At 68.4% G+C, this 57,671-nt stretch carries 56 protein-coding genes and 2 tRNA genes (1 of these 58 running past the window's edge); 43 read left to right on the forward strand and 15 right to left on the reverse strand.

Going from position 1 to position 57,671, the window contains the following annotated elements; all coding sequences use genetic code 11:
* Nucleotides 1-195: 195 nt before the first annotated feature.
* On the reverse strand, nt 196-1,659 hold the full coding sequence (locus KAG51_RS08220; protein WP_290582511.1) for a CCA tRNA nucleotidyltransferase: 1,464 nt from the start codon (nt 1,657-1,659) through the stop codon (nt 196-198).
* A 55-nt stretch (nt 1,660-1,714) separates the two neighbouring features.
* Here KAG51_RS08220 and murJ point away from each other — a divergent pair, with 55 nt between their 5' ends.
* The 4 genes from murJ to trxA all read left to right on the forward strand — a co-directional run bounded on the left by murJ (nt 1,715) and on the right by trxA (nt 8,585).
* Nucleotides 1,715-5,566, forward strand: a complete 3,852-nt coding sequence (murJ, locus tag KAG51_RS08225; protein WP_290582513.1) for a murein biosynthesis integral membrane protein MurJ — start codon at nt 1,715-1,717, stop codon at nt 5,564-5,566.
* Between the two features lie 25 nt (nt 5,567-5,591).
* Nucleotides 5,592-7,160, forward strand: a complete 1,569-nt coding sequence (locus KAG51_RS08230) for a protein kinase family protein (RefSeq protein WP_290582515.1) — start codon at nt 5,592-5,594, stop codon at nt 7,158-7,160.
* Between the two features lie 67 nt (nt 7,161-7,227).
* Nucleotides 7,228-8,232: a thioredoxin-disulfide reductase gene (trxB, locus tag KAG51_RS08235; protein WP_290582517.1), complete on the forward strand. Its 1,005-nt coding sequence runs from the start codon at nt 7,228-7,230 to the stop codon at nt 8,230-8,232.
* Nucleotides 8,233-8,261: 29 nt separating this feature from the next.
* Nucleotides 8,262-8,585 (forward strand): thioredoxin, encoded by a 324-nt coding sequence (trxA, locus tag KAG51_RS08240; protein ID WP_290582519.1) that lies wholly within the window; start codon nt 8,262-8,264, stop codon nt 8,583-8,585.
* A 67-nt stretch (nt 8,586-8,652) separates the two neighbouring features.
* Here trxA and KAG51_RS08245 read toward each other — a convergent pair whose 3' ends face one another.
* The 8 genes from KAG51_RS08245 to rpmH are packed head-to-tail and all read right to left on the reverse strand — an operon-like array spanning nt 8,653 to nt 13,348.
* Nucleotides 8,653-9,555 carry a ParB/RepB/Spo0J family partition protein gene (locus KAG51_RS08245; RefSeq protein ID WP_290582521.1) on the reverse strand — a complete coding sequence of 301 codons (903 nt, stop codon included), beginning with the start codon at nt 9,553-9,555 and terminating at the stop codon, nt 8,653-8,655.
* On the reverse strand, nt 9,552-10,463 hold the full coding sequence (locus tag KAG51_RS08250) for an AAA family ATPase (protein WP_290582523.1): 912 nt from the start codon (nt 10,461-10,463) through the stop codon (nt 9,552-9,554). The genes KAG51_RS08245 and KAG51_RS08250 overlap by 4 nt, the downstream gene beginning before the upstream one ends.
* Before the next feature lie 52 nt (nt 10,464-10,515).
* Nucleotides 10,516-11,142: a 16S rRNA (guanine(527)-N(7))-methyltransferase RsmG gene (gene rsmG, locus KAG51_RS08255; protein WP_290582525.1), complete on the reverse strand. Its 627-nt coding sequence runs from the start codon at nt 11,140-11,142 to the stop codon at nt 10,516-10,518.
* The gene (locus KAG51_RS08260) at nt 11,142-11,615 is read right to left on the reverse strand and encodes a R3H domain-containing nucleic acid-binding protein (RefSeq protein WP_290582527.1); all 474 of its coding nucleotides are present in this window, start codon (nt 11,613-11,615) and stop codon (nt 11,142-11,144) included. Before KAG51_RS08260 ends, rsmG begins: the two co-directional genes overlap by 1 nt.
* A complete protein-coding gene (gene yidC / locus KAG51_RS08265) occupies nt 11,612-12,532 on the reverse strand; it encodes a membrane protein insertase YidC (RefSeq protein WP_290582625.1) in 921 nt (306 codons plus the stop codon). The genes KAG51_RS08260 and yidC overlap by 4 nt, the downstream gene beginning before the upstream one ends.
* Nucleotides 12,533-12,574: 42 nt before the next feature.
* Nucleotides 12,575-12,829, reverse strand: a complete 255-nt coding sequence (gene yidD, locus KAG51_RS08270) for a membrane protein insertion efficiency factor YidD (RefSeq protein WP_300236822.1) — start codon at nt 12,827-12,829, stop codon at nt 12,575-12,577.
* A 4-nt stretch (nt 12,830-12,833) separates the two neighbouring features.
* Nucleotides 12,834-13,181: a ribonuclease P protein component gene (rnpA, locus tag KAG51_RS08275; RefSeq protein WP_290582531.1), complete on the reverse strand. Its 348-nt coding sequence runs from the start codon at nt 13,179-13,181 to the stop codon at nt 12,834-12,836.
* Between the two features lie 29 nt (nt 13,182-13,210).
* The gene (gene rpmH, locus KAG51_RS08280; protein ID WP_290582533.1) at nt 13,211-13,348 is read right to left on the reverse strand and encodes a 50S ribosomal protein L34; all 138 of its coding nucleotides are present in this window, start codon (nt 13,346-13,348) and stop codon (nt 13,211-13,213) included.
* Between the two features lie 347 nt (nt 13,349-13,695).
* On the opposite strand from rpmH, the gene dnaA reads away from it, so the two are divergent.
* The 5 genes from dnaA to KAG51_RS08305 all read left to right on the forward strand — a co-directional run bounded on the left by dnaA (nt 13,696) and on the right by KAG51_RS08305 (nt 19,409).
* The gene (dnaA, locus tag KAG51_RS08285) at nt 13,696-15,147 is read left to right on the forward strand and encodes a chromosomal replication initiator protein DnaA (protein ID WP_290582535.1); all 1,452 of its coding nucleotides are present in this window, start codon (nt 13,696-13,698) and stop codon (nt 15,145-15,147) included.
* A gap of 490 nt (nt 15,148-15,637) precedes the next feature.
* Nucleotides 15,638-16,780, forward strand: coding sequence for a DNA polymerase III subunit beta (gene dnaN / locus KAG51_RS08290; RefSeq protein WP_290582538.1), 1,143 nt, complete (start codon nt 15,638-15,640; stop codon nt 16,778-16,780).
* A 20-nt stretch (nt 16,781-16,800) separates the two neighbouring features.
* Complete coding sequence (gnd, locus tag KAG51_RS08295; RefSeq protein WP_290582540.1) at nt 16,801-17,730, forward strand: phosphogluconate dehydrogenase (NAD(+)-dependent, decarboxylating); 930 nt, start codon at nt 16,801-16,803, stop codon at nt 17,728-17,730.
* Nucleotides 17,708-18,868, forward strand: coding sequence for a DNA replication/repair protein RecF (gene recF, locus KAG51_RS08300; RefSeq protein ID WP_363316152.1), 1,161 nt, complete (start codon nt 17,708-17,710; stop codon nt 18,866-18,868). The genes gnd and recF overlap by 23 nt, the downstream gene beginning before the upstream one ends.
* The gene (locus KAG51_RS08305) at nt 18,861-19,409 is read left to right on the forward strand and encodes a DciA family protein (protein WP_290582542.1); all 549 of its coding nucleotides are present in this window, start codon (nt 18,861-18,863) and stop codon (nt 19,407-19,409) included. The genes recF and KAG51_RS08305 overlap by 8 nt, the downstream gene beginning before the upstream one ends.
* Nucleotides 19,410-19,487: 78 nt before the next feature.
* On the opposite strand, the gene KAG51_RS08310 is transcribed toward KAG51_RS08305, so the two are convergent.
* Complete coding sequence (locus KAG51_RS08310) at nt 19,488-20,318, reverse strand: phosphatase PAP2 family protein (protein ID WP_290582544.1); 831 nt, start codon at nt 20,316-20,318, stop codon at nt 19,488-19,490.
* A gap of 220 nt (nt 20,319-20,538) precedes the next feature.
* On the opposite strand from KAG51_RS08310, the gene gyrB reads away from it, so the two are divergent.
* The 19 genes from gyrB to KAG51_RS08405 all read left to right on the forward strand — a co-directional run bounded on the left by gyrB (nt 20,539) and on the right by KAG51_RS08405 (nt 39,760).
* Nucleotides 20,539-22,545: a DNA topoisomerase (ATP-hydrolyzing) subunit B gene (gene gyrB / locus KAG51_RS08315; RefSeq protein WP_290582546.1), complete on the forward strand. Its 2,007-nt coding sequence runs from the start codon at nt 20,539-20,541 to the stop codon at nt 22,543-22,545.
* Between the two features lie 154 nt (nt 22,546-22,699).
* On the forward strand, nt 22,700-25,198 hold the full coding sequence (gene gyrA / locus KAG51_RS08320; RefSeq protein ID WP_290582629.1) for a DNA gyrase subunit A: 2,499 nt from the start codon (nt 22,700-22,702) through the stop codon (nt 25,196-25,198).
* A complete protein-coding gene (locus KAG51_RS08325; protein ID WP_290582548.1) occupies nt 25,195-26,034 on the forward strand; it encodes a DUF3566 domain-containing protein in 840 nt (279 codons plus the stop codon). Before gyrA ends, KAG51_RS08325 begins: the two co-directional genes overlap by 4 nt.
* 49 nt (nt 26,035-26,083) lie before the next feature.
* A tRNA-Ile gene (locus KAG51_RS08330) sits at nt 26,084-26,158 on the forward strand.
* 179 nt (nt 26,159-26,337) lie between these two features.
* Nucleotides 26,338-26,413: transfer RNA gene (locus tag KAG51_RS08335), tRNA-Ala, on the forward strand.
* A gap of 527 nt (nt 26,414-26,940) precedes the next feature.
* Nucleotides 26,941-27,492: a hypothetical protein gene (locus tag KAG51_RS08340; protein ID WP_290582550.1), complete on the forward strand. Its 552-nt coding sequence runs from the start codon at nt 26,941-26,943 to the stop codon at nt 27,490-27,492.
* A 365-nt stretch (nt 27,493-27,857) separates the two neighbouring features.
* On the forward strand, nt 27,858-28,409 hold the full coding sequence (locus KAG51_RS08345) for a hypothetical protein (protein WP_290582551.1): 552 nt from the start codon (nt 27,858-27,860) through the stop codon (nt 28,407-28,409).
* Nucleotides 28,410-28,546: 137 nt separating this feature from the next.
* Nucleotides 28,547-29,116 (forward strand): SAF domain-containing protein, encoded by a 570-nt coding sequence (locus KAG51_RS08350; RefSeq protein ID WP_290582554.1) that lies wholly within the window; start codon nt 28,547-28,549, stop codon nt 29,114-29,116.
* A gap of 2 nt (nt 29,117-29,118) precedes the next feature.
* Nucleotides 29,119-29,868 carry a hypothetical protein gene (locus KAG51_RS08355; RefSeq protein ID WP_290582556.1) on the forward strand — a complete coding sequence of 250 codons (750 nt, stop codon included), beginning with the start codon at nt 29,119-29,121 and terminating at the stop codon, nt 29,866-29,868.
* Nucleotides 29,869-29,888: 20 nt separating this feature from the next.
* Nucleotides 29,889-31,169 (forward strand): ATPase, T2SS/T4P/T4SS family, encoded by a 1,281-nt coding sequence (locus tag KAG51_RS08360; protein ID WP_290582558.1) that lies wholly within the window; start codon nt 29,889-29,891, stop codon nt 31,167-31,169.
* A 281-nt stretch (nt 31,170-31,450) separates the two neighbouring features.
* Complete coding sequence (locus KAG51_RS08365) at nt 31,451-32,029, forward strand: type II secretion system F family protein (RefSeq protein ID WP_290582560.1); 579 nt, start codon at nt 31,451-31,453, stop codon at nt 32,027-32,029.
* Entirely contained in the window at nt 32,026-32,919 is an 894-nt protein-coding gene (locus tag KAG51_RS08370) for a type II secretion system F family protein (protein ID WP_290582562.1), read from the forward strand. Before KAG51_RS08365 ends, KAG51_RS08370 begins: the two co-directional genes overlap by 4 nt.
* 17 nt (nt 32,920-32,936) lie before the next feature.
* Entirely contained in the window at nt 32,937-33,128 is a 192-nt protein-coding gene (locus KAG51_RS08375) for a hypothetical protein (protein ID WP_290582563.1), read from the forward strand.
* 67 nt (nt 33,129-33,195) lie between these two features.
* Nucleotides 33,196-33,591 carry a TadE family protein gene (locus KAG51_RS08380; protein ID WP_290582565.1) on the forward strand — a complete coding sequence of 132 codons (396 nt, stop codon included), beginning with the start codon at nt 33,196-33,198 and terminating at the stop codon, nt 33,589-33,591.
* Nucleotides 33,588-34,007, forward strand: coding sequence for a TadE/TadG family type IV pilus assembly protein (locus KAG51_RS08385; protein WP_290582567.1), 420 nt, complete (start codon nt 33,588-33,590; stop codon nt 34,005-34,007). Before KAG51_RS08380 ends, KAG51_RS08385 begins: the two co-directional genes overlap by 4 nt.
* On the forward strand, nt 34,004-34,426 hold the full coding sequence (locus KAG51_RS08390) for a pilus assembly protein TadG-related protein (protein WP_290582569.1): 423 nt from the start codon (nt 34,004-34,006) through the stop codon (nt 34,424-34,426). The genes KAG51_RS08385 and KAG51_RS08390 overlap by 4 nt, the downstream gene beginning before the upstream one ends.
* A gap of 9 nt (nt 34,427-34,435) precedes the next feature.
* Nucleotides 34,436-37,690, forward strand: a complete 3,255-nt coding sequence (locus KAG51_RS08395) for a LysM peptidoglycan-binding domain-containing protein (protein WP_290582570.1) — start codon at nt 34,436-34,438, stop codon at nt 37,688-37,690.
* A 237-nt stretch (nt 37,691-37,927) separates the two neighbouring features.
* The gene (locus KAG51_RS08400; RefSeq protein ID WP_290582572.1) at nt 37,928-38,668 is read left to right on the forward strand and encodes a hypothetical protein; all 741 of its coding nucleotides are present in this window, start codon (nt 37,928-37,930) and stop codon (nt 38,666-38,668) included.
* A gap of 3 nt (nt 38,669-38,671) precedes the next feature.
* Complete coding sequence (locus tag KAG51_RS08405) at nt 38,672-39,760, forward strand: XRE family transcriptional regulator (RefSeq protein ID WP_290582574.1); 1,089 nt, start codon at nt 38,672-38,674, stop codon at nt 39,758-39,760.
* Between the two features lie 162 nt (nt 39,761-39,922).
* Here the strand turns inward: KAG51_RS08405 and KAG51_RS08410 are convergent, their stop codons facing one another.
* From KAG51_RS08410 to KAG51_RS08425, 4 genes are all read right to left on the reverse strand, one after another.
* On the reverse strand, nt 39,923-40,501 hold the full coding sequence (locus tag KAG51_RS08410) for a hypothetical protein (protein WP_290582576.1): 579 nt from the start codon (nt 40,499-40,501) through the stop codon (nt 39,923-39,925).
* On the reverse strand, nt 40,498-41,280 hold the full coding sequence (locus KAG51_RS08415; protein WP_290582579.1) for a hypothetical protein: 783 nt from the start codon (nt 41,278-41,280) through the stop codon (nt 40,498-40,500). The genes KAG51_RS08410 and KAG51_RS08415 overlap by 4 nt, the downstream gene beginning before the upstream one ends.
* A 428-nt stretch (nt 41,281-41,708) precedes the next feature.
* Nucleotides 41,709-42,110, reverse strand: a complete 402-nt coding sequence (locus KAG51_RS08420) for a hypothetical protein (RefSeq protein ID WP_290582582.1) — start codon at nt 42,108-42,110, stop codon at nt 41,709-41,711.
* Between the two features lie 407 nt (nt 42,111-42,517).
* Nucleotides 42,518-42,832 (reverse strand): helix-turn-helix domain-containing protein, encoded by a 315-nt coding sequence (locus tag KAG51_RS08425; RefSeq protein WP_290582584.1) that lies wholly within the window; start codon nt 42,830-42,832, stop codon nt 42,518-42,520.
* Nucleotides 42,833-42,900: 68 nt separating this feature from the next.
* On the opposite strand from KAG51_RS08425, the gene KAG51_RS08430 reads away from it, so the two are divergent.
* The 15 genes from KAG51_RS08430 (at nt 42,901) to KAG51_RS08500 (ending at nt 56,722) form a co-directional block, all read left to right on the forward strand.
* Nucleotides 42,901-43,224 (forward strand): hypothetical protein, encoded by a 324-nt coding sequence (locus tag KAG51_RS08430; RefSeq protein ID WP_290582586.1) that lies wholly within the window; start codon nt 42,901-42,903, stop codon nt 43,222-43,224.
* Nucleotides 43,225-43,556: 332 nt separating this feature from the next.
* Nucleotides 43,557-44,390: a hypothetical protein gene (locus KAG51_RS08435; RefSeq protein WP_290582588.1), complete on the forward strand. Its 834-nt coding sequence runs from the start codon at nt 43,557-43,559 to the stop codon at nt 44,388-44,390.
* Nucleotides 44,391-44,434: 44 nt separating this feature from the next.
* The gene (locus tag KAG51_RS08440; protein WP_290582590.1) at nt 44,435-44,632 is read left to right on the forward strand and encodes a hypothetical protein; all 198 of its coding nucleotides are present in this window, start codon (nt 44,435-44,437) and stop codon (nt 44,630-44,632) included.
* Nucleotides 44,632-45,423: a hypothetical protein gene (locus KAG51_RS08445; protein WP_290582592.1), complete on the forward strand. Its 792-nt coding sequence runs from the start codon at nt 44,632-44,634 to the stop codon at nt 45,421-45,423. The genes KAG51_RS08440 and KAG51_RS08445 overlap by 1 nt, the downstream gene beginning before the upstream one ends.
* The gene (locus KAG51_RS08450) at nt 45,413-45,706 is read left to right on the forward strand and encodes a hypothetical protein (RefSeq protein ID WP_290582594.1); all 294 of its coding nucleotides are present in this window, start codon (nt 45,413-45,415) and stop codon (nt 45,704-45,706) included. Before KAG51_RS08445 ends, KAG51_RS08450 begins: the two co-directional genes overlap by 11 nt.
* 3 nt (nt 45,707-45,709) lie before the next feature.
* On the forward strand, nt 45,710-46,546 hold the full coding sequence (locus KAG51_RS08455; RefSeq protein ID WP_290582596.1) for a hypothetical protein: 837 nt from the start codon (nt 45,710-45,712) through the stop codon (nt 46,544-46,546).
* A gap of 4 nt (nt 46,547-46,550) precedes the next feature.
* On the forward strand, nt 46,551-48,008 hold the full coding sequence (locus KAG51_RS08460) for a type IV secretion system protein (protein ID WP_290582598.1): 1,458 nt from the start codon (nt 46,551-46,553) through the stop codon (nt 48,006-48,008).
* A gap of 36 nt (nt 48,009-48,044) precedes the next feature.
* Nucleotides 48,045-49,553, forward strand: a complete 1,509-nt coding sequence (locus KAG51_RS08465; RefSeq protein ID WP_290582600.1) for an SCO6880 family protein — start codon at nt 48,045-48,047, stop codon at nt 49,551-49,553.
* A gap of 197 nt (nt 49,554-49,750) precedes the next feature.
* Entirely contained in the window at nt 49,751-51,070 is a 1,320-nt protein-coding gene (locus KAG51_RS08470; protein ID WP_290582602.1) for an ATP-binding protein, read from the forward strand.
* Nucleotides 51,070-52,608 carry a peptidoglycan DD-metalloendopeptidase family protein gene (locus KAG51_RS08475; protein ID WP_290582604.1) on the forward strand — a complete coding sequence of 513 codons (1,539 nt, stop codon included), beginning with the start codon at nt 51,070-51,072 and terminating at the stop codon, nt 52,606-52,608. The genes KAG51_RS08470 and KAG51_RS08475 overlap by 1 nt, the downstream gene beginning before the upstream one ends.
* A gap of 47 nt (nt 52,609-52,655) precedes the next feature.
* Entirely contained in the window at nt 52,656-53,126 is a 471-nt protein-coding gene (locus tag KAG51_RS08480) for a hypothetical protein (protein ID WP_290582606.1), read from the forward strand.
* Entirely contained in the window at nt 53,123-54,550 is a 1,428-nt protein-coding gene (locus KAG51_RS08485; RefSeq protein ID WP_290582608.1) for a TraM recognition domain-containing protein, read from the forward strand. The genes KAG51_RS08480 and KAG51_RS08485 overlap by 4 nt, the downstream gene beginning before the upstream one ends.
* A 5-nt stretch (nt 54,551-54,555) precedes the next feature.
* The gene (locus tag KAG51_RS08490) at nt 54,556-55,200 is read left to right on the forward strand and encodes a hypothetical protein (RefSeq protein WP_290582610.1); all 645 of its coding nucleotides are present in this window, start codon (nt 54,556-54,558) and stop codon (nt 55,198-55,200) included.
* Between the two features lie 484 nt (nt 55,201-55,684).
* Nucleotides 55,685-55,864 (forward strand): hypothetical protein, encoded by a 180-nt coding sequence (locus tag KAG51_RS08495; RefSeq protein WP_290582612.1) that lies wholly within the window; start codon nt 55,685-55,687, stop codon nt 55,862-55,864.
* Nucleotides 55,865-56,506: 642 nt separating this feature from the next.
* Entirely contained in the window at nt 56,507-56,722 is a 216-nt protein-coding gene (locus tag KAG51_RS08500; protein ID WP_290582614.1) for a hypothetical protein, read from the forward strand.
* Between the two features lie 191 nt (nt 56,723-56,913).
* Here KAG51_RS08500 and mobF read toward each other — a convergent pair whose 3' ends face one another.
* Nucleotides 56,914-57,671 carry the final stretch of a MobF family relaxase gene (mobF, locus tag KAG51_RS08505; protein ID WP_290582616.1) on the reverse strand. Its footprint extends 4,909 nt past the window's final position, so 758 of the gene's 5,667 nt are visible here — the last part of the coding sequence; its start codon lies off the right edge, out of view; the stop codon is at nt 56,914-56,916.

Genomic DNA, 57,671 nt, shown 5'->3' on the forward strand with positions numbered 1-57,671 from the left:
TACGCCGCTCGCAGAGCTCGCGAGCACTCGACCACCAGGATGGCTCCCCGGTGGTCGAGTGGGCCCGAGGAACGAGGGCCCGTATCGAGACCCGGCCCGGTTCAGGCGTCCGGTCGGACCGTGACGCGCGGGGGTCTCGATACGCCGCTCGCAGAGCTCGCGAGCACTCGACCTCCAGGATGGGGTGCCGGCCGGTCAGTCGCGGGCGGCGGCCCAGGCCTTCAAGGCCTCGATCGCGTGCTCCTCGGACATCGGCCCGCGGTCCATGCGCAGGTCGAGCAGGAAGCGGTACGCCTCGCCCACCTCGCGACCCGGACCGATCCCCAGGATCGCCATGATCTGCGTCCCGTCGAGATCCGGGCGGATCGCGTCGAGCTCCTCCTGGCCCCGCAGCACGACGATGCGCTCCTCGAGCTCGTCGTACGTGCGCTGCAGCCGGGCCGCCTTGCGAGCGTTGCGGGTCGTGCAGTCGGCCCGTGTCAGCACGTGCAGCCGATCGAGCTGGTCGCCCGCGTCACGGACGTAGCGACGCACCGCGGCGTCGGTCCACTCGCCCGACCCGTAGCCGTGGAAGCGCAGGTGCAGCTCGACCAGCCGGGCGACCTGGTCGATGACGTCGTTGCTGTAGCGCAGCTCCTTGAGGCGCTTGCGGGTCATCTTGGCGCCGACGACGTCGTGGTGGTGGAACGTCACGGTGCCGCCGCTGTGGAACTTGCGCGTGCGCGGCTTGCCGATGTCGTGCAGCAGCGCGGCCAGGCGGATCACGAGATCGGGCTGCGCGTCGAGGCGGTCCTCCAGCGCGATCGCCTGCTCGAGCACCGTGAGCGAGTGCTCGTAGACGTCCTTGTGACGGTGGTGCTCGTCATCGGTCAACCGCAGCGCCGGCAGCTCGGGCAGGACGCGATCGGCCAGACCGGTCTCGACCAGCAGGCGCAGACCCGCGACCGGGTCAGCGGCGCACAGGGTCTTGTCGAGCTCGTCGCGCACCCGCTCGGCCGAGACGATGTCGAGCCGATCGGCCAGGCGCGTCATGGCCGCCACGACGTCATGGTCGGCCTCGAAGCCGAGCTGGGCGACGAAGCGGGCGGCCCGCATCATGCGCAGCGGGTCGTCGTCGAAGGACTGCTCGGCGGTGACGGGCGTCGTGAGTCGCCCCTCGGCGAGCGCGGTGCGCCCGTCGTAGGGGTCGACGAGCTCGGCCGTCGCGAGCACGACGGCCATCGCGTTGACCGTGAAGTCACGGCGCGACAGGTCGCCGACCAGGGTGTCGCCGAACGCGACGACCGGCTTGCGGGAGCCGCTGTCGTACGCGTCGCTGCGGTACGTCGTGATCTCGATCTGGTCGTCGCCCTTGCGCAGCCCGATCGTGCCGAACTCGCGGCCGACGTCCCAGACCGCGTCGGCCCAGCCCTGCACCGCCTGCTCGATCTGCTCCGGGCGGGCCGAGGTGGCCAGGTCGAGGTCGTTGACGGGCCGGCCGAGAAGAGCATCACGCACGGGACCACCCACGAGCGCGATCTCGTGCCCCTGCTCGGCGAACAGCTCGCCCAGCCGGGTCAGGACCGGGTGCTGGCGCAGGAGCGCCGTCGTGAGCCCACCAGGTCCGGTGGACGTGCCGGGATCGGGGCGGCGCGACGGGACGGCGGGGGTGGACGACACGGGGCCTGAGTCTACGTCGCGGCCCCGCGCCCACCGGCACCCCTAACATGGTCCGGTGAGCAGCCCCCGATCTGCGCGTCCGACGCCGCGCGCGATCGTCCTCGCGGTGGTGTCGCTGCTCGCCCTGCTGCTCGTGCCGATGCCGGCCACGGCGGCCGACCCGAGCCCCGACGCCGGTCCCGACGTCGCCGTCACGATCGACGTGCTCACCCCGGGTCAGCTGGTGCCGGGAGAGCCGGTCACGATCAGCGGCACGGTCCGCAACGACGGCGACGTCACCTGGACCTCGACCCAGGCGTACGCCTCGATCGCGCGCCAGCCGGACCGCACGCGTGCCGACCTGGTCGAGACGATCGCCGAGGGCACCGGGTTCTCCGGCTCGCGGATCGTCGACCTCGAGACCATCGCGGACCTGGGTGAGCTCGACCCCGGCGCGTCCGCGAGCTACTCGATCACGGTGCCGTGGTCGGAGCTGGACATCACCTCGAGCTCGGGCGTCCGCACCCTGGGAGTGCAGGTGCTCGGCACCGCTCCCGACGGCAGTCGGTCGACGACTCCGATCGGTCGCGCCGCCACCGTCGTCCCGATCGCGTCCTCGGCACCTCCCGAGGCGGTCCCGGGCGGCCTCGCCGTGACCCTCGCCTCGCCCGTCGGGCGGGACGCGGCCGGAGCCCTGACCGGCCTGGACGACCTCGCGTCGCAGGTGGGCCCGTCGGGTGCGCTGCGCCGCTCCCTCGACCTGGCGCGGAGCCTGCCGTCGGGCACCGCGACCCTCGTGCTCGACCCGCAGCTGGCGGAGGTCGTGGCATCCCTGAGCGACGACGAGACCGCGCCCGATGCCGACGAGCTCACGAGCCTGGGACTCCAGGACTCCGACCTGGAACGGATCCGCACGTTCGCGACCGACCTGGGCGCGGCCACCTCGACCCAGCGCACGATCCTGCTGGACTACGGCGTCCCGGACGAACCCGCGCTCGCCGCCGCCGCCCAGGGCGGAGACCTCCGCGACCTGGTGACGACCGTGACCGATCGGGTCGTCGAGGATCTCGGCCTCCCCGGATCGCGAGCGACCTGGGTTCCCGCCGACGGCCTGGGCACCCAGGTCGTCCGTCAGGCGGGAGCGACGCACCCGCTGATCGTCGACGTCGCGGACCTCGCCGACTGGGAGGAGCAGGACGGTTCGGTCGTGCGGCTCGACGACGACGACACCGCCACGACCGCCCTGGTCCGACGTGACCTGTCCGCGACGCTGCCAGGCGCGGCGACGGCCGTGACGATCCGCCAGCAGCTGTTGGCCGAGCGCGATCTCGCCCTGCGTGACCGGGGCGACGACCCTGACTCCCGGGCCGATGCCGTCGTCGTGACACCGGCCGGCTGGGATCCCGGCCCCGCGTGGCGCTCCGCCGACCTGGCGTCCCTGTGGACCACCGGGCTGCTGTCGCCCCAGCCACCCGATCTCGTGACGCCGCCCACCGACCTGGCCGAGCTCACCGTGCCGAGCCGGGCCCCTGCCGACACGACCGTCGTCGACGCGGTCCGGTCCCTGCAGGTCGTGGCGCAGCGTCTCGCCTCGATCTCGACCGATGAGTCCGCCATCCGCTCCGACGAGCTGCTGATGGCCGATCTGCTCGGCCTGACCTGGCGTTCCGACGTCACCGCCGCCGTGATGATCGCGAGCGATCGACGAGCTGCCCTGGAGGCCGAGCTCGCCCTGCCCACGATCGAGGGGCCCCCCAGCTTCCTGCTCGCCGGTCGCGAGGGCCAGGTCCCGGTCACGATCGACAACCCGACCGACACCCCCATCCGCGTCGGCATCCGGGTCAGCTCGACCAATCCGCAGCTGCAGGTCGACGACGTCGCCCCGGTCGACGTGCCGGCCGTGTCGCGCACGACCGTCACGATCCCGCTCGACGTCGGCCAGCAGAACACGACGTCACTGACCGCGCAGCTCGTGGCACCGGACGGCTCCGCCCTGGGCTCGGTCGCCCGCTTCAACGTCCGCTCCAGCAACACCAGCACGATCATCTGGATCGGCATGGCGGTCGCGTCCGGCCTCCTCGTGCTCGCGGTCGCCCGACGGCTCTGGCGCCGTGGCCGCGGCGGCTCGACCCCGCCGGGCGACGACCAGGACCAGCCCGATCCCGTCGACCCCCCACCCGTCGACCCCCCACCCGTCGCCTCGCCGGCGCAGCCCGGCCCTGAAGTCCCACCGGCCGACGGGACGACCGGGTCGACGGTGACCCAGACCGTCGCGCAGCAGGACCGGATCGAGAACGCCTCGAGCACCGACGTCACCCGGGCGAGCGCGTGGATGGCCCTGGGCACCCTGGTCTCCCGGATCACCGGGTTCCTGCGGGCCCTGCTGCTGATCTGGGCGATCGGCACGGGGCTCAACGGTGACATCTTCAACAGCGCCAACACCGTGCCGAACGCGCTCTACATCCTGGTGGCCGGTGGTGTCTTCAACGTCGTCCTCGTGCCCCAGCTCGTGCGCACCATGCGCACCGACGCCGACGGAGGCGACGCCTACGCGAACCGCGTCATCACGCTCGGGCTGCTCGTGCTCGGCGCCGCGACGGTCGTGCTGATGCTTGCGGCGCCGCTGCTCGTGCGCCTGGTCTTCGACTCGTTGCTGTTCACCGAGCAGTTCGACGACCAGCGCGCCTCGGCCCTGTGGCTCATGTACCTGTGCGTCCCCCAGGTGTTCTTCTACGGTGCGTTCGTCCTGGTGGGCCAGGTGCTGAACGCGCGTGGACGCTTCGGTCCCATGATGTGGGCGCCGATCGTCAACAACCTCGTGGCGTGCGCGGCACTCATCGGCTACATGGTGATGTTCGGTCGCGAGGGCGGCGACGGCGGCTTCTCGGTCGGCGAGACGCTCGTGCTGGGTGTCGGCTCGACGCTCGGCATCGTCGCCCAGGCCGCGGTGCTGATCCCCTACTTGCGTGCGGCCGGCTTCCACTACCGGCCGCGCTTCGACTTCCGCGGCGTCGGCCTGGGGCACACCCTCAAGCTCGGTGCGTGGACCCTGGCCTCGATCGTCGTCAACCAGGTCGCGTTCATCGTGGTCAACCGGCTCGGCACCGAGGGCAACCTCCTCGGAGCGTCCAACGACCAGACGAGCTCGGGTGCGGCGGTGTACAACCTCGGCTACATCGTGAGCCAGGTCCCGCACGGGGTCATCACGGTCTCCCTGGCGACCGCGATCATGCCGACGCTCGCGTCCCTCGCGCTGGCCCGCGACTACCCGCGCTTCCTTGCGACGATCTCCGACACAGCGCGCACGGCCCTGTTCCTGCTGGTGCCCGTGGCCGTCGCGATCGCCTGCCTCGGCCACGATCTCGCCCGGAGCATCTCGCTGGGCGCCGCCAGCAACGGGGCCGAGGCGATCGGCGACACGATCGTCGCCCTGGCGCCAGCGGTCGTGGTCTACAGCCTCATGTTCCTGCTGGTCAGAGCGTTCTACGCCGATGAGGACACCCGCGTGCCCTTCGTGCTGCAGAGCATCGTCGCGGTCACCAACATCGCGATCGCGATCTCCCTGACCCGCGCCGTCGACCCCCAGCTGGTCGCCCCGGCCCTGGGAGTGGCGCTCAGCTCGGCGTACCTCGTCGGCGCCGTGGTGGCCCTGGTCTGGGTGCGCCGCAGGTTCGGCTCCGTCGTGGACTCCGCGATGCTGGGTTTCCTGGGCCGCCTGACTTTGGCCTGCGCCGCCAGCGCCGCGGCGATGCTCCTCGTCCAGCAGGTGCTCATCGCGATCGGACTGGAGTCCGGCCGTCCTGCCGACGCGGTCGTGCGGCTCGTGGTGGCCGGGCTCGTGGGCGGCGGGGTGTACCTGCTCGCGGCGCGACTCGCCCACATGGACGAGCTGCAGCGCCTGGGCTCGGTCGTCGGGTCCCGCCGCTAGACTCCGTCGGGAAAGGGGTGGCGAGATGGCAGGTCGACGCACACTGGTCTCCGGTGACGTCATCGCTGAGCGCTACCACCTCCAGGACCTCGTGCAGGAACGTCTGGGTGCCACCACGTGGCGCGCGCACGACTCCGTGCTCTCGCGCAACGTCGGCCTCGAGCTGCTTCCCAGCGACGACCCCCGCGCCGCACGCTTCCTCGATGCCGCGCGCGGCTCCACGGTGGTCTCCGATCCGCGCTTCCTGCGTGTCCTCGACCTGATCCAGGACGACCACGGGCATCACATGATCGTGCGCGAGTGGGCGCGCGCCTTTCCGCTCGACGCCGTGCTCGCGCAGGCTCCGCTGCCCAGCTGGCGCGCCGCGGCGATCGTCATCGAGGTCGCCGAGGCCCTCATGAACGCCCACGACCACGGTCAGTACCACCGGCGGCTCACCCCCCACCAGGTCCTGCTGAAGGAGTCCGGCGCCGTCCGCGTCGTGGGTCTCGGGGTCGCGACGGCGCTCGCTCCGGTCGGAGGCTCGGAGCAGCCCGATCCGGCCCAGCTCGAGCGTCTCGACGTCCAAGGTCTCGGCAAGCTGCTCTACGCGTGTCTGGTGGCCCGGTGGCCCGGCGGCCACGTCGACGGTCTGCGCGCCGCACCCACGGAGCACGGCCGCGTGCTGCGCCCGCGTCAGGTGCGCGCGGGGGTCGACCGGGAGATCGACGCGATCTGCGACCGCATCCTCGGCTCCCCGCCGGTGCAGCACCGCCGTCCCATCACGACGGTCGCGGAGGTCGCCCACGAGCTCCGCGGTGTGCTGGCCCGGCTCGACCCGCACGACACCGCCGGTGGCGCCACGACGTCGCCCGACCTGGTCCGGTACGACCCGGTCGTGGAGCCGCTCGGCCCGCCGCCCGGCCTCGAACCACCTCGACCCCGCCCCAAGGCCTGGACGCCAGCCCCGCCCACGACCCTGGAGCGGCGCAAGGCGCAGGCCCGCAGCCTCACCAAGGGTGAGCGCGGCATGGTGCTGCTGGGCGCCGTGGGCGTGCTCGTGATCCTGCTCGTGATCGCCTTCCTGGTCGGTCGCCAGGGGCCCGCGCCGGATCCGGAGTCCAGCCCGAGCGCGTCGGCCACCGGTGCGGTGGGCGTGCTGCCCATCGACCGCGTCATCGACTTCGATCCCCAGGGCGACGGCAGCGAGTCGGCCGACGCCGTGGGTCTGGCGATCGACGGTGACCCCAGCACGGGCTGGACCACGCAGACCTATCGGGGACGCGCCGACGTCGGCGGTCTCAAGGAAGGCGTGGGTCTGGTGCTCGATCTCGGCTCGACCCGGCAGGTCGACTCGGTGCGGCTCAACCTGGTGGGCGCTCCCACGAGCCTGCAGATCCTGACCTCCACGCCCGGTGTCGACGAGGTCCCCCAGTCGCTCGACGACCTCACGCCCGTCGCCTCGGTGCAGGACGGCGGCACCGACGTCACGGTGAGCCTCCCGCAGGCCACGGTCACCCGGTACGTCGTCGTGTGGCTGACCTCCCTGCCCCAGGTGGGCGACGGTGAGTTCCGCGGTGAGATCGCCGAGGTCCGGGTCGACGGCCGTTCGTGACCCGGGGGTCGGGAATGCCCGGCGACTAGGGTGTGTTGGGACAAGCGTCACCAGCAGAGAGCAGATCATGAGCACCCAGTCGTCCACCGCGGGGCACGCCCCCAGCAGCGTGCGCAACCTCATCGTCATCGGGTCCGGTCCATCGGGCTACACCGCGGCGATCTATGCGGCGCGCGCCAACTTGGAACCTCTCGTCTTCGAGGGCTCGGTCACCGCCGGTGGCGCTCTGATGAACACCACCGACGTCGAGAACTTCCCTGGCTTCCCCGACGGCATCATGGGGCCGGCCCTGATGGACAACCTCCGCGCCCAGGCCGAGCGCTTCGGTGCCGAGCTCGTGGCCGACGACGTCACCGAGGTCGACCTCACCGGCGACGTCAAGACCGTCACCCTCGGCGACGGCTCCACCCACGCAGCTCGCGCGATCGTCCTCGCCACGGGCTCGGGCTACCGCAAGCTCGGCATCCCCCGCGAGGACGAGCTGTCCGGCCACGGCGTGTCCTGGTGCGCCACGTGCGACGGCTTCTTCTTCCGCGAGCAGAACATCGTGGTCGTCGGCGGCGGTGACTCCGCCCTTGAAGAGGCCACGTTCCTGACCCGGTTCGCCAGCAAGGTCACGCTGGTGCACCGCCGCGACGAGCTGCGCGCGTCCAAGATCATGCAGGACCGCGCCCTGGCCAACGACAAGATCGAGTTCGCCTGGAACTCGGAGGTCGCCGAGCTCCACGGCGAGCACAGCCTCGAGTCCGTGACCCTCCGTGACACCGTCACGGGCGAGACGCGCTCGCTCGACGCCACGGGCCTGTTCATCGCGATCGGGCACGATCCGCGCTCGGAGCTCCTGCGCGGCCAGGTCGACCTCGACGACGAGGGCTACGTGCTCGTGCAGACCGGCTCCACGGCCACGAACATCCCCGGCGTCTTCGCCGCCGGCGACCTGGTCGACCACACGTACCGCCAGGCCATCACCGCCGCCGGCACCGGGTGCGCCGCCTCCCTCGACGCCGAGCGCTACCTCGCGGGCCTCGAGCACGCGGGCGCACCGCAGCCCGACGCCGCCCTGATCGACTGACCACCCAGACCCCTCGTACAAGGAGAACCATGGCCACCATCAACGCCGTCACCGACGCCGACTTCGACGAGATCGTCCTGAACGCGCCGGGCCCCGTGCTCGTCGACTTCTGGGCCGACTGGTGTGGTCCGTGCCGCCAGCTCGCGCCGATCCTGCAGGAGATCGCCGACGAGAAGGGCGAGCAGCTCACGGTCGTCAAGATCGACGCCGACGCCAACCCGGTCACGCCGGCCAAGTACCGCGTGACGGGCCTGCCCACGATCAACCTGTACAACGGCGGCGAGGTCGTCGCCTCGATCGTCGGCGTGCGGCCGAAGTCGGCGCTCCTGAACGAGATCGACAAGCACCTCTGAGCTCGGTCTGTAGATAGACTAATCCCCTTGTCGACAAATCGACAAGGGGATTAGTCTATCTAATGGCTTACTGCGACGGGCGAGGATCCATCAGCGCCACGATGCGCTCGAGATCGTCGACCGTGGCGAATTCCACCGTGACGCGTCCCTTGGAGCGCCCCAGGTTGATCTTGACCCGCGTGTCGAACCGGTCGGACAGTCGGCGCGAGACCTCGTCCAGACGAGGGGCCGACAACGTCGGGGAGGACCGCTTGGTGCGAGAGCCTTCCGGCTCGTCACCGCTCAGCGTGACGATCTCCTCCAGCGCCCGCACCGAGAGACCCTCGGCCACGACCCGGGTGGCGAGCCGCTCCTGGATCTCGGTGTTGGCCACGGTGACGAGTGCCCGCGCGTGGCCAGCGGTGAGGACCCCGGCCGCGACACGTCGCTGCACCGCGGGGCTCAGGCGCAGGAGGCGCAGCGTGTTGGTGATCTGCGGGCGGGACCGACCGATCCGGCTGGCCAGCTCCTCGTGCGTGCACCCGAAGTCGTCCAGCAGCTGCTGGTACGCAGCCGCCTCCTCCAGGGGGTTGAGCTCGGACCGGTGCAGGTTCTCCAGGAGCGCATCGCGCAGGAGGTCCTCGTCCTGCGTCTCGCGCACGACGGCCGCGATGGTCTCCAGGCCCGCCTCACGGTGAGCACGCCACCGGCGCTCGCCCATGATGAGCTCGTACTTCTCCGGGCCGACCTCGCGGACGACGATGGGTTGGAGGAGTCCGATCTCCTTGATGGAGTGGACAAGCTCGGCCATCGCGTCCTCGTCGAAGACGGTGCGCGGCTGACGCGGGTTCGGCTCGATCGACGCGACCGGGAGCTCGGCAAAGCGAGCGCCGACCACTTCCTGGAGCCCCGAGCTCTCCGCCTCTCCCGCGTTCTGCGGGATCAGGGCCTCCAGGCCACGGCCCAGACCACGACTGCGACGGTTGCTCATGCCTCTGCCTTCCGGGTGGCGGCCTCGGCGATCTCTCGCGCGGCCTCGATGTACGAGAGAGCGCCCGACGACGTCGGGTCGTAGGACAGGACGGACTGCTGATAGCTCGGTGCTTCCGAGATCCGGACCGACCGGGGGATGGCTGCCTTCAGCACCAGTGGACCGAAGTGCTGGCGTACCTCCGCTGCCACCCCGGACGACAGGTTGGTGCGCCCGTCGTACATCGTCAGCAGGATCGTGGTGACCTCGAGCTGAGGGTTGAGGTGAGCCTTGACCAGCTCGATGTTGCGCAGCAGCTGGCCGAGTCCCTCGAGCGCGTAGTACTCGCACTGGATGGGAATCAGCACCTCTCGACCAGCGACCATCGCGTTGACCGTCAGCAGGCCGAGCGACGGCGGGCAGTCGATCAGCACGTAGTCGTAGCGGTCGCCGGCGTCCTCCGACTCCGCCAGGTAGGACTGGAGTGCCTTGTCGAGACGCGTCTCGCGCGCCACGAGTGAGACCAGCTCGATCTCGGCTCCAGCCAGGTCGATCGACGCCGGCAGCACCGAGATCGTGGGGTGAGCGAGGCAGGGCTGCACGAGGGCGTCGATCGACTCTCCCTCCACCAGGGCCTCGTAGACCCCCGGCGTGCCCTCCGTGTGGGCGATGTCGAGAGCCGTCGAGGTGTTGCCCTGCGGGTCGAGGTCGATGACCAGGACCCGCAGACCCTTGACCGCCATCGCCGCGGCCAGGTTAACGGTGGTGGTGGTCTTGCCGACGCCGCCCTTCTGGTTCGCGACGACGAACACGCGCGTGCGCTCCGGCCGAGGAAGGCTCACGATCTCGTCGACCTTACGGGCGAGCGCGACATGTTCCTCCGCGGCTCGAGCGAGGGGCGTCGAGTCGTCGGGATGCACCGTGGTCATCTTCTCCACCTCGTGGTTTCACGTGAAACGGACAGTCGGGCGAGCGGCACGATCACCGCGCGAGCTCCACGACCGTCGTCGGCACGGACAGGTCGTCCTCACCATAGGACTCGATGCGGACATCCGTGACACCGAGGCGCTTCAGCAGGGGCCGGGCCTTCTCGACCTCCTCAGGCGCCGAGCGACCCTTCATCGCGAGCAGCACCCCACCGGGACCCACGAGCGGCCAGCACCAGGTCGTGAGCTTGTCGAGCGAGGCCACCGCACGGGCCGTGACGACGTCGTAGCTCGCCCGGTGCTCCTCGGCGCGCGCCCGCACGATCTCCACGTTGGTCAGGTCGAGGTCCCCGACGACCTCCTCGAGGAAGGACACTCGCCGCAACAACGGCTCGACCAACGTCATGCGCACATCGGGACGCGCGATCGCCCAGACCAGTCCCGGCAGACCTGCACCCGTGCCGACATCCGCGACCGTGCACTCCCGGGGGAGTCGTGGGACCACGGCCACACAGTTCAACAGGTGGCGATCCCACAGCCGCGGCACCTCGCGCGGACCGATCATGCCGCGCTCCACACCCCAGGTGCTCAGCAGGTCGGCGTACCGCTGGGCCTGGGTCCACCCCGCACCGAAGAGCTTTTCGGCTCCGGCCGGCGGTTCTGTTTCACGTGAAACAGACATCAGGCCTCGGTGGGAAGAACCACCACGAAGCGACGGGGCTCATCGCCCTCGGACTCACTGCGTAGGCCGGCATCGGCCACGACGTCGTGCACGATCTTGCGCTCGAACGCCGTCATGGGGGCAAGCTCGATCCGCGCCGCTCCGTCACGCACCGCGGCAACCGCACCGGCCGCCTCCTCACGCAACGCGATGCGGCGACCCTCGCGGTACCCGGCGATGTCCAGCATCAGGCGGCTGCGCTCACCGGTCTGGCGATAGACCGCGAGCCGCGTGAGCTCCTGCAGCGCATCGAGGACGCGGCCCTCGGCGCCGACCAGATGGTTCAGCCGGCCGCCCACGATCGACACCGCAGCACGGTCGCCGTCGACGTCCATGTCGATGTCACCGTCGAGGTCGGCGATGTCCAGCAGGCCCTCGAGGAAGTCGGCGGCGATATCGCCCTCGACCTCCAGCTTGGTCGCGTCGCTGCTCATCGAGAGCCACCCTTCTTGCGTTGGTTCCGAGTCTGCTTCTTGGGCTGCACGCGCGGCTTCGGCTTCACGATCTCGTCGACGACGGCAGCGGGGTCCTGGGCGACGTCCTTGCCCTTGGCGGCATCACGATCCTGCTTGGCCTTGAAGGCCGGCGTGCCCGGGGCCGGGTTTCGGCGAATGACGTAGAACTGCTGACCCATCGTCCAGAAGTTCGAGGTGACCCAGTAGAAGAGGACCCCGAGCGGGAAGAAGATGCCGCCGACGGCGAAGACCGGAGGCAGCACGTAGAGCAGCATCTTCTGCTGCTGTGCATACGGGCCGTTGAGCGCGTCGGCCGGCATGTTCTTGGCCATCAGCTGACGCTGCGTGAGGAACTGCGTCGCGCACATCACGATGACGAGCAGGATCGCGATGATGCGCGTCTCCAGGTGCTCGGCGTTCATGAAGGTGTCGGCAATGCGACCACCGAAGATCTTCGCGTTCTGCAGCGACTCGATGTAGTCGACGTTGAAGAAGCCGCGCACACCCTTCTCGAGGTTGTCCTCGGGGGCCTTCGCAGCCTGGTCGATCGTGCGGAACAGCGCGAAGAAGACCGGCATCTGCGCCAGCAGCGGCAGGCACGACGCGAACGGGTTCGTGCCCGTGTCCTTCCAGAGCTTCATCTGCTCCTGCGTCAGACGCTCACGATCGTGGGCGTACTTCTTCTGCAGCTCCTTGATCTTGGGCTGCAGGAGCTGCATGTTGCGGCTGCTCTTGATCTGCTTGACGAACAAGGGGATCAGCATGGCGCGGATCGTGACCGTCAGGCCCACGATCGAGAGGACCCACGTCCACCCGTCGCTGAGTCCGGGCACGTGCTCGAACACCCAGTGCCAGCCCAGCAGCACGGCGGACACCGCGTAGTACAGCGGTGTCATGATCGCCGAACCGATCGCGCTGAAGATCTCCACGTTTACTCCTCAGTGGGACACCGGGCGGTGTCCATGGTGGGGGGCCGAAGCGGGGGGAACAGGGTCGTACCCGCCAGGGCTCCAGGGATGGCACCGCAGCAGGCGCCGGACAGCGAGCCACGAGCCACGCACAGCACCGTGGGTCTCCACGGCTCCGAGCGCATACGCCGAACACGTCGGATGGTACCGACACACCTGTCCGTACAACGGACTGATCGCGAACCGGTAGGCCTTGAGCAGACCGATCAGCAGCAGGCGAAGCACACCGTCACCCCCGTTTGGTGGTCGAACGCCGCACCGCACGGTGCAGGCCGTCGACCACGTCGGCGGACAGATCATGACGAGCGGCGGCGGGGGGAAGCGCGCGAAAGACGACGCGGGATCCGTCCGGCAGCCCCGCGAGCTCGGGGACCACCGCGTGCCGGATCCGACGCTTGACGCGATTGCGCGTGACCGCGTTGCCGACCTTCTTGCCCACGACAAGACCGACGCGCACACCAGGCGCGTCGGTCAGGGCGACGTGCGAGACGACTGCATCGTTCGCTGCCGAGGCACCGCGACGGATCGTGCGGCGGAACTCGTCGCCGTCACGCATGCGGTACGCCTGGGGGAGCACCGCTCAGGCCCGTCGCGACCGGGTCAAGATCAGGCGGAGAGCTTCGAACGGCCCTTGCTGCGACGCGACGCCAGGATGGCGCGGCCGGCGCGGGTCCGCATGCGGAGGCGGAAGCCGTGCTTCTTCGAACGACGGCGGTTGTTCGGCTGGAAAGTGCGCTTGCTCACGGGAGAGTCCTTCTCGAGGGGAATCGGTGGTCGTCGACGATCACCGCTCACCCACGACTTCAACGGAGCAGGCTCCGGGTCGCGGGCACGCGGCCGACGGTCGCACGACTGTGTAACGGTACGGGGGGCGTCAGACCACGGTCAAACTGACCGTCCTACTCCTGTGCGGCCCGACGCGTCCACGCGACACGCCGGGTGAGGGTCAGGGTTTGTGCAGAACTCGCTTGTGTGGTCTCCCACCCCGCTGCTAGCGTCACCGCGGTACCGAGTTGTCCACAGTTCGACGTGGTCCGGGCCATCCACATTCACACCCTGTGGATAACCATGTGGACCCAATGAGAGGCCCCATGTCCGACGGATCTGCGTCCTCCGCGGAAGCGGATCTCTCGAGCGCCTGGCAGGCAGCCGTCGACCGGCTCTCGCCCGGGGCGCGCGTGTGGGTCTTTCCCGCCGTCCCGCTGAGCCTGCACAACGACATCGTCATCGCCGCGGTGCAGAACGACCTCGCCCGCGCGCAGCTGGAGTCCCGGGTGCGACCCGTCCTCGAGCAGGCCCTCAGCCGCGAGCTCGGCACCGAGGTCCGCCTCGTGGTCACGATCGACGCCACGATCAACCCGCCCGACACACCGCTCGTCGAAGAGCCGGCCCCGGCACCCGCGCCGATCGAGGACCTCGACGACGAGGACGACGACGAGGACCAGTTCGTGCCGCGCTGGGGCCCGGCAGCCACGCCCGTCACGGGTCGCCCGGCCAACATCGCCGAGGCGCGGCTCAACCCGCGCTACCTGTTCGAGAACTTCGTCACCGGGTCGTCCAACCGCTTCGCGCACGCTGCCGCCGTGGCCACGGCCGAGGCCCCGGGCAAGGCGTACAACCCCCTGGTCATCTACGGCGACTCCGGGCTGGGCAAGACCCACCTGCTGCACGCCATCGGCCACTACGTCCTCGGTCTCTACCCGTCCTCGCGGGTGCGCTACGTCAACACCGAGGAGTTCACCAACGACGTCATCAACGCGATCGGCGAGCGTCGCACGGGCGACCTCAAGCGCAAGTACCGCGAGATCGACGTCCTGCTGGTCGACGACATCCAGTTCATCGAGGGCAAGGAGGCGACGCAGGAAGAGTTCTTCCACACGTTCAACGCCCTGCACAACGAGAACAAGCAGATCGTCATGACCTCGGACCGGCCGCCGAAGAACCTCAAGACGCTCGAGGAGCGCCTGCGCAACCGGTTCGAGTGGGGTCTCACGACCGACGTCACGCCGCCGGAGCTCGAGACGCGTATCGCGATCCTGCGCAAGAAGGCCGCCAACGACGGCCTCACGGTGCCTGCCGACGTGCTGGAGTTCATCGCCTCCAAGGTGCAGACCAACATCCGCGAGCTCGAGGGTGCGCTGATCCGTGTCACGGCGTTCGCCAACCTCAACAAGTCGCCGGTCGACATGAACTTGTCGCAGATCGTGCTCAAGGACCTCGTGAGCGCCGGAGGCGACCCGGTCGTCACGAGCGCGCTGATCATCGCCCAGACCGCGGCGTACTCGGAGTTCGCGATCGACGAGATCTGCGGCACCAACCGCCAGCGCGATCTCGTGCTCGCGCGTCAGATCGCGATGTACCTGTGCCGCGAGCTCACCGATCTGTCGCTGCCCAAGATCGGGCAGGAGTTCGGCGGACGCGATCACACGACGGTCATGCACGCGGTCAAGAAGATCGGCCTGCTCATGACCGAGCGCCACGCGGTCTTCAACCAGGTCACTGAGCTGACCAACCGCATCAAGCAGCAGGCCCGCCAGTCCTGAGCCCGCCATGCTGTGCGGTCGGCCACGGGCCGAGCGCAGCGAGGCAGGAAGTCCGCGCGCAGCGCGGCACCGGCGAGGGACGAGCCGGTGGTACGACGACGGAGGAGTCGTCTTCCCCAGCTGGGGACGACCCTGTGGGTAAGTCTCCACCTGAGGTGGACATCCGGTGACGCGATGTGAATGGCATGTGAACGCTGCGGCGGCGTGCACAACCCCACGGGGTGGGACCACCACGTCATCCCCACACCCTCCACCGACGAAATCACCGGAACCCGAGGAGTCAGTGGAGTTCTCCACAGTTTCCACAGGTGCTACGACTACTACTACCGAGATAGACACACAAAAACTCGTTGAAGGGGTCCAGCGCCGATCGGTGTGGACAACTCTTGGCTGGACGCACATGTCCACGGCCTGGCCTAGGATCGAACCCGGTGCCGTGGCAGGATTCAGCCACCGACACCCGTCGACGCCAGTCTGAGAGGCCCCCTACGTGAAGTTCCGGATCGAACGCGACACCCTCGCCGATGCCGTGGCGTGGACTGCCCGCAGTCTTCCGGTGCGTCCGAGCGTCCCCGTGCTGGCTGGCCTGCTGATCGAGGCCGGCACCGACGGACTCACGCTGTCGGGATTCGACTACGAGACCTCCACGCGGGCCACGCTGCCGGCGGAGGTCAGCGCCGACGGCCGGGCCCTGGTCAGCGGCCGCCTGCTCAGCGAGATCGTCAAGTCGCTCCCGGGCAAGCCCGTCGACGTCGAGCTGGAGGGCACCAAGGTCCGCGTCGAGTGCGGCAGCGCCCGCTTCAGCCTGCAGACCATGCCGGTCGAGGAGTACCCGCGTCTGCCGCAGATGCCCACGGCCACGGGCACCGTCAAGGCCGACACCTTCGTCACGGCGGTGCAGCAGGCCGGCGCGGCCGCGGGGCGCGACGAGATGCTCCCGCTGCTGACCGGCGTGCGTCTCGAGCTCGAGGGATCCACGATCTCCCTCATGGCCACCGACCGGTTCCGTGCCAGCCTGCGCGATCTCGAGTGGTTCCCCGAGGCCAGCGACCTCTCCGCCCGCGCGCTCGTGCCGGCGCGGGTCCTCGGCGAGACGGCCCGCTCGTTCTCCGGCGGTAGCGACATCACGATCGCGGTCTCGTCGGGCGAGAGCGGCGACGGCCTGATCGGCTTCGAGGGCACGGTGGGCAACGGCAGCCGTCGCACCACGACCCGGTTGCTCGAGGGCGACTTCCCGCGCGTCCGCCAGCTCTTCGCAGCGACGCCCGAGACCGTCGCGTACGTCTCCACGCAGGCGCTCGTCGACGCGGTCAAGCGCGTGGCCCTGGTTGCCGAACGCAACACGCCCGTGCGGCTGTCGTTCTCGGAGGGCACGTTGCTGCTCGAGGCCGGCACCGGCGACGAGGCGCAGGCCAGCGAGTCGATCGAGGCCACCGTCAACGGCGGCGACATCTCGATCGGCTTCAACCCGTCGTACCTGCTCGAGGGCCTGGGAGTCATGTCCGACCCCGTGGTCCACCTGGCCTTCACGCAGCACACCAAACCTGCCGCGATCAGCGGTGTCGGCGAGATCGGCGCGGAGCCCGACGGAGCGTTCCGCTACCTGATCATGCCGGTTCGTCTCCAGACCTGACTTCCCCCTTGGAGGGCACGATGCATCTCGGACTCATCGGCTTGGGCAAGATGGGTGGCAACATGCGCGAGCGCTTGCGCGAGCATGACGTCACCGTCACCGGTTACGACCGGGACGCCTCGGTCAGCGACGTCGGCTCGGTCGCCGAGCTCGTCGAGGCCCTGCCCAGTCCCAAGGTCGTGTGGGTCATGGTGCCGGCCGGTGAGCCCACCCGCGCCACCATCGCCGAGCTCGCGGAGCTGCTCGGTGAGGGCGACATCGTCGTCGACGGCGGCAACTCCCGCTGGACCGACGACCTCGAGCACGCCGAGCAGCTCAAGGCCCAGGGCATCGGCTATCTCGACTGCGGGGTCAGCGGCGGCATCTGGGGGCGCGAGAACGGCTACGCCCTCATGGTCGGGGGCGAGGCCTCCGACGTGGCCACGGTGCAGCCGGTCTTCGACGCGCTCCGTCCCGACGCGGGCGACAGCGCCAATGCCACGGGTGGCTTCGTGCACGCCGGCAAGGTCGGCTCCGGCCACTTCGCCAAGATGGTCCACAACGGTGTCGAGTACGCCATGATGCAGGCCTACGCCGAGGGCTTCGAGCTGCTCGAGAAGACCGATCTCGTCGACGACGTCCCCGCCGTGCTCGACTCGTGGCGCGAGGGAACCGTCGTGCGTTCGTGGCTCCTCGACCTGCTGGTGCAGGCGCTCGAGGAGGACCCGGGTCTGTCGAAGATCCGTGGCTACGCCGACGACTCCGGTGAGGGTCGGTGGACCGTCGAGGCCGCCATCGAGCACGCCGTGCCGATGCACACGATCGCGGCGTCGTTGTTCGCCCGGTTCCAGTCGCGCCAGGACGAGTCGCCCGCGATGCAGGCCGTCGCGGCGATGCGTCAGCAGTTCGGCGGTCACGCGGTGCGCGCGGCGCAGGAGCCCGGCACGGGTGAGCCGCCGTCGGCCGACTGACGTGCACGTCGCCCGACTCGCCCTGCACGACTTCCGCTCCTACGCGGACGTCGACGTCGAGGTCGGTGCCGGTCCGGTCGCGTTCGTCGGTGCCAACGGGCAGGGCAAGACCAATCTGGTCGAGGCGATCGACTACCTCGCCCGGCTCGACTCCCACCGGGTCTCCAGCGACACCCCGCTCGTCCGCGCCGGCGCCGAGCGTGCGATCGTCCGCGCGGAGGTCGTGCGTCAGGACCGCACGGCCCTGATCGAGGTCGAGATCAACCCGGGTCGCAGCAACCGGGCGCGGGTCAACCGCTCCGACCTCCCCCGCGTGCGCGACCTGCTCGGCACGGTGCGCACGGTCCTGTTCTCGCCGGAGGACCTGGCGTTGGTCAAGGGTGATCCGTCCGACCGCCGGCGCTTTCTGGACGACCACCTCCTGATGCAGTCCGTGCGCCAGGCGGGGGTCAAGGCCGACTACGAGCGCACGCTGCGCCAACGCAACACGCTGCTCAAGTCCGCTCGAGGTCGACAAGTAGACATGTCGACATTAGAGGTCTGGGACGAGCGGCTCGCTAGCCTGGGCGGTGAGATCACCGCGCGCCGCCTCGTCGTGCTCGACGAGATCGCGCCGCACCTGCAGCAGCGCCATGCCGGGGTGGCGGCCTCGGCGGCCGAGGCGCGCCGCGAGGTCACCGCGTCCTACGTCGCCAAGACCGGCGTGCCGCACGCTCAGCACCCGCGCGATCCCGAGGGGTGTCGCGACCTCCTGCTGACCTCGATCGAGGAGCGCCGGCGCGAGGAGCTCGACCGTGGGGTCACCCTGGTCGGCCCGCACCGTGACGACGTCGAGCTGCGCATCGGCGAGCTGCCGGCCAAGGGTTATGCGAGCCACGGTGAGTCGTGGTCGCTCGCGCTCGCCCTCCGGCTCGCCTCGTTCGACCATCTGCGGGCGCCCGAGCGTGGCGCCGACGACCCGATCCTGATCCTCGACGACGTGTTCGCCGAGCTCGACACCGGTCGCCGCGACCACCTGGCGTCGATGGCCGAGCACGTCGAGCAGGTGCTGGTCACGGCCGCGGTCGACGGCGACGTGCCGCCGGGTCTGCGGGGTCGCCGATTCCGGGTCGCCGACGGGACGGTGCGCGATGACTGACGACGTCGACCCCCCCGACCCGGACCAGGACGTGCAGGCGGATCCCGCACCCCCGCCGAAGAAGGTCGACGACCCCATGCGTCTGGCCCGCGAGCTCGCCGACGCGTACCGGTCGGCCGATCCCGGTGCCGTGCCGCGGCGGCGTCGCCGGGGCCAGCGCCCGGTGCCGCGCCGGGGTGGCCGCGACGACGCGATGCCGCTGTCGGCGGCCCTCGGCGACCTGGTCGACCAGCAGGGGTGGACCGACCAGCTCGCCGCCTCGCGCGTCTTCACCGACTGGGCCGCGATCGTGGGGCCCGACATCGCGACCCACTCGCTCGTCGAAGGATTCGCCGACCAGGTCGTCTCCGTGCGCGCCGACTCCAGCGCGTGGCGCAAGGAGCTCCAGCTGCTCGCCCCTCGGATCGTGGCCCGGCTCAACGAGGAGCTCGGCCAGGGGTCGGTGCTGCGCATCGACGTGCGGGGGCCCGAGGCTCCGTCGTGGAAGTACGGCAAGCGCACCGTGCGCGGCGGTCGCGGGCCCCGCGACACCTACGGCTAGGACGCACGACTCGGCCCATGGTGCCGGACCGGGGTGAGTGCCGCCGTCATGGCGACGGGACCTCGGCCGCTGCGTGCCTCAGCGGCTCGGGGAGACGCGGTCCATGAGGGCGGCCGACACCGCGGTGACGAGCGCGACGCTGCCCAGCACGGCTCCGGAGACCAGGAAGCCGTCCCACCCGTCGGTCGGACGGACCCCGATCACGATCAGGAAGATCAGGGCCGCACCCGAGCCGAGCACCGCGAACGTCAGACCACCGGTCGCACGGCGCACGGCGCCGCCGACCACGAGGGCGGTCCCGGCGGTCCAGGCCAGGCACACCAGCACGGCCGCGAGCACGTCGGCGGGTCGGTGCCAGCCGGCCACGACGGTCGAGGCGCCCGTCAGCGCGACCGCGAACGACCCGGCCGTCAGCACGACCGGGCGCAGCCACGCCGGACTCACGAGGCACAACGCGCCGAGCGCGGCGGCGATCACGGTCGTGTGCCCGCTCGGGAGGCTGTTGTGCGCGACGATGCCGCCGGCGAACTCCGCACGCTCGAGCACGACATGCTTGAGCACCTGGGTCGTCAGGTTGGCGCCGCCGATCACCACGAGGGCCGCGACGGCCAGGCGCACCTCGCCCCGTAGGAGGGCCAGCAGGACGGCGACCGCGGCGACGATGGCGACGGCCGCGATCGAGACGTAGCCGAGCACGCTGAGCACCGCGAGCTGGGTGTCGCGCCCTGCCGTGACGGTGTTCATGGCCGACTGGTCCAGGTCCTGCCCGCCGGCGGTCCACAGCGCGGCGGCCGTGACACCGGCGACGCCGATCGCGGCGAGCAGGGTCACGAACAGGGCCCGCGAGCGCACGCTCGTGGTCGCCCGAGCCTGGGGCTCCCGTATCGTGCCGGTGTCCGTCATCGACATGGCCCCCACTGTGCCGCATCTCGGCAACCCGGGCCGGTCACGCAGCGCGGCGAGGACGGAGTGGACACCCCGGGGAACGATCCCGGGTGCGGAGGCGGGTCCGCGAGCGGCTCCAAGACGCCTTCTACGGCGTCTCAGAGCCCAGCCCGGTGACAGACTCGAGGCGCGACACTGTGGATGGTTCGCTCAGACGCTCGCTACGGCCCCTTATACTGATTGGGTGACCGAAACTCCAGATCCTGCGGCGCACGTGCCCACCGGCTATGACGCCAGCAACATCCAGGTCCTCGAGGGTCTGGAGGCGGTCCGCAAGCGGCCCGGCATGTACATCGGCTCCACGGGCGAGCGCGGCCTGCACCACCTGGTCTACGAGGTCGTCGACAACTCCGTCGACGAGGCCCTCGCGGGGCACGCCACCCGCATCGAGGTCACGCTGCAGGCCGACGGAGGCGTCAAGGTCGTCGACGACGGCCGTGGCATCCCGGTCGACGAGCACCCGGTCGAGAAGATCCCGGCGGTCACCCTCGTGCTCACCTCGCTGCACGCGGGCGGCAAGTTCGGTGGCGGCGGCTACAAGGTCTCCGGCGGTCTGCACGGCGTCGGCATCTCGGTCGTCAACGCGCTCAGCAGCACGATGCACACCACGGTCCGCCGTGACGGCTACACCTGGCGCCAGACCTTCCACGACGGCGTCCCCGAGCAGGTGCTGGAGCGCGGCGAGGCCACCGACGAGACGGGCACCACGCAGGTCTTCTACGCCAACGCAGAGATCTTCGAGAGCACCGAGTACTCCTACGAGACGCTCAAGACGCGATTCCGCGAGATGGCGTTCCTCAACAAGGGCCTCCACATCCAGCTCGTCGACGAGCGCGACCACGCCGGCGACGACCCGGAGAGCGGCACGGCCGAGGGCGACGCGATCGAGCGCCAGGTCGAGTTCTGCTACGCCGAGGGCCTGGTCGACTACGTCCAGCACATCAACGTGGGCGCCAAGATGCCGATCCACCGCGACATCATCGGCATCGAGCGCGAGGACGAGGCCGCAGGTCTCTCGCTCGAGCTCGCGATGCAGTGGAACGCGAGCTTCAGCGAGTCGGTGCACACGTTCGCCAATACGATCAACACGCACGAGGGGGGCACGCACGAGGAGGGCTTCCGTGCGGCGCTCACCACCACGGTCAACCGCTTCGCCGAGGCCAACAACCTCATCAAGAAGAAGGAAGACCGCCTCACGGGTGACGACATCCGCGAGGGCCTGACCGCGATCATCTCGGTCAAGCTCGCCGAGCCGCAGTTCGAGGGTCAGACCAAGACCAAGCTCGGCAACACCGAGGCCAAGGGCTTCGTGCAGCAGGTCCTCAACGAGGAGCTCGGCGCCTGGTTCGAGCAGAACCCCGCCGAGGGCAAGACCATCGTGCGCAAGTCGATCGACGCCGCCAGCGCCCGCATGGCCGCCCGCAAGGCGCGCGACCTGGCGCGCAACCGCAAGGGCTTCCTGGGCGGCGGCGGGCTGCCCGGCAAGCTCGCGGACTGCTCGAGCCGCAGCCCGGAGGAGTGCGAGGTCTTCATCGTCGAGGGCAACTCGGCCGGTGGCTCGGCCAAGGGCGGCCGCGACCCGCGCACGCAGGCGATCCTCCCGCTGCGCGGCAAGATCTTGAACGTCGAGAAGGCGCGGATCGACAAGATCCTCCAGAACGCCGAGGTCCAGGCGATCATCAGCGCGCTGGGCACCGGGGTCCACGACGACTTCGACATCGCCAAGCTCCGGTATCACAAGATCGTGCTGATGGCCGATGCCGACGTCGACGGCCAGCACATCACGACGCTGCTGCTCACGCTGCTGTTCCGCTTCATGAAGCAGCTCATCGACGCCGGCCACGTGTACCTCGCGCAGCCGCCGCTGTACAAGATCAAGTGGACCAACGCACCGGCCGAGCTCGCCTACACCGACCGCGAGCGCGACGTGCTGCTGGCCGCCGGCGCGGAGGCGGGTCGCCGTCTGCCCAAGGAGGCCGCGGTGCAGCGCTACAAGGGTCTGGGCGAGATGAACGACACCGAGCTCTGGGAGACCACGATGGATCCCGAGTCCCGCGTCCTGCGCCAGGTCACCCTCGACGACGCGGCCGTGGCCGACGAGATGTTCACGATCCTCATGGGCGAGGACGTCGAGCAGCGCCGCAACTTCATCCAGCGCAACGCCAAGGACGTCCGCTTCCTCGACATCTAGCTCGCCCCACCCCCTGCTGGTCGAGCGGGTCCGAGGAACGAGGACCCGTATCGAGACCCCTGCATCTTCTCCTCCACCTTCCCGAAGGACATGATCTGTGACTGACACCCCGATCGAGCGCGACCGGATCGAGCCCGTCGAGCTGCAGGAGGAGATGCAGCGCTCGTACATCGACTACGCCATGAGCGTCATCGTGTCGCGCGCGCTGCCCGACGTCCGTGACGGCCTCAAGCCCGTGCACCGCCGGGTGCTCTACGCGATGTACGACGGCGGCTACCGTCCCGACCGCGGCTTCAGCAAGTGCAGCCGCATCGTCGGTGACGTCATGGGTCAGTACCACCCGCACGGCGACACCGCGATCTACGACACCCTCGTGCGCCTGGCGCAGCCGTGGGTCATGCGGGCCCCGATGATCCTCGGCCAGGGAAACTTCGGCTCCCCGGGCGACGACCCGGCCGCCGCGATGCGGTACACCGAGTGCAAGCTCGCGCCCATCGCGATGGAGATGGTGCGCGACATCGACGAGGAGACCGTCGACTTCAAGCCCAACTACGACGGCCGCTCCGCCGAGCCCACGGTGCTGCCGTCGCGCATCCCCAACCTGCTGGTCAACGGCTCGGCCGGCATCGCGGTCGGCATGGCCACCAACATCCCGCCGCACAACCTCCGCGAGGTCGCCGAGGGGGCGCAGTGGGCGCTGGCGCATCCGGATGCCTCCCGCGAGGAGCTGCTCGAGGCGCTCATGGCCCGCATCAAGGGCCCCGACTTCCCGTCGCACGGCCTCATCGTGGGCACCAGCGGCATCGAGGACATGTACCGCACGGGCCGTGGCTCGGTCACGATGCGCGCGATCGTGGGCATCGAGGAGGACACCAAGGGCCGCATCCAGCTCGTGGTCACCGAGCTGCCGTACCAGGTCAACCCCGATGCGCTGATGCGCAAGATCGCCGACCTGGTCAACTCCGGTCGCCTGCAGGGCATCTCCGACCTGCGCGACGAGTCGAGCTCGCGGGTGGGCCGGCGCATCGTCGTCGAGATCCGCCGCGACGCCGTCGCCCGCGTGGTGCTCAACAACCTCTACAAGTTCACCGATCTGCAGAGCAACTTCAGTGCCAACATGCTCGCGATCGTCGACGACGTCCCGCGCACGCTGAGCCTCGACGGCTTCATCTCGAACTGGATCACGCACCAGATCAGCGTCATCCGTCGCCGCACGGAGTTCCGCCTGCGCAAGGCCGAGGAGCGCGCGCACATCTTCCGTGGTCTCGCCAAGGCGCTCGACGCGCTCGACGACGTCATCGCGCTGATCCGCCGCAGCCCCACGGTCGACGAGGCCCGCACGGGCCTGATGGGTCTGCTCGACATCGACGAGCTGCAGGCCAACGCGATCCTCGAGATGCAGCTGCGTCGCCTGGCGGCCCTCGAGCGCCAGAAGATCATGGACGAGCTGGCCGAGCTGGAGCGGCTCATCGCCGACTACCGCGACATCCTCGCCTCCGACGAGCGGCAGCGCTCGATCGTGTCGGAGGAGCTCGCGGAGATCGTCGACAAGTACGGCGACGACCGGCGCACGCGCATCATTCCGGCCGACGGGGACCTCTCCGACGAGGACCTCATCCCCGACGAGGAGGTCGTGGTCACGATCACCTCCGGCGGGTACGCCAAGCGCACCAAGACCGACCTCTACCGCGTGCAGAACCGCGGCGGCAAGGGAGTGCGCGGTGCGCAGCTGCGCGACGGCGACTACGTCGAGCACCTGTTCCCGACCACGGCGCACCACTGGATCCTGTTCTTCACGACGGCCGGGCGCGTGTACCGCGCCAAGGCCTACCACCTGCCGGAGGCTGGTCGCGACGCCAAGGGCGGCCACGTCGCCGGACTGCTGTCGTTCCAGCCCGACGAGCAGATCGCCCAGGTGCTCGCGGTGCGCGACTACGACCAGTCGCCGTACCTCGTGCTGGCCACCCGCAAGGGCCTCGTCAAGAAGACACGTCTGGCCGACTACAACAGCCCGCGCCAGGCCGGCGTCATCGCGATCAACTTCCGCGACGAGGACGACGAGCTGATCGGTGCGGAGCTCGTGGGCCCGGACGACGACCTGCTGCTGATCTCCAAGCACGCGCAGGCCATCCGCTTCCGTGCCGACGACGAGCAGCTGCGCCCGATGGGCCGCGCCACGTCGGGCGTCACGGGCATGAAGTTCCGCGGCGACGACGAGCTGCTCTCGATGGCCGTGATCCGTCAGGAGCACGCGGCGCTCGAGGAGGCGGAGGTCGACGCCGACGACAAGCTCTACGTCTTCACCGTCACCGACGGGGGCTTTGCCAAGAAGACCTTCGTGGGCGAGTACCGGCTGCAGGGCCGCGGCGGCATCGGCATCAAGGCGATGCAGATCAGTGAGACGCGCGGCGAGCTGGTCGGCGGCCTGGTGCTGCGCGACACCGACGACGTCATCAGTGTGACGTCCAAGGGACAGGTGACCCGCAGTCTCGTCTCGGGTGTCAATCCCACCGGGCGTGGCACGATGGGGGTCAGCTTCGTGAAGTTCAAGGGTGATGACCGCGTGGTCACGATCGCGCGCAACACGGAGCTCGTGGTGGCCAACGAGGGGGACGACGCTCCCGAGTCGACGGAGGGTGAGGCAGACGCGTGACCAAGCGCAACGCTGACGAGACCGCCAAGGACGCCGACAAGGCGGCCGACGCCTCCCCGGAGGACACGTCCTCCACCGGGTCTTCGGGCGACAACCCGCCCGCCGACGACCCGCCCCTGGCCGACGACCCGCCGGCCGACGATCCGGCCTCCCAGGACTCAGCCAGCGGCGACGTCAGCACCGGGGCAGCGACCGGCGCGGCGAAGTCGGCCGCCAAGCGCCCAGCGAAGCGCCCCGCGAAGCGACCGGCGGCGAAGAAGACGCCCACACGTCCGACTCCCAAGAAGACGGCGGCGAGCTCCTCGACGTCCGGTCGCCCGATGACGGCGGCCGACTACGCGCGCACGACGTCGACCGACCCGTCCTCCACCGCGGTGTTCCCCGCGGTCTCCGACGACCGCGATCCCGAGCCCGCCCGGACCCAGCCCCAGGCGGCCGTGGCCACCGAGTCGGCCCCGGAGTCGGCGGTCACGCGCCAGGCGCGACTCAGCCTGGTCCACGTCGATCCGTGGTCGGTCACGCAGCTCGCGTTCGTCGTGTCCACGGCGCTCATGATCGTGGCGGTCGTCGCGGTCACGGTGTTCTGGCTCGTCCTGAACTTCACCGGGGTGTGGGACAACCTGAACGACACGATCAACTCGGTGCTCAGCAGCGAGGAGGGCACGTTCGACGTCGAGAACTATCTCGGCTTCGGTCGCGTCGTGGGTCTGACCCTCGTCCTGTCAGCGATCAACGTCGTCCTGATGACGGCCCTGGCGGCCATCGGCGCACGCCTGTACAACGCGGCGACCCACCTCGTCGGCGGCGTGCAGGTCACCTTCCGCGATCGGGGCTGACCCGATTCGTGCCGGACCACAGTGGTGGAGTAGAGTTCATCGCTGTTGCGGGCCCATAGCTCAGCTCGGTTAGAGCGCTTCCCTGATAAGGAAGAGGTCGCTGGTTCAAGTCCAGCTGGGCCCACTGTCACTCTCCAGGTCGGAGGCGTCATGAAGAAGTTCGTGGCCGTCGGGTTCACGGTCGCCGGCGTCGTCTGGGCACTCGCCCGCGGACGCCGCCCCGCCGAGAACTCCTGGGCCCAGACCACCGACCGCGTCTGACCCGCGGTAGCGTGGCGGGTCCGACCGCAGTTCCACCCACTGGGGGCCTTGGCGCAATTGGTAGCGCACCTGCTTTGCAAGCAGGGGGTTACGGGTTCGAGTCCCGTAGGCTCCACCACCGGTTCCATCTGAGATTCCAAGGTATTTCGCTTGTTGATTCTCGTCAACCGGTTCTCTCGGCATTCTGCCTTGGGGGACTGGTGGGGGAAGCAACGGCTACGACCGTGGTGCCGTTGTGGGTGCGGGCGTGCGAGCGACGTGCTTTGCCGTGAACCGGCGCAATCTCCGAGGCCGACGTGAGTGGTCCGGGGATTCGATCGAGCGATAGTCGGACCACGATCACGTCGGCCGGACTCCGGGTGCTGTGACTCTCGGCTGATCCACTCCCCTACGGTGACCGACTTCCGACGGTCCACTCACACACGCGCCCGCGGGGTGAGGGTCCGAGATCGTCATGACAACTTTGGGGACGAGTGCGAGATCCACAGCGTCGCAACTGATCACCCGAACGCTGTCCTCGGACCCTGAGGGTTGATTAATCAAGACTTCTCGGTGAACGATGAAGTCACGCAGACAGACACCGGGGGGTGTGTGCGGATGGATCGACGATTCACGGGTTTTCGAGGCGCCGTAGCTGCGCTTGCCGTGGCCACCGTGCTGCTGGCTGGGTGCCAGCGCAGCGACGACGAGCCGCCAACGTCGAGTCCAGATACGACTCAGACACCGTCACCGTCCTGGGAGGACGGCTTTTCAGATGACGAAGTCGATGCCGCGTATGAGGCGATCGACTTCCTTCACTCATACGACGCCACCATCGAAGGATTCGTCGAGTCAGGCGAGGCGACCCCAGAGGCGATGGAGTACCTCCAGGACAGCCATGCCGTTTGGACGCTGGTCTGGGAAGGGCTTCAAGCCAACCAAGCAGAGGGCCGAACGTCGGTGAGAGAGCCAGGTTGGGATGCCACGACCACGCCGACTGAGGTGACGGTTCAACCGGACGGGTACGCGCTGGTGGAAATCACGCGGTGCCTCGACCCGACCAAGACGACCGACTACGTCAACGGCGTCGAACAGGAGCGAGTCGCGGTTCCTTCGTACGAGCAGTACGTGGGACTCCAGAGGGATGCGGGTGGCAACTGGCTGATCAGCGGGATCTCTGCGGACGTGGAGGCGCCGTGCGATCTCGCGGCCGAGTGACCCTTGCCGCGGCCTTGTTCGCAACGGCGGCACTGGTAACGATGGTCAGCGGGACGCCGCCTGCCGCCGCAGCTTGCGTGGACGGTCAGGAGACCTACCTCGACCCAGTGACAGGGGAGATCAAGACGCGCGTCTGCGACTCCGGCGGTCCGGGCGGCGGCACCGCTGAGCCAAGCGGGCCGACGGCGTGCGTGCGGTCGACCGGCGAGGTCATCCCATGTTCGTCGGGCTCTGGCCGATGGTCGTTCACCCACGACTGCTATCTGTTCGCGACTGAGCAGCCGGGTGCGAGCGATCCCAGGTGGGCTACCGCAGGCGGATCTCCTGAGGCTGGACGCTTCTATACGTGCGACGACGATCCACAGTTGTGGATCTACATCGCCAACGGGGAGGAAGCCCCGCCGGACCCAGCGATTCTGGCGCAGGAGGCGCTCGGCGCTGTGCAACTGACGACTCCGACGCTGCAGCTCGCACCAGCTCCGCCCGCGAAGTCCTACGTGGGGCTGGAGACGTGGATGTGGATGCCGCAGGGTCAGTGGGCGCCGTTGATCAACACGGTCACTGCTGGCGCGACGTCGGTGACGGTCACGATCGAGCCGCGCTGGGTGACGTGGAACATGGGGCCGGGGTCGAAGGTCTGCTACGACGCGGGCCGGGTGTGGCAGGTCGGTCAGATGCCGCCAGGCTCGACGACATCGTGCTCCTACACGTACTCGCGGGTCAGCGATTTCCAGCCCGATGGCGTGTGGCCGGTCTCGGCCGCGATCACGTGGCGAGTGAGTTGGACGTGCGCCGGCAACTGCTTGGCGGCGGCGGGGTCTCTCGGCGAGATTGAGGGTCCGGCGGGTACGGCGGGCCTGGTCGTCGCGGAGCGGCAGTCGGTCAATGTCCTGCCCGACGAGACGAGGAACCGATGAGCTCCCGCACCACGGCACCGCCGCCGCCCGCACCGAACCGCACTCAAAGCTCGGGGGTACTGTCCGGGCGTCGAGACGACGGTCGCCGTCTACGCACAGTGCCGCGACGGCGGGGACTCTTGGCGTTTGCGGGTCTGATGATCGCCGGCTCCGCCCTGGCTGGGGCCGTGCTGTTCTCCCAGCTCGGGGACCGCACCGACGTCCTTGTTGTCAGTACTGATGTCGCGAAGGGGCAGGTCATCACCGAAGGCGACCTCCAGCGGCAGTCAGTCGCCGGCGTTGACGCTGCGATTCCCGTCGGCGCGATCGACACCGTTGTCGGCACTACCGCGAAGGTCGACATGGTCGCGGGGCAGATCGTGACCGACTCGATGGTCACCCGCGACCCCGTCCCGGGTGACGGGCAGGCGACGGTCGGGCTGAGCCTCGACGCGGCGCGCGCGCCGTCGACGGGTCTGAGTGCGGGTGACCTCGTCAGTGTCGTGGTGGTGCCGAGCGGCACGGTCGACCTCGGCGCGAGCGTCGCGCTGGACGCACCGCAGATCCTGGCCCGCGGCGCGGAGGTCCTGGACGTTCAGGGTTCACCCACCGACGGTGCGACCGTGTTGGTCACGGTCATCGTCGATGAGGACGACGCCAGCACGATCGCCGCGTACTCCGCGGCAGGGCTGGTCGCTGTTGTCGAGACCGCACCAACGGGGAACTGACCGTGCTGACCGTCCTGTACTCGGCCAAGGGTGCCCCCGGCGTGACGTCCGCAGCCCTGTCCCTGTCAGCGGTCTGGCCACGCCCGGTCGTGCTGCTCGAAGCGGACCTCGCCGGAAGTGATCTGGCGTTGCGGTGCCGGGGCAGCTCAGGGGCTGCGGTCGCATCGACCCCGAACCTGCTCGGATTCGCGGCCGCCACTCGTGGCGACCGGGACTCGACGCTGACGGAGTGGGCTCAACCATTGGCTTGCGGAGTCCAGGTCGTCCTGGGTGTGCAATCCCCGACACAAGCGCGAGGCGTCGCTGACCTGTGGCACCGGCTCGCGGTGACCGCCGCCTCGGCCGACATCGACGTCATCGCCGACCTCGGAAGGCTCAATCACGACCAGCCGACGATGCCACTTATGGCCGCGGCAGACCTGCGGATCCCCGTGATGGCAAGCGCGGTGGAGTCTATCCTCCACACACGCACGTACCTGCTGGACGTCACGGTCGCCGGTGGGCGGACGGTGCCGCTGTTGGTCGGCCCTGGAAGGACCGCGGCGGCCGACTGCCGCGACGTCGACGGCGTCATGTCACAGGCCGGCATCGTCGCCGCGACATCGACGCACCTGCCTTTGGATCACCCGGGTCTTGCTGCTTTGGAAGGTGGCGTGTCCCCGACGGGGCGTGGCCGCACCTCGCAGCTGGTTCGCGGCGCCCGGGCGGCAGCCGACCACCTTCTCGCCTCCGCTGGTCTGGAGGTTCGTTGATGAGTACCGACAACGAGCTCGTGGCCCGACTGCAGCAACAGGTTGGCGACCGCCTGCAGACCCAGCGAGCGCAACGGCGTCAGGCCGCCCTGCCACTGCTCACTACGGCGAGCGAACAACAGCTCGCCCGACAGATGATCTCAGAGGTACTCCGCGGTCATGCCGAAGGTCGCCTGAGTGATGGTCAGAGCCCGTTGGGCGACGACGTCGAGGACGAGATCGCGGAGGCCATCTTCGCGCGTATGTTCGGCGCGGGACGGCTGCAACGTCTGCTCGACGACGACTCGATCGAGAACATCGACATCAACGGCGCCGACGAGGTCTGGATCAGCCGCGCCGGCGAGGACTACGCACAGCAGGGCGACCCGGTCGCCGCCAACGACGCAGAGCTGATCGAGATGATCCAGACCCTCGCCTCCTACAGCGGCTTGTCGTCGCGGCCGTTCGACGCGGCCAACCCCGAGCTGGACCTGCAGCTGCCCGACGGAAGTCGGCTCTCGGCAGTGCAGGCCGTGGCGGCCCGGCCGGCGGTCTCGATCCGTCGCCACCGATTCCAGAAGGTCGACCTGGAGGACCTCATCGGTCTGGGGACGTTGACGCACGAGACGGCTGATTTCCTGCGAGCCATCGTCACCGCGAGGTTCTCGGTGATCATCGCCGGCGGAACCAACGCCGGCAAGACGACCCTCCTGCGGGCCATGGCCGCGGAGATCCCTCCGCAAGAACGCATCATCACGATCGAGAAGGCACTCGAGCTGGGGCTACGCGAGGACCGCGAACGTCACCCCAATTGCCTCGCCCTGGAGTCACGCCCACCGAACACTGAGGGCGCGGGCGGCATCACTATGGCGCAACTGGTCAGGCGGACACTGCGTCAGAACCCGTCACGGGTCATCGTCGGTGAGGTCCTGGGCGATGAGATCGTCCCAATGCTGAACGCCATGAGCCAAGGCAACGACGGCTCCTTGTCGACCATCCACGCCGACAGCGCCCGTGAAACCTTCAACCGCATCAGCAGCTACGCCCAGCAAGCTGAAGGTCTCCCACGCCAGGTCGTCCACGAGATGATCGCCGGCGCCGTCGAGTTCGTGGTGTTCGTCGGCCGCGACATCCACGGCGGCACCCGCCGCGTCCGAACCGTGCTGGAAGTCAACGGCTACGACGAACAGATCGGGGTGTCTGCCTCCGAGATCTTCGGTACGGACTCCAGCGGCAACGCGACACGAAACTACAACGTGCCGGTGCAGCGTGCCGAGCGCCTCCGGGCCGCTGGTTGGAACGACGGCGGTGGTTCCTGGTGAGCGTGCTCGGCCTACTGATCGGCGCCTGCCTTGCAGGCGGAGTGGTCCTCGCGGTGGCCGCGTGGATGGGTTGGTCCCCGCCGCCGCTCCCGGCGCGCACGACCGCCCGCCTGACCGCGGCTCGTGACCGTCTCTGGAAGTCGGCGCTTGCAGTTGTGGTAGTCGCGGCACTGACACGTTGGCCCGTGGCGGCTGCCGCTGCAGGGATGGTCACGTGGATGTGGCCGGCCCTGTTCGGGAGCAAAGCCGAGGGGCGAGCACACCTTGCTCGGCTGGAGGCCGTGGCCTTGTGGACCGAGTCCCTGCGCGACACGATGGCGGCCGCGATCGGGCTGGAGCAGGCCATCATCGCCTCCGCCGATGCCGCGCCTCCGGCGATCGCCCCTGAGTTGCACCGGCTGGTCGGGCGGCTTCGCGCACACGTGCCGGTCCCGCAAGCTCTGGCCGACTTCGGTGAAGACCTCGACGACCCTTCGGTCGACCTGGTCGTCGCCGCCCTCATCATGAACGCTCGCCTGCGAGGCTCCGGCCTGACCGGAACGCTCACCGCACTGGCCGAGACCGCCCGCGCCGAGCTCGAGATGCGCACCCGCGTGGAGGAGGGTCGCAAGACGCTCCGCCGTGACTCATTGACGATCGTCGGCGTGACCCTGGTCTTCGCCGGCGGCGTCTCGCTCCTGGCTCGCACCTACCTCGAGCCCTACAACAATCCGGCTGGCCAGCTGATGCTCGTCTTGGTGCTGAGTTGCTTCATCGCGGGGTTCGCCTGGATCCGCCGCTCTTCTCGCATCGTCCTGCCCGAACGATTCCTCGTCCGCCCCGACGACCTCGCCCACGACCAGTCTGGAGCGCGTCGATGATCGTCGCGTTGCTGATCGGAGCCGCCGCCGGGACAGGTCTGCTCGCCCTGGCGTGGGCCATCGTTCCGCCACGGCGCGACCTCGCGGCCGCCATCGCCACGATCGACTCCCGACGATCAACGGCCGCAACACCTGTCCGCGACGATCGAGAGTCCTTCCCTGACCGGCTCGGACGATGGCTCACTGTCCACCTCGAACGCAACGGATTCACTGCGCCCAAGCTCCGCTCGAACCTCGCACTCCTGGATCGTCCACTCGAGGCCCACCTCGTCTCCATGCTCGCGATGGCCGCCTTCGGCCTGAGCTTGCCGGTCATGGTCAGCATGATCGTCAACATCGCCGGAGTCAGCACCGGATTCTCCATGCCCCTGCTTGCAGGACTGGCCTTGGCGGTTGGGTTCGCTCTCCTCCCGAACACGTCGGTGGCCACCGCCGCCGCCACCCGTCGGGACGAGCTGCGCCGAGCCCTCGCCTGCTATCTCGATCTGGTCTCCATGGCGCTGGCTGGCGGACGCGGCGTTCCCGAGGCGCTACCTGCTGCTGCGCACCTTGGCAGGGGGTGGTCCTTCGACGTCATCGCCGACACGCTCACCATGGCCCGCTACTCCGGCACCACGCCATGGGAAGCCTTGCGCGACCTCGGAGAACGCGTCGACGTCGCAGAGCTACGAGACCTCGGCGCGGCGCTGGGCCTGGTCGCCGCCGACGGTGCAAAGGTCCGCGATTCCCTCCGCGCTCGAGCAGCAACCGCCCGGGCCCGCCAGCTCGCCGAGGCCGAAGGTGCCGCTGAACGCGCATCGACCTCAATCACCAACGCCCAACTCTTCCTGGGATTCAGCTTTCTGCTGTTCCTCGGGTACCCCGCCATCGCGGCCGTGATGGCGATCTAGAGAAACGAGGGGACCTCATGAACACCCACCTGACCATGGTCATGGCCTGGTTGCTGTCGCAGCTGACCGGCGAGAAGTTGCGCCACGACGAGAGAGGCGTTGCGTCGGAAGTCATCTGGATGGGACTGCTCGCCGCCGCCGCGATCACCGCCGGGGTCATCATTACCGCCAAGCTGATCAGCGAGGCGAACGGAATCGACCTGGGGTGATCACCGACAGGCACCACGGTGGCCTGTCCGGTGATGGGGACAACCAACCTCGACCAGGCGGACAACGGTGACCGAGAAACGGCGTGATGAACGCGGCAGCATCGCCGCGTCCGTCGTGATCTCAGCGACGATGTTCCTGTTCGTGATGGCCATCATCCAAGTCGCCCTCGTCCTCCACGCCCGCAACGTCGCCGAGAGCGCAGCCCAAGAAGGCGTCACCACGGCGGCAGCCTTCGACGGAACCGAAAGCTCCGGACACGCCAGCGCCACCCAGGCACTCAACACGCTCGGGCCAGCCATGCTGACCAATCGCACGGTCGACGTCGAACGCACGCCCACCACCGTCACTGTCACCGTGACCGGCACGGCCCTGTCCTTCATTCCGGGCATCAGCCCCAAGATCGTCGAGTCCTCCACCGGCCCCGTCGAGCGCTACGTGCCCCCGGAAGCCGAGACCCCATGAGGTCCCGCGACCGGCGGCAAGACAGTGGAGCCAGTACGGCGGAGTTCGTGGTCATGACCCCACTGCTCTTCGCGATCTTCCTGTTCGTGATCGGTCTCGGACGTATGGCCTCGGCGCACCAAGAAGTCCAAGACCTCGCAGGTGAAGCCGCACGGGCGGCGTCTCTGGAACGCAATACCTCGCTGGCCTCCGGCCGGGGCGAAGAGACCGTCAGAGCATCCCTTCAGAACCGCGGCCTCTCGTGCGCCCAACTCACGGTCGACATCGACATCTCGAGCTACCAGCCCGGTGGCGTGGTCCGTGCCGACGTCACCTGCACCGCCGACCTCAGCAACGTCGCGATCAGCGGCCTTCCCGGCACCAAGACCTTCACCGGCAGCGCCACGATCCCGATCGAGGACTACCGGTCCCGATGATCACACCCAAGCCCACCCGCGACGAACGCGGAGCAGCCGCACTCTTCATCGTCCTGATGACGGTGGCCATGCTCGCCGCAGCGGGCCTGGTCATCGACGGCGGCGCAGCCCTAGGCGATCGCCGCACGCTCACCAATCAGGCCGAGCAAGCCGCACGCATCGGCGCCGATGCACTCAACCAAGACTCACTGCGCGACGGCGGCCGCCCCACCGTCGACCCCGCACGCGCACGCGCAGCAGCCGACGCCTACCTCCGGTCGGTCGGAGCACCGCCGGCCTCCATCACGATCACTGGCGGCCGCGTCACCGTGACGCTCACCGGAAGAACCAGCACCAACATCTTGTCGCTGGCTGGCCTGACATCCATCACCGTGACCGGCACCGGGACAGCCGAGTCGATCGACGCCGACAGCCCCTAGGAGGCAACCATGAAGTGGATCAAGGCACTCGGCGCGCTGCTCCTGCTCGCCGCCGCCGTCCTCGGCGTGCCGGCGATGCTGCTGACCTTTGTGGGATCTCCTGTTCCCGACGACCTCAGCGCCAGCATGCAGCTGACCGATTCCGTCCTCGTTCAGCTGCTCTCGCTGATCGTGTGGGCCTTCTGGTTGCAAACCTGCTGGTGCATCGCCCTCGAAGTCATCGCCGCACTGAAGTCGCAGCGACTGAACCGCACCCCAGGTGCGTTCAACGTCCAGACACTTTTTGCCCGCACCATGATCGGGCTTGTGACAGCCGCGTTCGTCAGCGTGCCGCTTCTGCCCTCGCCAGTTCACGCCCACAGGGTGCAGACCAACGATGTGCTGGCCAACACCGGTCCTACACCCACCTCCGCTGCATCGCAGGATGTCACTGACGCCCAGCATCTCGATCCGACCGAGTCCCAGGCGCCGGCCGAGGCGCCAGGCGTCGAGCCGGACGCGACTGTCGTCGAGATCGTCATCGAACGGGGCGACACGCTCTGGGCACTGGCGCAGACCCATCTCGGCCACGCAGAGCGATGGACCGAGATCGCTCAGCTCAACGACGGCCGCACCATGGTCGACGGCTCAAGCTTCGCTTCCGCGAGCCTGTTGCGACCTGGATGGGTGCTCCATCTCCCCGGCACAGCTTCGCCCTCGTCACCCGAACCGGCCGACTACACCGTGGCTGCGGGCGACACCCTGTCCCAGATCGCCGCCGAGCACCTTGGTGACGCGGACCGCTACCCCGAGATCTTCGAGGCGTCCAAGCACCTCGACCAGCCCGTGCCCCTGACCGATCCGAACCTGATCTACCCCGGCCAGGTCCTCGACATCCCCGACGCACCCCCCGCCGTCGGGGCACCTCCACCCGGCCCGACCCCCGAACTCGCCCCGGAGCATGCGCCACCACCTGAGGAAGCAGCACCGGACACTAGTGCGCCCGAAGCAGTACCCGAAGCGCTGACTTCCCCGGGTGCCACGAGCGGGGCGGGCGGCACCGCGACGACCACCCCCGAGCCGACTCCCTCCGTCCCGGCGGACGCTTCGCCCGCCCCGACTGAAGCCGGTGAAGCGAACTCGACCTCGCAAGACGCCGTGGCTGAACCGGGCAACACGCTGCCCAGCTGGGTGTGGCCATCCATGGTCACCGGCGGCGCTCTGCTGGCAGGCGGGCTACTACTTGCGGTGCGTCAGCGGCGCAGCACTCAGCGTCGATCGCGGGGACCCGGCCGAGTGATGCCCACGCCCACAGCCATCGCCCGCGAGGCGGAACGGTCCATCGCCACCGCCGGAGCCGAATCGATCGACGTGCTGATCTTCCTCGACCACGTCCTCCGTCGCGCAGCTGCCCACCTCACCCGAAGGAACGAGCAGGTCCCCGAGCTCGCAGCAGTCGAGATCACGCCGACCGAGATCATCCTGCACCTGCGCACCCCCGCCGAAGCGCCGCAGCCCTGGTCCACTTCGCACGACCGCCACACATGGTCCCTCAACCGCACGACCGAGCTGGACGCAGTCGGTCCTGACCCGATCGACGACCCCTCACCATGGCCACTCCTCGTCACGATCGGCTCCACGATCGGCGGCAGCGTCTGGCTGCTCAACCTCGAAGGCCAAGCGATATCGGTCACGGGAGATGCGCATAAGGCAAAGGACTTCGCCCGATACGTCGCGGCCGAGATCCTGTGCAACCCCTGGTCGCGCCACACCACCTTGGACCTGCTCGGCATCGGCGGCGAGCTGGCTCAGATCGACCCCGAGCGGACCAGCTGCCCGGACGACTTCGCCGGCGTCGCGTCAGAAGCCGTCGCCACAGCCGTCAACACGGTCACCCGATTGGACATGACCGGCGACCGTGACGCCCCCACAGCTCGCGCAGCGTCCACCGATCCAGATGCCTGGGACTCCCGACTGGTCATCGCCGCCGTGGCGGTCGGGATTGACGAACTCGGTCAGTTCGAGAAGCTGGTCGCGTCTCACGGTGCTCGCACCGGCAGCGCCCTGCTCGTGACCAACCACCGCGCCGACCACGGCACCGAGATCGTTGTCGACGCGATCGGACGCCTCACGGCCCCCGCCATGGACCTCCGGCTGGACGGCGTCGGGATGACGGCATCGGAAGCCGCCGGCTGCGCCACCCTGCTTACCTACTTCGACGCCACGGTCGACGAGCCCGCACCCGACCTCGAGGGCGACGACCCGTGGGACGACCTCATGACCACGACCGGCGCCCTGCGCGACGAGTACCGCATCGACCGTTCGACTACCACCATCGAGCCAGCCGAGTCAGTCCTCCCAGAAGCCGACGACACCTACTGGTCAGCCGCGACCACCACCGAAGACGACCTCAACCGGATTGCGCCGAAGGTATCCCTGCGCACCCGGGACCACATTGCGGCCACCGACCCCGGACTCGACCAGGACCTCGCCGAGTGGAACTCGGGCGACGTGGTCCGGCCCCGCTTGACCCTGCTCGGCCCGGTCTCAGCCCGAACCGCAGGAACACCCGCCAGCAAACGGCGGCCGTTCTACACCGAGATGTTCGCCTACATCGCCTCCCGCCCGTACGGCGCCACGACCGAAGAGGTCGCAGAAGCGTTCGACATCACCCCAGCACGCACCCGTACCGACGTAGGCCGACTTCGCGACTGGCTCGGCGTTAACCCACACACCGGGACGAAGTACCTCCCCGATGCTCGCGAGGCCCCGGCTGCTGCCCAGCGAGGAATCGGGGTCTACCAAGTCGCCGACGCCCTAGTCGATCTCGACCTGTTCAGGCGGCTCCGCACCCGAGGTGAGAGCCGCGGCTCCGACGGCATCAACGACCTCACGGACGCGCTCGCGCTGGTCACTGGCCGACCCTTCGACAAGCTCCGACCCGGAGGCTGGGGGTGGATGTACGACGGTGTCAGACTCGACCAGCACGCGATCTGCGCCATCGCCGACGTCGCCCACGTGGTCGTCGTCGAGATGATCGCACGCGGTGACGTCCCTTCGGCCCGCGCCGCTGTCAGCGTCGCCCTCATGGCCGCGCCCGATGAAGAGATGTCTCGCCTCGACCTGGCCGCGGTCCTCGACGCCGAGGGCCACACTGACGAGGCCGTCCGGCTCGTCCGTGACGAGATCTGCAACCGCAGCGAAGATGGAGCACCTCCGAGCGAGCTGCCTGCCAGAACTGCGGCGCTTCTTGAGGATCACCCTTCCTTGCTTCGCCGGGCGTAGTGACCTCGGCTGGGAGTGTGGCGCGCAGGCTTGCCGCCCTCCGTCGCCTGAACCTGCGGGGAGCTGACTCCGAGCCAGGTGTGCCTTGCGCTCGACATCGTTGGAAGTGTGGCATGGAGAATAGGACCTTTCTGAACCTCAGAACACTCCAAGACACGCCAGAGTGACTGATTCTGGTAGAGAACTGAAGTTTGGGGATATGGTGGTGTCCGCAGCTAGCGACGAGAGGCATTGACAGTGAGCGAAGACCCCAGCCACCGCAGTTTCATGAGTTCCCAGTTTGGTGATGTCGCCGACGACGTCGCCGCAGCATTGGTGGCTGGCGGGTGGGAAGCTCATGCGCGGTCGGCTGACGCGCAAGATGGATCTCGGTTGGAGACGAATCAGCCCTACGGCAGCACGCTGTGGTTGGCCATTCACGATGAGGTCATCTCGCGGATGCTGCCGCTGCTCGACGGGGCGACGATCGTCCCGACACCCGGCGGTCAGTACCGCGTGATCGTCTGGGGGACCACGATGATCCTGCCGCTGACCGTGAGGGAGCGACGCACGCCCGGTGGCCATCTCCGCACTCGCGCGTCCCAGCTGCGCACCAACCTGACGAGCGTGAACATTCCTGCAGAGCCCGACTGGATGCTCTTCGGCGGTGAGGATGAGGAGGCCTCCCAGCTCGAAGCCGTCGAGCAGGCGCGCCTCCAAGCCGGTGTGACTGCCACGGTGGTGGTGGCCTACCGATGCGATCCCACCACGGGTCTCCGGCACGTCGAAGCTGGACTCGCCACGCTCGAGGAGGACGGCACGATCATCTTCACCGACAGTGAAGCGCTCGAGACTGCTACGCCCAACTCGATCCGGCCCCACCTCACTGCTGCCGATGGCGGTTCCTTCGACGATGCTCCGCTGCCGAAACCGGACCTCGGTCTTGTTGAAGATGACGACGCTGCTGACGAGGGCGGGCCGACTCCGGGTGAGGGGTGACCTGTGTCCCTGATCTACTTCGAACCTGATCGACTTCGCCAGGCTCGCCAACTGGCAATGCTCACCAAGAAGGAGGTGGCAGAACGTAGTGACGTTTCGCCGGCCGCGATAGGCCAGTACGAGGCGGGAATCGTGGCTCCTCGTTTGGACACGGTCGAGCGTCTGGCTCGTGCTCTTGACGTTCCGATCGAGTTTTTTTCACCGGGCCGGCCGCTTCAACGGCTCGAGAGCAGTGAGACGCACTTCGAGAGCCTCAGGGCGACCACGGCGAAGCAGCGTAGTCGGGCCACGGCGTTCGCCGAGCAAGTTTGGGAGCTCTCGCACGCCCTCGAAGCTCATGTGCGCTTCCCCGATGTCGACCTGCCTGAGGACCTTGCGGAGATCGGGCGAGGAGAAGGTCCCCAGGCTGCTGCACGCTCGTTGCGTGCCGCGTGGGGTCTGGGAAGCCAGCCAGTCGGACACTTGGTCGCTCACCTCGAGGCCCGAGGCATCATCTGCTGCCTTGCACCACCGACCGAAGACGGAACTCCAAGGATCGATGCGTACTCGACGCTCTCATTCAGGAGGCCGCTCATCGTCCTTACCTCTGACCGCGCCGACGACGTGCTCCGACACAGATTCAGCGCTGCTCACGAACTGGGTCATCTAGTGCTCCATGGTGCCGCGCCATCGGGTGACCTGCGGCTGGAGCGTGAGGCCGACGCATTCGCTGCAGAGTTCCTCACCCCGGAGACGACCCTTCTCGAGGAACTAAAGCCACGGCTGGACTTCGCCCACCTCTACCTGCTGAGCGAGAGATGGGGAGTCGCGGTCAAGAGCCTGGTGTTCCGCAGTCACGAGCTTGGGCTGATCTCCGAGAGCACTGCGCGACGAGCCTACATTCGACTCGCGAGCGCTCCTCAAACGCTTCGACCAATCCTTCAGTTCCAAGGTGAGGTTCCGTCACTACTCAATGACGCCGTCGATCTTGCTGAGAGTCGCGGCGTGACTGTGGGTTCCCTGGCCGAGCAACTGCGGTGGAAGACCAAGCAGGTACGCCAACTCCTCGGTCTCCACGAGGACACACGCCCAGCACTTCGGGTCGTCAAGTAGATTTGCCTCGCGCGCAGCAATGCTGGAAGGTTCTGGAAACTCCTTCGCTTGTGATGGCTTCGCCGAACGTGCATAATTGCTGTGTAGCCAGATCCACCGCGGTGGTCTGGAAGTGAACCCCAGGAGATCCTGCCGGACGACAGGGCCTGGGGTTTCGCGTTTTCAGATCTCGTGAGTTGAACACCGAGATCGGATGAGATCCCAAAAGGTCGTATCCCCGGTCCGGTGGCTCACCATCGCGCCACAGACGGCGTCAGGCACCCAGAGCAGGGGTTCGGCCGGACCTGGCTCGTGGTGCATCCGGAGCCTGGTGGACACGGAGCCCCTACGCCGGTAGGCGTTCAGAACCTCGCGGTCTCGGTTGTCATCGGCCTTGCCTCGCGACTCGAGCGTCACAGTTCCGACGCCGAGTTGATCGAGTTCGTAGGCGAGGAGCTCCATGCACGCGCGCCGGCGACGCTCGGGGCGATCATCCGCAGCCTGACTGCGAACAACGACCACGTGCTCGACCTCGAGCCTGGCGACAGCTGTCGCAATCTTCAGCTGCCGCTTGTCGCCCTCATCGCGCCAGTGCAGCTTCTTCTGACCAGGCAGGATCAGGCCCCGCATTGCGTCGCGGACATCCTCGAGGCGCTCATGGTCAAGGATCGCTGCCGACAAGATGTAGGTGCCCGGGTCTTCGGTCCGGTTCGACCCGGACTCGTCGACGAAGGCCGCGAACGTCAGATCGTGAGTCGTCACTTGCCCTCCTTCGGAGTCGTGGTGGTCGTGGCGGCGCGGGCCTTCATTTGGCGTTGCGCGGAAGCCTGAATCCGCTTACGCGAATCGCGGCTGAAATTGCCGCTCAGTGAGTAGTTGAGTCGGGTGGTGTAGCCAAGTGGCGACAGTGGCGCTGCGATGTACTCCGGGCGGGTCTTTAGGAGCTTGTGCTTTTCGAGGCCCTGGATGCCTTTCCGGAAGGTGTTGGGGGAGATCCCGTACCACTCACTCACCTTCGCTTCGGTGACCCACATCTCATCGCGCTGCGTGGTCTCCTTCGCGACGATGAGCATGACCGCGAGCTCCGCCAGATTGAGCTCGGCGAACCACTCATCGGTCCAGAACTCGGGCGGAAGGGTGAGGTACGCCTCGGCCCAGTTCTTCTTCTCGCCGGTCGGGCTTTCGTAGGGCTCTTCTCCGACCTCCATTAAGGGCTGCACACGCTGAAGGCGGCCCTGCCGGCTTCGCACGATGAGGCCCATGTCTTCGAGTTGCGCCCACGTCTTCGACAGGTCCGCTCGGCTCCACTGGGAGCCCTTGGACGATGTGAGTGCGCGACGCCAGATCGTTGAGCTGAGGGGATTCTCCAGCCCCTTGAGGTGTGGCCAGATGGTAAGCAGGAGGAGATACAGGATCAGGGCCCGGTGCTTGCGTTCTGAGACAATGGTCCCGAGCACGCTGTCGCGACGCTCAGCGGAATCGTCCAACTGCACGAAGTTCTGCCGAAGGGTCGTGTAGCCGCGCCCGGAGACACGGAGCATGTGCTCGCGTGTCGCGTGAGGCGACGGCTGCGGAGGGCTGGTTGGCACGAGAGAATCGTAGGGCATCGGCGAACGGGAACCTTGTGCAGCCGCCCCATCTCGATTATCCATTCGTGAGGTGCAATGCGATGTATCGATGCGACTCCATGATTCGACACTCTGATGCGACGTCGATGCGAAGACCACACTCGCCGATTTCCCGGTTGTGGTCAGTGAGTTGACCTGAGGCGACGCCGGAAGGCCGAATCCAGATTTCCATCCGCTCCGCGGGGTTTGTGGTGTGTCAGGCGTCGTGTGCTCGGCCGCATGCTCGAACATGCTTCAGTTCGGGTGAGTTCGTTGCTCAGGAATTCCACGCCACGTGCGGGATGGTCTCTCCTGCGAGAGGTGCCTAGTTCACCCGGTGGGTCGGTGGGCGTCGAGCCGCGTTACTGACCCATCTGGAAGACCCGGTCCACGTCCCGCTGGCTCATGCCGAACAGCACGTTCGGCGCCACGTACTTGTATGAATAGCCGACGATGAGAGCCGCGGCGATCAACTCACCATTGCTGATGTACTCCCCTCGAGCTCGCTCGATGTAGCCCTTGATCGGGTAACTGTTCTGCGTCGGGGTCTGGATGGGGGCGATGTTGTCCTTCAGCCAGGCAACGAGCTGCATGATGGTCGTTTCGCGCTGCAAGAGTTCGGAACGTCCCTCGGCGACTTCGGACCCCTGCTGCTCGCGGGTCTTCCTGTTCGCGTCGAAGGCGCCGATCCCGAAGGTGTTGAGCTCCGGGTGTTGCTGCATCACTTCGACCAAGGTGGCGGGCGATCCATCGGTGCTTGCCATGTCGCCATTCTGCCCCAGCGTCAGCCCGCTCCGGGCGGTTCTGCGACCGTCTGAAGTTGAGCGGCTGAGGGCCGCCCCGCGGTGGCCAGGCCGACACGTGTCCGGCGTGTTTGGGTCTGCGGCGTGCCGCGCGCGGGCTGCCCCTACAAAGACCTCTAGCTCGAGTGGAAGCGTGACGGCCGCGACTGGGTCGCGCGGGTGGCCTGGGTCCTGGACCGAGACGAATCCAGAGCCGGCGAGACGACCTACGTGGTGGCCTGGGTGCCCCGTCGACTACTCGGGCCAGTTCGGTCAGATCCGAATGACGCGGGCCCACACCGTTCTCGTCGGTGAAGGGTTGCAGTAGCCCTGCGGCGAATGTGCCGCACGCCCATGGATTCGCGCCGCGCGCCGAGTGTCGGGGTCTGTCAATCCAAGCCGATCCCGCGGCCGAGATCACCGTGCAGCTGTCGCAGCCGATCGACATTGACCGAGTGGGCCCGGCGTCGGACGTCCGGCTCGGAGCGAGGTGGCTGAACGAGCAGGACGCCGAGCTCCTCGAGTACTGCCAGATGCCTCTGGAGGTTGGCCCGATTCACGTTCAGGCGCTCCGCGAGCTCGGTCTGTGTGGCCGGTCCCTCGACGAGCAGTGATCGGATCGCTGCGGCCTTGACGCGGTTGCCGAGCGCGTCGATCGCGGCACCGACCTCGGCGGGGAGATCGGGTTGGGCGACGCTTGGCATGTCGGCCATTGTCATCACCGCGGCGGCAGTCCCATACTAGTGCCACATTAACCGGCATTAGGAGGGACATGAGCATCCACGTTGTCGTTATAGGCACGCTTCTCGCGAAGCCCGAGCCCATTGACTCGAGGCGCGGCGACGTCGTCGCGGTCATGATCGGGACTCAGCAAGAAGTCCACCACCACGGGCGGGTGTGCGTCATCGACACCGTGCCAACGGCCGAGCTGGTCTGCATCGATGAGCTCGCCTCCGAGCTGCTGCGCTTCGAGCGAGGCGACCGCGTCGAGGTCCGGGGCAGGATGACCGTCTCGTGCCAGCTGGAACAGACCACGAATCCATTCGCCACGGGACGCGTGAGCTTCCACGGTGAGTCGATCTCCCGCGTCAGTTGACGTCGAAGACGTGCGATACGACAAGGTTGCTCGACGGCGGTTGCCCAGCCCGAACAGTCCGAGGGTGGCCCGTTGAGGATCGACCAGAGAGCCGAGGTCTGTCTGTGCTTCCGCGGCGTCTGGTGATCTGATTTGACGACGATCGGCACAGTCCGAACCGCGAAGTCGCGCTTCTGCTCTGACTTTCTGAACTTTCGGGGGTACGTGCTCTGACCTGTGTAAACGTGGACGTACTCCCTACGTACCCCCCTGGTTTCGAGGCTTCGGGGGTACGAAAGCGGTGACGTCACCGCAGTTCATTTCTTGCTGTCCGCAGCAAGGAAGGAACTGTCATGAGCATCGCCACCGTCCTCGGGGTCGAGTCAACGTCGACGCCTGCACTCCGTGAAGCACACACCCGCTGGCACGACTGGATCGAGTTGGAGCCCGCACTCGACATCGGTGTCGACCTCCTCGACCTCGGCACGTGGTCGTGGACCCGAGACCCCCGGACCGACGACGTCCTCCGCGCCCTCGCCCGACTCGGCTCTCCCCGCGGCCACGACGAGCCCTTGGCTGCCACGATCCTCGCTTGGTTGCTCACGCCCGGGGCGACGTCGATAGCCCGACAGGCCACGTCGCCGGCAGCACCGAACGGTGTCGACGAACTGACAGCCAGTGCGCTCTGGGTCGCCTGCCGCGAAGCTGAATGGGAGAAGCCCGCCCCCATTGCTCCCTGCGTCCTGCGGATCGTCCGCCGCGCCGTCCAAGCCGAGCTTGGCTTCGGAGAAGGTTGCAAGCGAGCTGACCGGGCATGGGCAGCCACCAACCCGTGGGACCCGCAGTGGGGTGCGTGGGAGATCGTCATTGATCCCCACCGGCCGTCGTCGAGCACGGCTGCGTCTGAGCTCCTCGAGCTCTTGGACGATGCCGTCACATCACAGGTCATCACTCCAGCAGACCTCGAGCTTCTTGTGGACATCGCCATCGCGACGGACGAGCTGGAGCTCGGCGCGGGAGCGCCCGCACGGCGCCAGGCTTGCGGACTGGGGAGTCGAGCTGCTGCCACTGTCGTCGCCGATCGTCTCGGCCTGCACGAGGTCACCGTCCGACGTCGGCTGCGGCGCTGCCTCCACGACCTGACCGAGTTCGCGGCCGGCGCCCTTCACGAGCCGACCGCAGCGTGATCACCACACATGACCGTTCGGCCTTGTGTGCCGAGGTGATGACGATGTCGAGCGATCACAACCAGATCGACGCGCTGTTCGAGACAGCGGCACAAGAGGGACCGGCCTTGGCGGACCTCGACGGTGCACTTAGCCGGCTCAAGGCAGCACGGGCCGCCAAGCTCGAGCTGTCACAGCTGGGCGCTCCGGCGCTCCGTGGCGAGATCGTTCGCCGCAGCCGTGCGATGGGCGGTGGTCTCTGATGGCCTTCTCACTGGCCGAGGTCCAACGAGCGGCCGCCGCGCTCGAGTCCGGCGAGTTCCAGACGGGACCGCCAGGTCAACGCCGCGCGCAAGCGACCCACGAGACGTGGGACCCCGCCGAGGCCGTCATCGTGATCGCCGGCGCTGCAGCACGGGTTGGCACCACCGTCGCCGCCACGGCTATCGCCGAAGCTGCCGCCACCGAAGTGCGCATGGTCGAGGCAGGCCCGATGCACACCACCGGCCTGGCCGAGGCCACCACCGCCGAGCTTGGCGTGCGCGCGACCGGATGGCGTCAAGGCCAACGAGACCTGGTGTTGATCGAGCGCACCACCAGCTCCCACGAGCGACCCGAGAATGTCCCGCCCCCGGCGCCGACAGAGCGGGGTTTGACGGTCGTCGACATCAGCTGGGACCTGACTCGTGTGGTCGCTTCGGGCTCATGGCTCGCCGTGGCGCTCGCTTCACACCCGCTGGTTCTGACCACCACCGCAACAGCACCCGGGATGCGCGCTCTCGAGGCCGCCATCGACGTGTGCGGGCGCGACGACGTCCACGCGATGGTGCTCGGTCCCGACCGCAAGAAGTGGCCCAAGACCGTCACTGTCGCCGCCACCGGTGCCGTCGAGCAGCTGGCACAGCGCGGCCGACTCCACACGATCCCGTTCGACCGTCACCTCGCGGTCACCGGCCTCGACCGCGCACCACTACCTCCCGCAGTCCGGCGGGCAGCCAAGTCCGCGCTCACCTCCGTCACTCGCCCACCGGAAGGAAACGCCCATGTCCGTTGAGTCAATCGGCAACCAGATCGCGACGCAGGTCTGCCCCATCGCTCCTCCAGGTGCCCAGGTCCACGTCGACCAGGTCCAGGGCTACGTGATGTGGGGAGTCATCATCATGATGGGCATCGCCGCGCTCGTCGGCATCGGCGCCGTCGTCGGCGGCCGCATGTTCTCGATGACCCACGCCTCCAAGGTCGGAGTCATCTCCGTCGTCGTGGTCATGATCAGCGCCATCGCCCTGCTGATCATACCCGGCATGCTGGCCGCGATCCTCGGCGACGGCTGCGTGTGAGCGATGTTCGCCAAGCGAAGCAACAGCCCGGCGCCAGCGGACGTGGTCGAGCCATGGTCGCGTCAGCGGCTGCAAGCCCTTCTCGCGGGCGCGGGCGTCTTCGCGGTGCTGCTGGCTCTTGGCCTGGGATACGCCACGGTGCGCATCGTGGCCTCGGCTACAGAACCCGCCCAGCCCGACGCGGCCGAGATCGCGGAGGAGTTCCCAGTCGGCCCCGATGGCGTTCGTGGCGACGGCTACCGCAACGCCGTCGCTGCCGCTCCGATGCTCGAGATCACCGAGGCTGACCTTCGCCCGGCCGCACCCTCGCTCGAACCAGCGAGGACTCTGGCGATGCCGGGGGCTACCGACACCGGCACGGCGGATGTGCCGACCGGCTACCCCCACACCCCCGAAGGGGCCGTGGCCCAGCTGACGTCGATCATCACCACGGCCCTGACTCCCATGGACACCGACGCCGCGCGATTCGTCTTCGAGCACTGGTCCGACCCCCAGGCGAACTACCTGGAGTGGCCGATCGCTCAGTCGATCCGGGCCTTCCACGCCTCGGCCGGAACCAGCAACGGCGACCCCACGATCGAGACCAGCGCCCTCCCGGCCGCCGGCCAGGTCAAGGGCACCGACGGCGAGGACTGGGTCCTGGCGTGCGTCCTGTTCGACGTCCAGATCTCGCTAGCCAAGGAGACCCGTTTCGGGTTCGGCCACTGCGAACGGATGCAGTGGGACGGCACCCGATGGGAGATCGCCGCCGGAACAGCACCGGCCGTCGCCCCGTCCACGTGGCCCGGCTCTCAGCGCAGCATCGACGCGGGCTGGCGCACCCTCGAGCAGAAGGACTGACCCCATGCGCTCCACACTCGTGCAACCTGCTGCCGGCCCCCTGGACTTCCTGGGACCCCTGAACCCCTTCGGCATCGCCGGCGACGCCATCGGCGAGGCTGCCGCCAGCGCCTGGGTCGGGATCATGTGGGCCATCTTCGACTCCGGCCTGTGGATCCTGCGCCTCTGCCTGAGCGCGGTCGACTACTTCATGACCCCCGACCTCAGCGAGACCGGCCCGGCCGCCGAGGTCTACAAGACCACGTTCTGGGTCGCGGCCACCCTGGTCACTCTGATGGCCCTGGCGCAGATCGGTGTGGCCGTATTCCGCCGCGACGGCAAGAGCCTGGGCCGGGTCCTGCTCGGGGCTGGCCAGTTCGTGGGTGTGTGGTTCTGCTGGATCGCCTACTCGGTAGCCATCGTCGCCGCCGCTGGAGGACTGACGAAGGCCCTGATGAAGTCGATGCTGAACGTCGACAACTGGTCACAGTGGAACCCGCTCGGCTACGGCAACGCCGTCTCGGACTCGATGCAGATCGCTCTCGCCACGGTCATGGGTGTCATGGGGATCTTCCTCTGGGTCGCGGCCATCGGCCACTTCGTCATCATGCTCATGCGTGCAGTCGCCTTGTTGATCCTCGGCGGCACCTCGGTCATCTCGGCGGCCGGCCTGGTCTCCGAATCCGGCAAGTCCTGGTTCTGGAAGTCGGTGCGCTGGTTCCACGCCGCCGCCCTCACCCCGGTCCTGAGCGTGCTGATCCTCGGCATCGGTGTGCAACTGACCTCCGGAATCGGCCAAGGATTCGCCGACTCGACCGAGAAGACCCTCGGCACGGCCCTGCCGGCTGTGGTCATCATCGTCATCTCGATCGGGTCACCGGTCGTGCTGTTCCGGCTGCTCGCCTTCGTCGACCCCGGCACAAGCAGCGGCGCCTCCATGCGAGCCGGCCTGGACGCCGCAGGGGGCCTCGGTGGACTGCTCGGTGGCCAGTCCGGTGGCGGTCAGAGCTCGGCGGCCTCGACGTCGACGAGCTCGGGTCAGTCCCAGGGCGAACAGTCGGGCAGCGACGCGACCTCGGCGCGAATGACAGGCGGCATAGCCAAGATGCTCGGCACGTACGGGCAGGGCATTCAGGCGCTCACCTCGGCCTCGGGCAAGCTCTCTTCGGTCGGCGCCGACGAGATGAACCAGACCGCGGTCGGCAGCGGCGACTACTTCCCCGACCAAGGCTCATCTCGCCAGTTCAACCCCGACCAGCGCGACACCGCCGACACCGACGGCGACAGCAACACCTCCTCACCGGGCGCCAGGGGCGGGACACTGCCACCCCCGCCGAGCCCGCCCAGCTCCCAGCCGCCCGGAGGCGGGGGAGCGCCAGGCGGTGGTGGCGCAGCCGGAGGCGGAGGTGGCGCTGGTGGTGGCGCTGCCGCCGGAGGCGGTGGCGGGGCCGCGGCCGCTGGTGGCGTCCCCCCGGTCGCCTGATCACTTCCCGACAACGACCAACGAAAGCAGGACACCATGACCGCGACCATCTACAACGACTACGGACGCGCTCGGGTCGGCTGGTTCTTCGGACTCTCCGGGCTCCAGGTCGGCGCGGTGACCGCCGCGGGGTTCCCAGCCATCGTCGCCCTGTCTCGCGGGGCGGTGATCGAGTTCTTCGCTCTGGCTTTCGTCGGCGCCCTGACGATCGCGCTGGTCGTGGTGCCGGTCAAGGGCCGGTCGGCAACCGGGTGGCTGGTCTCGCTGGCGGCGTTCACCCTCGGGACGATGGCAGGGCGGACCCGGTTCCGCTCGCGCGCCGCAAGCGGCCAGCCGACTGCGCTTGCGGTTCCTGACCTGCCGGGACCGCTCAGCAGCGTCGAGATCCACGAGGGCGCTCCGCGAGGTCCGCAGCAGGCACGGTTGGCGATCGTCCAGAACCATTTCGCCCGCACGTGGGCGATGACGGCGGCGATCGTCCACCCCGGGATCGGCATGGCCGACCCATCGACTCGTCACCGGCACGGACTGGGGTTGGCCGAGCTGATCGAGATGAGCGCACGGACCGAGCTGATCGACGAGCTGCTGGTCACCATCCGCACGGTCCCCGACGATGGCGCCGAGCGCACCCAGTGGGTCAGCAAGCACCGCCGCCCCGGCGGGCCTCAGCTGGCTCGCCGGGTCAACGATGAGCTCCAGGAGGCGCTCTCGAGCGGATCGGTGCGCACCGAGGCGTTCGTGACGTTCGTGGTGCCGGAGGGCCGCCTGGCCAAGGAGGCCAAGGAGGCCGGCGGCGGTCTGGCCGGGCGGGCCCAGAGCCTGTACATGCTCGCGGGCGAGGTCGAAGCACAGTTGAAGGCCTCGGTCGGGATGACCGAGGTGAGCTGGCTGACCTCGCCGGCACTGGCGGCCGCGTGCCGGACCGGATTCGCACCAGGTGATCGTGCGGGCATCGTGAACGCCCTGGACGCCGCCGCGCAGGGCGAACGGGTCAACTCCGAGGTGCCATGGGCGCTGGCCGGCCCATCTGGTGCCGACAGCGTCGTGCGCCACTACTCCCACGACGCGTGGAACTCGGTCTCCTCGACCCTGAAGCTGCCTGACAAGGGAATGCTGATGGGTGCCCTCGCTCCGATCATCAACCCGACGGAGCCGGGTGAGAGGCGTTCGCTGGTCGTCTCTTTCCCGATCCTCGACCAGGCACGTGCTGAGTCCAAAGCGCGCAACAGCGAGTGGGGCGCCGACATCGCCGACGGTCTGCGCGAAAAGGGCAAGGTCAAGCAGCGCGCTCGTGAACGCGAGGACGCCGACAAGGTACGTCGTCTCGACACCAAGCTCGCCCGCGGCAGTGCCTTGACCCAGCCGTACGCCGTGGCCACGGTGACCGTGCCGAAGACAGTCCGTGCCGGTGAAGCTGGCCGGCGCCTGGACTCGTCGATCAGACGTGCCGGGTTGTCGCCGCTGCGCCTCGACCTGGCCCAGGACGTGGCCTTCGCGGCGTCGACGATCCCGCTCGGGGTCTCACTGGCCCGCGGGACGAACTGATGGGAACCAAGGGTCGTGGAACTGGCGGCCGTGACGTCGGCAGGCTGCTGTCGGACTTCGGCCACGACCTCCCGGCCACGACGGTGGCGGAGCAGGCAGCGAAAGACCCTCGCCTGTTCCGCCCGTCCCCTCGCGCTGGACGCTTCCAGCGCGACCGCGGTTGGTCGGCCAGTCGGGCCCCGGTCCTGCAATGGCAGATGACCTCGGAGCAGACTCCGGCGCTGTGGCCGTGGATCTCCACACCCGGCCTGCCGCCCACCGGGGCTCAGATGGGTATCGATCAGCTCTCCGGTGCGGCGTTCTACGCCGACCCCATGGGCTGGGTCCTCGACGACCGGGTCCCGGTCACTAACCCCAACATCATGAGTTTCGGAAAGCCCGGCCGAGGCAAGTCCGCCACGACCAAGGCCTTCTGCCTGCGCATGATGGACTTCGGATACCGCACCCTGATCTTGGGTGACCCGAAAGACGAGTACGAACCGCTGTGCCGGGCGTTCGGGGTACAGCCGTTCAGCATCGGCCCCGGCATGTCGATACGGATCAACCCATTGGCGCTCGGCCCAATGGGGCAGGGGTGGGACCAGCTAGACGCCACCGAGGCGAAGGAACGCTCCGCCGTGGTGTTCTCGAGGTGGCTCACCCTGGTGCGGGGACTCGTTGGCTCGCAGAAGGTCGGTGCCCAGCACGTGCCTTTCGGACCCACCGATGAAGTGGTCATCAAGCGAGCCTTGGAGACCCTCACCGGATACGACCTCGGCAGCACTCGTCTGAAGGAGACGACGATCGCCGAGCTGTGGCACCTGCTCGACAGCCCGACCCGCGAGCTGGTCGCCTCGACCCGGTACGAGTCCGATCGGCACTTCCTCGACGAGACCCGCCTGCTGCGCGACGCGCTCGCCCAGCTGGTCACCGGTGCGCTCGCCGGCCTCTTCGACGACCACACCAACATCGACATCGACTGGACCGCCCCGATCCAGTCGCTCAGCCTCTCGCGCTTGGAGCCGTTGGGGGACGAGGCGACCGGGATCGCGTTGACCTGCCTCAACTCCTGGGGGCGCGGGATGCGTGAGCTCGCGGCACCGGGTGACATGCGCGTCGTGGTGCGAGACGAGTCCTGGAAGCAGCTACGCCTCGGCGTCGAGGCCGTCAAGAGCTTCGACGCCGACCTGCGCTTGTCGCGCCGCGACGGCGACATCCAGTTCGCCGTCGCCCACAAGCCATCGGACCTGCTCTCGGCCGGCAGTGCCGGCAGCCAGGCCCAGACCATCGCCAAGGACCTCCTGCACCTGGTCGACATCAAGATCCTGCACGGCCAGGACCAAGGCGTCGCCAACGAGCTCGAGCAGCTGCTCGGTCTGGGGCAGATCGCCCGCAACCTCGTCACTGGTTGGGGCATGCAGGGCAAGGGGCGCGCGCTCTGGGGCGTCGGCGACCAGCTGTACCAGGTGCAGACCGTCCTTCACCCGGCCGAGCACCAGCTCACCTTCACCAACGAGAACCTCGCAGGCGCAGCCTGATGAAGACTGCAGGGTGGATCTGCATGGCCGTCGCTGCCCTGCTCGTCATGCCGCTGGTCGCCGTGGCGCTGATCGCCGGCGGCGCGATCGGACCAGCGGCGATCGCGTCGACGTCGTGCGGGGGACCAGTCGCGGTCACTGCCGGTGCCTGGCGCCCCCCGATGACCGGCACCTATCGCATCACCAGCTCATTCGGGGTGCGGCTGCACCCCACCCAGAACGTGCACAAGATGCACGCGGGCATCGACCTGGTGGCTACCGGCTCTAAGACGATCGTCGCGGCCGCCGGCGGCACGGTCACTGAGGCCGGCTGGCGCGGCGGGTACGGCAACCAAGTCCTCATCGACCACGGGAACGGCATCCAGACCCGCTACGGACACCTGGCGCACACCCCGTCAGTCACGGTCGGCCAGAGCGTGCAGGCCGGCGCACCGGTCGGAGTCCAAGGGGCCACCGGCGACGTCAGCGGCGCACACCTGCACTTCGAGATCCGCCAGAACGGCCAGGCGATCGACCCCCAATCGTGGATGGCCTCCCAGGGAGTCGTCCTGGACGGACGACAGCCGGTCGAGACCGCGCCCGCTCCTCCACCGGCCGTCGACGACACCAGCGCTGGGATCGGGTTCGTCCTGCCGAGGCCAGGCGAACCGGTCAAGCACTCCTCCGCCACACAGGCCGTCCCCATCCCCGAGAACATGCGCCAGCTCTATATCGGCGCCGCCGACAAGTACGCCATGCCGTGGACCATCTTGGCGGCCATCGGGATGATCGAGACGCGCCACGGTGCGCTGACGAGCGTCTCCAGCGCCGGTGCCCAGGGACCCATGCAGTTCATGCCGGCCACGTTCGCCCAGTACGGCGTCGATGGCGACGGCGACGGGCGGGCCGACATCACCAACGCCGCCGACAGCGTCCACTCGGCCGCGAACTACCTGACCGCCAACGGCATCTCCAAAGGAGAGCAGGGCGTACGGGACGCGATCGTCGCCTACAACCACGCCGACTGGTACGTCAACGACGTCCTCACGTACGCGCACGCCTACGGCGGCGGCACCGTCATGGGAGGTGTCGAGAACTGCGGCGACGGCAGCGGCAACGGAGACCCCAGCCTGTCGCCGCTGGCTAGACCGCGCGCGGCGACCGTGCTGACCTGGGCCAACGCCCAAGCCGGCAAGCCCTACACCTTCGGCGGCACCGGCCCGGCCGGCTTCGACTGCTCGGGCCTGGTCCAGACAGCGTTCAAGCAGATCGGCATCACCATGCCCCGCACCGCCGGCGCCCAACGGGACTGGCTCGCCCAGGGCAACGGGTTCCGTGTCGAGCCGGGTCAGGAGCTACCCGGCGACCTGATCTTCTGGGACTCCTACCTGGGTCCCAATCAGGTCGGTCACGTCGTGATCGTCAACGACCCCTCCAACCAGACCACGATCGACGCTCGCAGCACCAAGCTGGGCATCGGGAACTTCCCCTACAACTCGTCGGGTAAGGCCATCTACGAGATCTGGCGCGTCGGCGACGTCGACGCCCCGGCACAGTGAGCTGCAAGTGAGTAATCACCGGGAACAGCGTTGCGGCCTTGTGGACCATGGCGAACCTGCAGCAGGAGCGGCGCACCAACCCCTACCCGTGGTCATGGGAGATCCCCGTGGGGGTCACGATGGTGATCGGCTTCGTGCTGATCCTGACCGTGCACGTGGCCAGGGCCGTGGCGAACTGGCTCTCCGGGGCCCCGTGGGCGTTGCCGGAGTCACGCGCCGTCTTCACCAGCCTGCCGTCGATCCTGACCGGTGACCCCACCGCCGGCCTCGACCACATTCCAGCCAGCCACGCCTCCGCCAACTCGGTAATCAGCTGGGTGATTTTCCTCGAGCTCGTCGTCATCGCCGCCACCACATGGGCCGCGGTGCTGACGTTGCGGCGCTTCGGGCCGGGGCGCATCAAAGGCATGGCCACCCCCGACGAGGTCGAACAGGTCCTCGGCCTGGCAAGGCTGCGCAAGCACGCCCACATCGTGCGCCCCGACCTGCACACCGCACCCGAAAGTCGCCGGCGATGAAGACGTTCGACCCGACGCAGGTCGGCTGGAAGCTCGGCAAGGCTCACGAACCACGCACCGGCAAGGAGCTGTGGGTGCCGTGGGACCGCACCACCGGCGTCATCGGTCCGCAAGGCTCGGGCAAGACGCTCGACGTGCTCGTGCCCGCGTTGCTCGGTGCGCCCGGCGCCGCCTTGGTGACGTTGACCAAGGTTGAGGACCTGCTGCTGACGATCGACGCCCGTTCGGTCGAAGACAGACCGTGCGTCGTCCTGGATCCGTTCGGGCTCGCACCAGGTCTGCCGGAGTTCGTCTTCGACCCCGTCGCGGGGTGCGTCGACCCAATGCTCGCCGAACGTCGGGCGAAGGCGTTCACCGCCGGCACGGTCAAGGGCTCCTCTCACACCGACGACGCAGCTCGGTTCTACGCCGCAGAGGCCTCCAAGGTCATCCAGGCGTACTTCCACGCCGCAGCTCTGAGCGGACGGGGTCTCGACGACGTTCTGGAATGGGTCGCCAATCCCCGAGCCGCGATCGAGCCTGAGGAGATCCTGCGCGAGCACCCCCACGCGGCACCGTTCTGGCACGGCCTCCTGCAGGGCGCACTGCGGGGCGACGAGCGCACCGCGGGCAACACCGCGACGACCGTTCAGCAGGCAATGTCGTTGTTCTTCCAGGGTGACATCCGGCGCCGGTGCGTCCCTGGAAGGGGGCGGCGCGCCACCGACGTCGCTGACATCATCACCCGCGGCGGCACGATCTACCTCCTCGGCCGCGAAGACCCCTACGCATCTGCCTCGCCTCTCATGACGGCCGTGGCCGAACACGTCCTGGACACCGCCCTCGAGCTCGCGAACTCCTCGCCCCACGGCAAGCTGTGCCCGCCGATGGTGACGGTTCTTGATGAGCTGCCGTCGACCGCACCGTTGCCGACCTTGCGCACCCGCATGGCCAACGAACGCGCGCTCGGCCTGTCCTTCATCTACGCGGCCCAGACGTGGCGTCAGTTGGCGGCGATCTTCGGCGAGCAGGAAGCCCGAGCGCTCTTCGGCCTGACGAACGTCCTGGCCCTGTTCGGTGGCTCCAAGGACGTCTCTTTCAACCGCGAGATCTCCGACCTGCTCGGGCCTGTGCGGGTGACGCGGTTTAACTGGCAGAGCGGGACGATGGCCGGACGCTCGAGCAGCAGCGACGAGATCCCGATCTTGACCGGCGCCGAGATCCGCCAGCTCGAGCAGCGCCAAGCATTGGTAATCGCCGAGAACGGTCGACCCGTGCTGGCCAAGCTGCACGGCTGCATCGACGGCGCCAGCGGCCGGGAACTCCTGAAGGCTCAGGAAGCGGCTCGTACCCGTGTCGAGTCCGCCCGTCACCACCGAATCGAACCTGCCGCCCGCGCCACTGCTGCACTGGTCGAGTCACAACGGCGCGGTTTCGGTAGATGACCCACGTGACCACACCCCGCGAGGTCCCGGAGGCCGATGACGAGCGATTGATCTGGCTGTTCCCGAAACCCCCTCCCCGAGTGCGCTTGGCCTATCGCGAACTGTCCATCGCCGCCAACGGACGACCGGAAGAGATCGCAGCGCTCGGGAACATCACGGACCTCCCGCGTCCATGGCTGCCCGCGACCTGCACCGACCCCGTCCTGCGCGTCGACCTCTGGAAATGGTTGGATCGCGTCGCTGCCTGGATCAACCACGAGTACGTCTTCGACCCGGCAGGGATCATTCCGCCGTGCTGGCCACGCCACCCGCACCTCGTCCACGAGCTCGCTGTGTTGGCCGACCAACGGCACCGGGTTCACGATGCGCTCAGCAGCGACCTCATCGAGGAGTGGCACCGATACACGCTGCCCGCGTTCCTCGAGCGCATGCGCACCAGAATGCAATCCCACTGCGAGCGCCAACACTCCCCGTGGCCCTCACGAAGCCGGTACGTCAACCACGTTTCCGAGACCGAGGTTCGCAGGCGCACCGAGGCGTATGCCGGAGACATTCGCGCCTTGAGAACCGAGCCAGACCTGGCAACGAGCCAGCCCGGGGCCCCGCGGCTCAGCGTGGTCGACTCGGAGACTGGCGAGCTACTGGACTAACGGTTCGGACGTACTCCGCGCAGGCCGGAAAAAATAGAAGGTAGTGCACCCTTGCCTGCACACCCGCGAAGGATGCACCATCATGGGTAAACCGTCGTGCGTCGGACCGGACACCCACGCAGAGTCGCCGCCCAACAGAAGAAGGCCCCGAGCCGAAGCTCGAGGCCAACTCCTATCCCCTACTCAGGGATGGTTCCGTCACTCGACTCGCAGTTGCAGCTGCGGGTCAGTGATCCAGTGACGGAACGCGCACTCGCCCTTCCGGCCGATGCACGGCGGGAACGTGCTCCCGGATCGGAAGTGAGCGACGTCGCCGTGCTGGTCGCGCCACTTCCCGGTCCAGGGGACACGCTGTCCCGTCTTCCAGGACCCCGCGGGGCCCTTCGGGTGGTGCCGCCCGGAGGGCGGCGGGGGGTGGGGGAGGCTGTTCATAGCCTGCTCCCTTCTCCAGCGGGACCGTCCCGCTTGGACATACACTCCGACCATGACCGTCGTGGACATGACGCAGTGGGCCTCTGAGCGATCGGGCGACGAGCACATCGAGTGCCCGTGCGGATCGGTCTGGTTTGAGCTCGTCGACGGCGCCGTCACGATGAGCGTCGACGAGAGCATCGTCGGGTACGCCGGTGCCTTGCGCTGCAAGGAGTGTGGGCTCGACAAGTAGCCCTCAACCGGGGTCCGGGAGGGCTCCTGAGGGCGTGGGCTAGTGGCGCCGCAGGCGGTGGTGTCCACGGAAGTGGGCCTCGTTCGGAGTGATGGTGTCCATGATCTTCATGGCGATGCCTTTCAGGCTGGGAATAGTGACGTCGCGAGGCTCACCGTAGGCGAGCGGACAGACCAAATCTGAGGCGACACGCCGAGACCTGTACGGACGCACGAAAAGACGGGACCTTCGGCCAGGCCGAAGATCCCGTCTTGAGGCTTCCGTGGGATCGGTTGCGACGCCATATACCCACACTCACTCCGTGGCTCATAATGCCGCCCGCGTATGACAAAGTTCAGTGCGACACGCGCAAGAGGTGGTGCATTATCCACCACATCGGTGACGTTCTAAACACTCTGTCCACAGGCCCGTCCACAGGGATGTGACGTTCTGCGAGCGTTGCTGGTGCTCCGACGCAACCTCGCAGAGCACCCCCATGACCGTGACCGTGATCGTCCGCCGACGTCCGGCCGCGGGCGCACACTCGCACGCGGAACTGCCGGTTGACGAGCTCTACGCCACCGCGCCGGATCCCGAGGTGGCGCAGGCTGAAACCACCCGACGCCTACCCGAGGGCTAGCAGATCCTCTCGCGGCGGCGCGCGTGAGCACGCCCGATCAGCTCCTCGCAGCCAAGATCGGCGGCTCCGCGCAGCGCGTTGTGAATGAGCAGTTGGAGGACGCCGAGGCGATCGCGGAGATCCGCAAGCGCGCGGAGGGTCGCACCGGCCTGCTGCGCCGAGAGGCCGCCGGCGCTTGGTGCGTGGCTCGGCCGACCACGCACGCCGAGGAGGTTGCGCATGGGCTACCTGCTGCTTGAGGTAGCCGGGGTCGAGCTGCTCGAGGGCGCCGAGTTCGTGCGTGAGGTCGAGGTCGTGCGACGGGGGGCGCGGGCCCGCGACGATGGGCGAGTGATGCGAAGGGCCACCGCCCGCCGACCTGACTACGATTCACCCTCGTGGGGAAGAGCACCCCGGTGGGGGCTACGCGCATTGTCGCGGAGTTGCCTGATCAGCGCCGCGGTGCACGATGGGGACGCTGCTGCGGACCGCGCGGATCCTGCGGGCGCGGCGCCGTGGGCGTGCGCGGCACCGTGGGCGTGCGCGGCACCGCGGTGCCCGTGTTCTGCGAGCGGTCTAGGTGCTCGGCGAGGCGGTACCGCAGGTCGCGTGAAGGGTTCGCGCCGAGCGGACGAGACGCGACTGCCTGCCGTGCGACCTTCTCGACGTCGACGCCCTGGTCGTGGAGTTGCTGCAGCAACGTCGCGGCCGCTGGCCAGTCCCTGCGGGCGGTCAGGCGGCTGTCGAGGGAGCGGCCAAGCGCGGCCCAGTGGTCGGACGGGCGCGCCTTGTCGTGGCCCTCGAGCCGCTGACGGACTTGCGAGACGTTGCCGAGCTTGTCGGTGCAGTACCGCTGCGGGTCCTGGTTGAACGAGCGGGCCGCGGCCGCGACGTCGGTGCGCAGTTGACCAGGGTCCAGCGACCCCGCTGATGCCGTGGTTGCAATGAACCCTTCCCACTGCTCGGGCGCCGTGACGGCGATGACCTCGGCCGCGTTGGTGCTCCTTTCTCTCGGGTCGGCCAGATTGGTGAGGCGTTCGTCGACCAGGAGAGCAGCGAGGTCGCGATGCTGCTGCAGCAGGGCCACCAGCTGGGCCGGGCCCCGCTGCTCGAGCAGACTGGCCGGGTCGGCGCCGATCGGCATGGGCACGACCCGCGGCGTGACTAGGTGCGGGGCGAGCAGCCACAAGTCGCGTTCGGCGGCGATCC

Source organism: Aeromicrobium sp. (genome assembly GCF_023146395.1).
GTDB lineage: Bacteria > Actinomycetota > Actinomycetes > Propionibacteriales > Nocardioidaceae > Aeromicrobium.

Coding starts and splice junctions, on each gene's coding strand:
- KAG51_RS08260 (WP_290582527.1), bottom strand. CDS start 11,615: ATGAGCAGCGACGCGACCAAGCTGGAGGTCGAGGGCGATATCGCCGCC.
- gnd (WP_290582540.1), top strand. CDS start 16,801: ATGCATCTCGGACTCATCGGCTTGGGCAAGATGGGTGGCAACATGCGC.
- KAG51_RS08495 (WP_290582612.1), top strand. CDS start 55,685: ATGACCGTCGTGGACATGACGCAGTGGGCCTCTGAGCGATCGGGCGAC.
- trxA (WP_290582519.1), top strand. CDS start 8,262: ATGGCCACCATCAACGCCGTCACCGACGCCGACTTCGACGAGATCGTC.
- trxB (WP_290582517.1), top strand. CDS start 7,228: ATGAGCACCCAGTCGTCCACCGCGGGGCACGCCCCCAGCAGCGTGCGC.
- KAG51_RS08305 (WP_290582542.1), top strand. CDS start 18,861: ATGACTGACGACGTCGACCCCCCCGACCCGGACCAGGACGTGCAGGCG.
- KAG51_RS08430 (WP_290582586.1), top strand. CDS start 42,901: ATGAGCATCCACGTTGTCGTTATAGGCACGCTTCTCGCGAAGCCCGAG.
- rsmG (WP_290582525.1), bottom strand. CDS start 11,142: ATGTCTGTTTCACGTGAAACAGAACCGCCGGCCGGAGCCGAAAAGCTC.
- KAG51_RS08445 (WP_290582592.1), top strand. CDS start 44,632: ATGGCCTTCTCACTGGCCGAGGTCCAACGAGCGGCCGCCGCGCTCGAG.
- KAG51_RS08250 (WP_290582523.1), bottom strand. CDS start 10,463: ATGACCACGGTGCATCCCGACGACTCGACGCCCCTCGCTCGAGCCGCG.
- KAG51_RS08460 (WP_290582598.1), top strand. CDS start 46,551: ATGCGCTCCACACTCGTGCAACCTGCTGCCGGCCCCCTGGACTTCCTG.
- KAG51_RS08395 (WP_290582570.1), top strand. CDS start 34,436: ATGAAGTGGATCAAGGCACTCGGCGCGCTGCTCCTGCTCGCCGCCGCC.
- KAG51_RS08470 (WP_290582602.1), top strand. CDS start 49,751: ATGACCTCGGAGCAGACTCCGGCGCTGTGGCCGTGGATCTCCACACCC.
- KAG51_RS08465 (WP_290582600.1), top strand. CDS start 48,045: ATGACCGCGACCATCTACAACGACTACGGACGCGCTCGGGTCGGCTGG.
- dnaA (WP_290582535.1), top strand. CDS start 13,696: ATGTCCGACGGATCTGCGTCCTCCGCGGAAGCGGATCTCTCGAGCGCC.
- KAG51_RS08475 (WP_290582604.1), top strand. CDS start 51,070: ATGAAGACTGCAGGGTGGATCTGCATGGCCGTCGCTGCCCTGCTCGTC.
- KAG51_RS08440 (WP_290582590.1), top strand. CDS start 44,435: ATGTCGAGCGATCACAACCAGATCGACGCGCTGTTCGAGACAGCGGCA.
- KAG51_RS08350 (WP_290582554.1), top strand. CDS start 28,547: ATGATCGCCGGCTCCGCCCTGGCTGGGGCCGTGCTGTTCTCCCAGCTC.
- KAG51_RS08310 (WP_290582544.1), bottom strand. CDS start 20,318: ATGTCGATGACGGACACCGGCACGATACGGGAGCCCCAGGCTCGGGCG.
- KAG51_RS08420 (WP_290582582.1), bottom strand. CDS start 42,110: ATGGCAAGCACCGATGGATCGCCCGCCACCTTGGTCGAAGTGATGCAG.
- KAG51_RS08375 (WP_290582563.1), top strand. CDS start 32,937: ATGAACACCCACCTGACCATGGTCATGGCCTGGTTGCTGTCGCAGCTG.
- KAG51_RS08415 (WP_290582579.1), bottom strand. CDS start 41,280: ATGCTCCGTGTCTCCGGGCGCGGCTACACGACCCTTCGGCAGAACTTC.
- gyrA (WP_290582629.1), top strand. CDS start 22,700: ATGCAGCGCTCGTACATCGACTACGCCATGAGCGTCATCGTGTCGCGC.
- KAG51_RS08385 (WP_290582567.1), top strand. CDS start 33,588: ATGAGGTCCCGCGACCGGCGGCAAGACAGTGGAGCCAGTACGGCGGAG.
- KAG51_RS08425 (WP_290582584.1), bottom strand. CDS start 42,832: ATGCCAAGCGTCGCCCAACCCGATCTCCCCGCCGAGGTCGGTGCCGCG.
- KAG51_RS08450 (WP_290582594.1), top strand. CDS start 45,413: ATGTCCGTTGAGTCAATCGGCAACCAGATCGCGACGCAGGTCTGCCCC.
- KAG51_RS08230 (WP_290582515.1), top strand. CDS start 5,592: ATGGCAGGTCGACGCACACTGGTCTCCGGTGACGTCATCGCTGAGCGC.
- KAG51_RS08390 (WP_290582569.1), top strand. CDS start 34,004: ATGATCACACCCAAGCCCACCCGCGACGAACGCGGAGCAGCCGCACTC.
- KAG51_RS08455 (WP_290582596.1), top strand. CDS start 45,710: ATGTTCGCCAAGCGAAGCAACAGCCCGGCGCCAGCGGACGTGGTCGAG.
- KAG51_RS08480 (WP_290582606.1), top strand. CDS start 52,656: ATGGCGAACCTGCAGCAGGAGCGGCGCACCAACCCCTACCCGTGGTCA.
- KAG51_RS08245 (WP_290582521.1), bottom strand. CDS start 9,555: ATGAGCAACCGTCGCAGTCGTGGTCTGGGCCGTGGCCTGGAGGCCCTG.
- KAG51_RS08485 (WP_290582608.1), top strand. CDS start 53,123: ATGAAGACGTTCGACCCGACGCAGGTCGGCTGGAAGCTCGGCAAGGCT.
- yidC (WP_290582625.1), bottom strand. CDS start 12,532: ATGACACCGCTGTACTACGCGGTGTCCGCCGTGCTGCTGGGCTGGCAC.
- KAG51_RS08370 (WP_290582562.1), top strand. CDS start 32,026: ATGATCGTCGCGTTGCTGATCGGAGCCGCCGCCGGGACAGGTCTGCTC.
- KAG51_RS08435 (WP_290582588.1), top strand. CDS start 43,557: ATGAGCATCGCCACCGTCCTCGGGGTCGAGTCAACGTCGACGCCTGCA.